Raw genomic sequence first — 57,671 nt, 5'->3', positions numbered from 1 at the left:
GCATCAATCCAGGTTATCCTTTTAGCAGTTTGCATATATAACCCCATTCCTCATCACAGTATTCATTTACTTTATAAACTTTAATACAATTGTTAATAGACCACGCTCAAAGAATTTAGGGTAAACTATACATTAAATGAGAACTACCTGAAATAGAGACAAAATCACATCAAAACAATCCTGTTCTTAATTTTCCCAAAAAAAAAAAAANNAAAAAAAAATCGTCAATACCTTAATAGGTTTGACGATTTTTCAGACGCGCTCGGAGGGAATCGAACCCCCATTTTAAGAACCGGAATCTTACGTGCTATCCGTTGCACCACGAGCGCAAATATTTATTAGCGACTTTTATATTATATGCTATATTCTCTTACATTGCAAGTAGAGAATAGGTTTTAAATTTGCCAGAAATGGTTATCCTGATGTTGGGAAAGTTGTCGAACAAATATAAAGGCAAACTGTTTGACCTTTATTGACCATCAGTGTATGATACTATTACATAAGCTTTTACCTTTTCTAATCAAAGGAGGAAGAAAAATGAATTTGATTCCTACAGTTATTGAACAAACTAATCGCGGCGAAAGAGCCTATGACATTTACTCCCGTCTATTAAAAGACCGGATTATTATGCTAGGAAGCGCAATCGATGACAATGTGGCTAACAGCATTGTAGCACAACTATTATTCCTTGAAGCCGAAAACCCAGAAAAAGATATTACACTTTATATCAACAGCCCAGGCGGAAGTATTACAGCCGGTATGGCGATTTATGATACGATGCAATATATTAAAGCAGATGTATCAACTGTATGTATCGGGATGGCTGCATCAATGGGAGCATTCTTGCTTTCTGCAGGTCAAGCAGGAAAACGTTATGCCCTGCCAAATGCTGAAGTAATGATCCACCAGCCACTTGGCGGTGCTCAAGGTCAAGCTACTGAAATTGAAATTGCAGCAAAACGCATTCTTTTCCTTCGTGAAAAATTAAATGGAATCTTAGCTGAGCGCACTGGCCAGCCGCTTGAAGTAATTCAACGCGATACAGATCGTGATAACTTCATGACTGCTGAAAGAGCTAAAGAATATGGCCTTATCGACAGCATCATCACTCGTAAGCCTACTGACACAGCAGAGAAAAAATAATAAAAAAAGCAACCGGCATTGAAGTGTCGGTTGCTTTTTTATTGTATTCTAAATTCATTAAAAAATAAAGGATTCAGCCTTTGCCGCCGAACCCTTTGGAATTAATGTTCCTTTTGAATAAAATCTGATAATGCAACGATGGCTTTTTCTTCATCTTCGCCTTCAGCGATAATATTAATAACAACGCCTGAGCCGACAGCAAGGCTCATTAACCCCATAATACTTTTTGCATTCACCTTCTTGCCATCCTTTTCAAGAAAAATATCAGCGTTAAACCGATTTGCCTCTTGAACAAAAAGGGCTGCAGGACGTGCTTGAAGACCCGTTTTTAATTTTACTTCTATCTCTTTTACCAACATAACAAATTCCTCCTCAAGTTGTTTTATATACTTTGTTAATCATTACACATTATTAATTGCGATTTCCTGACGCTACTTCTCCAACTCGGAGCTTGTCAGCAATCTCATCTATTTTTCTTAACCGGTGATTAATACCAGATTTACTAATGGTGCCACCGGAAACCATTTCTCCTAACTCTTTCAAAGTGACATCGGGATATTGAACCCGAAGCTCTGCAATCTCCCTCAACTTATCAGGTAATACCTGCAGGCCCACAATAGAGTCAATAAAGCGGATGTTTTCGACCTGTCTGATCGACGCACCTATCGTTTTATTTAGATTGGCCGTTTCACAGTTTACTAAGCGATTAACGGAATTTCGCATGTCTCTGACAATCCTTACATCTTCAAAACGAAGCAGGGCATTATGAGCCCCAACAATATTGAGAAACTCCGTAATTTTCTCCGCTTCCTTTAAGTAGGTGATAAAGCCTTTCTTTCGTTCAAGTGTTTTACTATTCAATCCAAATGTATTCATTAATTCGCATAAAGAATCATTATGTTCTTTATAAAGCGAAGCAATTTCCAAATGATAGGAAGAAGTTTCTGGATTATTGACCGACCCGCCTGCAAGAAATGCGCCTCGTAAATAAGAACGCTTACAACACTTCTTCATGATCAGTTCAGGCGAAATATCATGAATGAAGGTAAATCCTTCACCAAGTATTTTCGTATCCTCTAAAATTTCCTTAGCCTGCTCGGCTAAGCGAACAATGTAAACATTATTTTTCTTTAAACGCATCTTTTTTCGAACTAAAAGCTCTACCTGTACTTGATAGCTTTTTTTTAATAATGTATATATTCTTCTGGCAATCGCCGCATTTTCCGTTTGAATATCCACAACTAACTTACGATTCGAAAAGGAAAGGGAACCATTCATGCGAATCAATGCTGATAGTTCAGAAAGATTACAGCAAGTTTTCACTTCCAAGTTAGTTAATTCCTTTTTTGTCTCCGAAGCGAAAGACATCCCCTCACCACCTTATAAAACTTCCTATAACAAATCATTTACTACTAATTACGATTCATAACGCTTTTTAGTTTCATCAATTAGTAAATTATATAAAATTTTCGCAACCTTTTTCGGGTCGTGCCGTAATGCCCCATTTTCCTGATAAGCGATATCCGCATGAACGACCTCAAGACCAAGTTTAGATAACTCTGGTAAGTCATATTGGACAGGGTCGGCCAGTTCTTCATTATAGCGAAGCTGGATATCAGGCGGGATCTCTTCATTATTAACTAGAATGGTATTAATAAAAGTACAGCTCATATGATCATAAATCGCCTTCACATGATCACTTGCAGTAAAACCATGTGTTTCCCCAGCTTGCGTCATCAGGTTACAGATATAAACCTTTTTGGCATGAGAGCGGCACACCTCGTCGCCTAAGCGTGGAACAAGCAGATTTGGCAATATACTCGTATACAAGCTTCCTGGTCCAATAATAATTAAATCAGCCTGACGAATGGCTTGAATGGACTCTGGTAAAGGGCGAATACTGCCTTTTGAAGTTAGGAAAACCTTTTTAATTTTTTTACCTGAGTAAGGAATTTTGGATTCACCTGAAACGATGGCACCATCCTCCATCTCAGCATTTAAGACAACACTCTGGTTGGCAGCAGGCAGCACCTTTCCGCGAACGTTAAGAATTTTGCTCATTTCTTGAATGGCATGAACAAAATTTCCTGTAATTGAGGTCATGGCTGCCAGGATTAGATTACCGAGCGAATGACCGGACAACTCATTCGCTGTATTAAAGCGATGCTGAAACATCTCCTCAACGAGAGGCTCAACATCTGACAGTGAGGCTAACACATTGCGTATATCGCCAGGCGGCGGAATGTGCAGATTCTCGCGTAAACGGCCCGAGCTGCCGCCATCATCCGCTACTGTCACAATAGCGGTGATATCCACAGGATACTGTTTTAATCCACGTAATAGAACGGGTAATCCTGTGCCGCCGCCAATTACGACAATGCGAGGCTGTCCTAACTCTCTCATGATGTTTTTTCCTTTCTCCTCTCAATGTCACGATGTGAAACAACCGTTTTATAATCTTTTTGGAAAAATTGTCCAATACTTTCCGCTAAGGCTACCGAGCGGTGTTGTCCTCCAGTACAGCCAATGGCAATGACGAGTTGTGCTTTTCCCTCCCTTTTGTAATGTGGAAGCATAAAGCTTAGCAAGTCCGTCACTTTTTCCAAAAACTTCTGTGTCTCATTCCATTTCAAAACGTAACTGGAAACCTCTTCATCCAAACCTGTTTTCGGCCGCATATGATCAATATAATGAGGATTCGGCAAAAAGCGTACATCAAAAACGAGGTCGGCATCAATTGGGATTCCATATTTAAAGCCAAACGACATGACATTGACAGTAAACATTAATTGTTTATTGGTCGTGAATTCAGTTAATATTTTCTCACGTAATTCACGTGGTTTCATCTGGGAAGTATTGTAAACCAGCTGGGCCCTGCCTTTTAACTCCTCCAGTAATTCTCGCTCTAGTGTAATTCCTTCAAGCGGAAGACCTGTTGGGGCAAGTGGATGGGTTCGTCTAGTCTCCTTATATCTTCTCACCAAGGTAGCATCATCTGAATCCAAAAATAAAATTTGAGGCGTTACCCAGGAGGTTTCTGCCAGCTCATCCAATCCTTTAAATAAATGGTCAAAGAATTCTCTGCCGCGCAGGTCCATAACGAGGGCCACTTTATTCATTTTATTCCCAGATTCCTTCATAAGTTCAAGGAATTTTGGCAGAAGCGTAGGAGGTAAATTATCAACACAGAAGAATCCCAAATCTTCAAAGCTTTGGATGGCGACCGTTTTTCCAGCCCCTGACATTCCTGTAATAATGACCATTTGGGTTTCGCTTGTCGAACCAGTACTCATTTTCATTCCCCCTATTCTTTAACTCGGATCTAATCGATAACTAATCAGCTGAAAATCGCTTGTGTAGGTAAAAGTACCATAAATAATACCTTTTCCATGAATCATATAATCAATGATATGTAGGTCCCCGGCTGCCATAGGCAGACCTTTGATCTGCTCGATCGGCTGCCAAGCAAGTTTGCCCTCTTCTGATTCATCTAAATCAATTCCGTCTGAATCAGTTGCCACAAACGTAAACATCATCCACTCGGACACAAGCTCGTCAGCATCCTTCATAATCATCGTAAAAATTCCTTTTAATTGTGGGTTCTTTAAATAAATGCCTGTTTCTTCCCGAAACTCCCGTATACAGGAATCACGAACTGACTCACCCGGCTCCATTTTCCCGCCTGGAGCCACCCACCAGCCGCGGCGCGGTTTTTGCAGTAATAATACTTGATCATTTCTGATTAATACACAATTGGTAACCCGCTGCACTTTTTTCACCTCTTTAGAAGTGCACATGCCTCATCTGATGCATGTAAATTTTAGAAAGAACAAGCCCTTTTATAGAGCTTGGGTAGATAAAATTAATTTATTCTTTTCATTATACTATTTTTAGGAAACCGCCACAATGAATACAAATTTGATATTTTTGTTAAATGATAAGAAAAGCGGAAGCGCCTTGCTCAGCCCCGATATAGGGCGACTTGTCGACTGGCCGGCGAAAGCAGGGACAAAGACTAGTCGCCCTTAATGCGTACAGAAAGCATAAGACGAGCCGGCCGAAAGGTTGCTTTTTAACCTTTTGGACGGATTGGCTTATGACCTCGAGGGGCTAGGCGCTGGAGCTGGACAATTCTAAGAGAAGCAGAACGACATGCCAGCGATGGTGGATGGACTCTAGCTGAAGGTTTCAAATTCAAACACACAGCAAACAAAAAAAGAGCACAAGCTGCTGGGCCTGTGCAGAAAGGTATATATTTTAAAGGGGGTCAATATCCTCTATCATACACCATCTTTATTTCACTACTGTTACAGGAGAGTTATAAAAAGGTTACGCTTTTAATTTATATATTACTTTTTAATTTCAATTCCTCTTTAAGCTCTTCTACAAAATGCTGAGCACTTTGAGCAGCAATACTGCCATCACCTGTAGCAGTTACAATCTGACGAAGCATTTTTTCACGAATATCTCCCGCCGCAAAAATACCAGGCACCTTTGTTTCCATTCTGTCATTTGTTTCAATATAGCCATTTTCATTAGTTATGCCAAGGTTTTCGAATGGTTTTGAGAGTGGTACCATGCCAATATAAATGAAAACGCCATCTGCTGGTAATTCCTGCTCTTCGCCATTTTGTGTTGAAACAAGTGTGACACTGCCAACTTTTCCATCTTTACCATTAATGGATTTAATGGTGTGGTTCCAAATAAAATCAACCTTCTCGTTTCCAAAAGCGCGATCCTGAAGGATTTTTTGCGCACGAAGCTGATCACGACGGTGAACAATCGTTACTTTTGAGGCAAAACGGGTTAAATAAACGCCCTCTTCCACAGCCGAGTCGCCGCCGCCAATGACAAATAATTCTTTCCCTTTAAAGAATGCTCCATCACATACCGCACAATAAGAAACCCCGCGTCCGCCTAATTCTTTTTCACCTGGTACACCGATTTTCTTATATTCAGCACCTGTTGTGATAATGACAGAGTAAGCTTTGTACTGTTTTGAACCAGCGTTAACAATTTTGTAATCGCCATGGTCCTCAATGCCTTTAATATCGCCATAAGCATATTCGGCACCAAACTTTTTCGCATGCTCAAACATCTTGGTTGATAAATCAGGTCCTAAAATGCTTTCAAACCCAGGATAGTTTTCAACATCCTCGGTATTGGCCATTTGACCACCCGGCATCCCGCGTTCAATCATAAGTGTCGAGAGGTTTGCACGAGATGTATATACAGCAGCCGTCATCCCAGCTGGGCCAGCGCCGGCTATAATGACATCATAAATTTTCTCTTCAGTCATGTAATTCAACTCCCTATAAAAAAATACGATTAAGTATTAGTATTCCCACTTAATCGTATAAAACTATTGAATTATCGTCCACGAATATGCTTAGTTAAGATAGTTGTTAACCAATTTTACATATTTGCCGATAGTAGCTGTAGACAATCCATACCTGTCAGCGACTTCCTGCTGGGAAACTTTCTCACTCCGCAGTTTATGCCACAAGTATTCAACAGCTCCAGCCCAGGCACGTTTATTTTTCAAGTCAACTCCCGCTTTGGAAACTTCGACAAAAACAGAGAACCAGAGAAGATACAACCCGGATTCAATCGCGCCTATTGGTTGATGGTTTTCATAAAAAAGTTCAGCCACTTCCTGAGCATCATTGGTATTGGACCATTTCCCCAATCGAATCATGGAGAGATAATCTTTTTCCAACTTGGTAAACTTTTGATTTTGAAACACCCGTTTGGAGCCAATAATTTCTTCTTTTTTACTTGAAACAGTTGTCAAAAAGAGGGCAAATAAGCGCTCCTCAACATAGTCACTTTCAAGCTTTTGAAAAATTGATTCTGAAAGTTCTTCAAATCCATTGGCTGCTGTTTTTTCATGGTTCCATGGTTCTGAACCCTCTTTACCAGGACTAAGCTCCAGCACCTTTTTCCAAATGCTTTTTGCGAAATTTTCAAAGCCTGTGTAAAAAGCGGAATACGAAAGCCAATAATAAAATGGACCATCTCCGTCAAAGCCATGTTTATATAGTTTTTTCAACCATTGGTAGGCAAGTTCGTATTCGCCCACTAACGCAAAAGTTGCACCAAGTTTATATTGTTGCTCACTTAAAAGGGGCTGGATTTTTTTCAAAACCAGAAGCATTTCCGTTACGTTCTCTGTTTGGCTTTGATAATGAGCAAACACAAGCTTGTTACAAAGGGCATGAAGATTGCCAGTATTTCGCTCTAACACATCTTCTAGAATCGCTTCCGCTTTTTCCACTTTTCCTAAATAAAAATAGGCTAGTGCTAAATTATTATAAGCGGACCAGTATTCCGGGTACTCCTTAACGACATCTTTCAACAGTTCAATCGCCTTCGGAAAATAACCGGATTCGAGCAGTTCACGGGCCTGCTCTTGTTTGATGATTAAATCATCCTGCTCATATAACTCATCCTCGAATTCTTCCGCCTCCAAGGTAAGTACTTCTAATAACTCTTCGGTATCATCGGAAAAATCACCTTCCGGATCAAGCTGCAAATATAGTTTGCTGTGATGATACGCATCTTTAAAAAATCCCATATGGGCATAATTATTTGCTAAAAAGTAGTGGCATTCCGCCATTTCTGGATCAAGCTCTTCAAGGATTTGATGCAAGAGTCGGTTGGAATGTTCGAATTCGCCAAGTTCTGTCGAGACAATCGCCAGCTGGCATGTAATCATTGGTTCACCCGGCTCAAGCTGAATCGCCCGTCCAAGATATTTTTTGGCTTTGATAAAATCTCGTCGATGGAATGCCTTAACACCCTTCTTGAAATAATATTCGCCCGTTGGAACAAATGATAGTATTTTTCCCTTTTGAATTCTTGCCTTCGCTTCTTTCACCATGAAGTCCTCCAAATTTTTCAACATAACTTATGTAGTATAGCACACTTGGAGGTAGTTCGAGAAGAGGGGAGTTAGTCATCGAATCGCTCTATCGGATATGCTGGTCCAACTTGCCGATAGCCAGCTTTAATTTGTGGATAATGTTGCTCAACTTGCGGATAACAAGCTCTCACTTGTGGATAGCGTTACATAACTTGCGGATACCACTCTCCAACATGCGGAAAGGTGAAATTAGCCTTTAAAACGAAGTATGATTGCTAAAAAGACAAAAAACCGAGCCCACTTAGGACCGGTCTTTGTGTCTTTCTTCTAAAGTTCTTAAAACTTCTTTAAACGGAAGCCCCTGTTCTACCAATAAAACCTGAAGGTGATAAAGCAAATCGGCTGCTTCCCAGCGAAGTTCCTCATGGTCACGATTTTTTGCAGCGATAATCACCTCTGCCGCTTCTTCGCCGACCTTTTTCAAAATTTTATCAACGCCTTTTTCAAAAAGGTAAGTGGTATACGCACCCTCTGGACGCTCTTTTTCACGTTCTAAGATAACTTTTTCTAATGATTGCAGGATCTGATAGTCCGCTAAATTCGCCTTACCCTCTAGAACTCGCTCTGAGAAACAGCTCACTGCTCCTGTGTGGCAGGCAGGTCCTTTCGGATAAACCTGTACTAATAACGCATCCTGATCGCAGTCATAATTGATACTGGCAACCGTTTGAGTATTGCCGCTTGTTGCTCCTTTATGCCACAATTCCTGGCGGGAACGGCTGTAAAACCATGTTTCTCCGCTTTCGATTGTTTTTTTCAAAGATTCCTCGTTCATATAGGCAAGAGTTAACACTTCTTTTGTATCAGCATCTTGTACAATTGCGGGGACGAGCCCCTTTTCATCAAATTTCACGTTCATCGTATGCTCACTCCTTTTTCCCTTAAAAAGCTTTTAACCTCATCTACGGATGTTTCCTTATAATGAAAAATGGAGGCAGCAAGCCCAGCATCGGCCTTTCCAGCTAAAAAGGCATCAGCAAAATGGTCCGCATTTCCGGCACCGCCTGAAGCGATAACAGGAATGGTTACAGCTTCACTTACCGCTTTGGTCAATTCTAGATCAAATCCATTTTTTTCTCCGTCACTATCCATACTTGTAAGGAGGATTTCCCCTGCTCCAAGCTCAGCAGCTTCAACAGCCCACTCGACTACTTTTCTCTCTGTCGGTGTTCGGCCGCCGTGGGTATAGACACGCCAGGTCCCGATTTCAGGATCAAATTTCGCATCGATAGCCACCACGATGCATTGGGATCCGAAGTAACTGGCGCCTTCCTTGATCAAGCCGGGATTTAAGACCGCCGCTGTGTTCAGTGACACTTTATCGGCACCGGCCCGGAGAATTCTTTTCATATCCTCTAAGGCATTAATCCCCCCGCCAACGGTAAACGGAATCGCAAGCTCGGATGCTACCGCCTTCACAACCTCCACCATGGTTTTCCGGCCCTCAACGGATGCGGAAATATCGAGGAACACCAATTCGTCTGCTCCTTGCTCATCATAAAATCGCGCTAGTTCAACCGGATCGCCGGCATCGCGGAGCTGGACAAATTGAATGCCTTTGACAACCCGGCCATCTTTTACATCAAGGCAGGGAATAATTCGCTTGGTTAATGTCACTTTACTCCCACCTCTTCCAATGCTTCCTTTAGGGTAAAGCGGTTTTCATAAAGGGCCTTTCCTACAATCGCTCCACGGATCCCTTTTTTGGCAATCGCCTGTAAGTCGGCAAGACTGCTGACGCCTCCTGAGGCAATGACATTTTTGCCCGTTACTTCAGCCAGTTCCCAAACCGCATCAATATTCGGGCCCGCTAAGGTACCATCTGTAGCAATATCGGTAAAAATAAACGTTTCGGCACCGGCATCGGCAAATCGCTTGCCCAGCTCAATGGCCTTGACGGATGAAGTATCGAGCCAGCCATGTGTCGCGACATAACCGTTTTTCGCATCAATGCCTACGGCAATTTTTGCCCCATACTTTTCTATCATTTCGATCGCAAACTCAGGATTGGAAACGGCAATACTGCCGATAATGACACGGTCGACGCCATTTTCAAGATAGTGGAGGATGTCCTCTTCCGAGCGGATCCCGCCGCCAATTTGAACCTTTGCATCTAGGTTTTGTGCTGCTTCAATCACAAAACGATCATTTACACGCTTGCCATCTTTGGCCCCATCAAGATCCACCATATGAATCCATTCGGCCCCAGCTGCTGCAAAGCTTTTTGCCATTTCAAACGGAGAATCCCCGTAAATGGTTTCTTTATCATAGTCCCCTTGAAGGAGGCGCACACATTTGCCGCCCCGCATATCGATTGCTGGGTAAATCGTTAAACTCATCGAACCGCATCCCTTTCCACAGCCATTTTTAAAAAGTTATCCAAAAGAGCCATCCCAAGCCTGCTGCTTTTTTCAGGATGAAATTGCATGCCAAAGATATTATTTCTTCCAACTACTGCTGACACTTGTTCGTGGTAATCTGCCTTTGCCAGAAGGGCATCGTTGTTGTCGGCATCAACAAAATAGGAATGGACGAAATAAACATAATCTTCATTTAAGTTTTTTAATAGCGGAGATTCCTGGACAAATTCAAGACGGTTCCATCCCATATGCGGTACTTTGTATGTTTCGCCTTCTGGTGTGGTACCCGGAAAACGGCGGACCTTTCCAGGAAGTAAACCTAATCCTTTCGCAGGCCCATTTTCTTCACTTTCTTCAAAAAGCAGCTGCATACCAAGGCAGATGCCTAATAAGGGCTTGCCTGTAGCGGAGAACTCCTTTATGGTCTCAACCTGCAAGCGTTCCATTGCATCACGGAAGGAACCCACTCCTGGGAGAATTAACGCATCGGCATTGAGCAACTCATTTTTATCCGCGGAGATGAAATAGTCCGCCCCTAGCCGCTCGAGGGCTTTGCTGACGCTGAACAGGTTTCCCATCCCATAATCTACGATTCCAATCATTTCTGTCACCTTCCTTTGTCGGTATTTGTCCCGCTCGCTGTTAGAGCATCCCTTTGGTGGATGGCACTCCTTTAATACGTGGATCAACGGTCGTTGCTTCGTCCAATGCTCTTGCTAATGCCTTAAAAACAGCTTCAATCATATGGTGGGTGTTCTGACCATAATGGACGATGACATGGAGATTCATTCGAGCCTCAAGAGCAAGCTTCCAGAGGAATTCATGAACAAGTTCAGTATCAAACGTTCCGACTTTTTGACTTGGAAATTCTGCGCGCATTTCAAGATGCGGGCGGTTGCTTAGGTCAACAACTACTTGTGCAAGCGCCTCATCCATAGGCACAAATGCATTTCCGTAACGCTTGATGCCGCGTTTGTCACCAAGGGCTTCGCGAAGCGCCTGGCCCAAACAAATCCCGATGTCCTCAGTTGTATGGTGGTCATCGACCTCGATGTCCCCTTTGGCATCGACGGTTAAATTAAACTGTCCGTGCTTGGTAAATAAGTCTAGCATATGGGTCATGAACGGGACGCCGGTCTCCAAATTGGACTTGCCTTCTCCATCTATATCAAACGCTAGTTTAATTTGTGTTTCACCTGTATATCGTTCAACACTTGCTGTTCTTTCCATATCTGGTGCTCCTTTAACCTATTTATTTTTTAGCCTTGTCTCAACCGCACGAGCGTGGGCCTCGAGCCCTTCCATTCTGGCGAAGGCAGCGATTTTTGCTCCGTTCTCCTTCAATGCCCTTTCACTATAGACAATCACACTTGATTTCTTTTGAAAATCATCAACATTCAGCGGGCTGGAGAACCGTGCTGTCCCATTTGTCGGCAAAACATGGTTTGGTCCGGCAAAATAATCGCCGACCGGCTCTGAACTGTACCGCCCGATAAAAATAGCGCCGGCATGACGAATTTTCCCCAGCAGCTCCATCGCGTTTTCGGTAATCACTTCAAGATGTTCTGGAGCTAATTGATTCACCGTATCAACCGCTTCGTCGAGATCAGCTGTTACATAAATCGCACCGTATTCAGCAATGGCACGAGAAGCGATATCCTTGCGCGGCAATTCAGCAAGCTGTTTTTCCACTTCCTCGGCAACCGCCTCTGCTAACGCAATCGAAGGGGTCACAAGAACACTGCAGGCGCGCGGGTCGTGCTCGGCTTGCGATAACAAATCCGCTGCAACCTCATCAGCCCGGGCGGTATCGTCCGCTAAAACCGCAATCTCACTTGGACCGGCAATCATATCGATATCCACATCGCCAAAGACTTCGCGTTTGGCTAGCGCGACAAAGATATTTCCAGGGCCGGTGATTTTATCAACAGCGGCAATCGATTCTGTTCCGTAAGCTAGAGCAGCAATCGCTTGAGCACCGCCTACTTTAAAAATTTCTTTGACACCAGCTTCTTTTGCGGCAACTAACACCGCTGCCGGAAGTTTTCCTGATTCATCTGGAGGAGATACCATCACAATCCGTTTCACCCCAGCCACCTTTGCCGGAATGACATTCATTAAAACTGAGGATGGATAGGTCGCCGTGCCCCCTGGTACATAGACACCAACCGAATCAAGCGGGGTTATTTTTTGACCCAGGATCGTGCCATTCTCTTCGGTTGTCATCCAGGAAGGACGGAGCTGCTTTTCATGAAAAGACTTAATATTCTCCGCCGCTTCGCGCACGATTTCAATATACTCCTGATCTACTTCGGCGTAGGCCGCCTCTATTTCACTTTCGGTCACCGAAAAAGATGGTAAGTGAACGCGGTCGAATTTTTCCGTATACTCTCTTAATGCCTCATCACCGCGATTGCGGATTTCGGTAATAATCCCTTTTACAACGGCGAGCTGCTCGGAGGTACCTGCTTCAATCGACCGTTTGATGGAAACCAGTTCATTTACTCTTAAGATTTTCATCTCTATTGTCCCCCATTACACTACTTCGCTAAGTCGTTTCACCATATCATCGATTTGTTGATCTTTAAGGCGGTAACTGACAGGATTGACCACAATCCGTGAAGTTACATCCTTAATTCTTTCATACTCTACAAGTCCATTTTCCTTTAAGGTCCGTCCGGTTGACACAATATCAACAATCCGGTCAGATAGCCCGATAATTGGAGCAAGCTCAATCGAACCGTTTAATTTAATAATTTCAACCTGTTCCCCTTGCTCACGGAAGTAAGCCTCAGCCACATTCGGATATTTGGTGGCGACTCGAGGAGCAACGTCATTCATTTTCGTATCTGGAAGGCCGGCAACTGCCAAATAGCAGTAGCTGATTTTTAGATCGAGAAGTTCGTAGACATCGCGCTCTTCTTCGAGCAATACATCCTTCCCGGCAATTCCGACATCGGCAACGCCATGTTCTACATAGGTAGCGACATCCATCGGCTTTGCTAAAATAAACCGTAACCCTTCCTCGGGTACGTCAATAATCAGTTTCCGCGAATCATCAAATTCCGGCGGCAGTTTATACCCCGCTTTTCGGAGCAGTTCTACGGCCTCTATAAAAATCCGCCCTTTTGGCATCGCAATTGTTAATAGGTTACTCATTCGCGCGCCCTCCAATTAAATAGGTTGTCTCGGCAAACCGTTTTGTAAACGCATCAAGATTTCTAACGCCCGTGATATCCTGCAGGACAGCCTTTTGCCCTTGCTCATGCATGCTTGCAGCCAGTTCGAATGCTTCCTTACGTCTTTCCTGACTGAAGAAGATGCAGTGTGTGGTGTTTTCTAACTGCCCGCCTTGAAGTGCTTCTAGAAGCATATCCATTCGGACAGCAAAACCAGTCGCGCTCGCCGTTTTGCCGAATTTCTCTATTAAACTATAGCGGCCGCCATTCCCGATTGGGAAGCCCACATTACCGGCATAGGCTTCAAAAAGGATTCCGGAATAATAGCTCATATGGCTGACAATCGTAAAATCAAATTTCACATATTCTGCCACGCCATAATCTTTGATCACATCCCACAATTCCTTTAATTCTAGGATGGCCTGTTTGCCTTTGTCATTCTCGATGATATCGAGAGCCAAGCCAATGATCTCTTCTCCCCCTCGCAATTCGAGAAGCTGTAAGAGTCTCTTTTTATCAATAGATGACAGCGGAAGCGAGTTTACGTGCTCGCGGTAGCCGACATAATTTTTTTCAAATAAATATTTTCGTAATGTGGTGGCCCTGCCATTTGTTCCAAGGATTTGAACAAACAGTTCGTTCGCAAAGCCTACATGCCCGATTGAGACTTGGAATTGCTCAAGTCCTGCTTTTTTTAAGGAAGAAATCAGCAGGGCAATTACCTCTCCATCACAAGAAACAGTTTCCTCATTGAGGCATTCAACGCCGATTTGTTCAAATTCTGCCGGACGTCCGCCTTCGCGCTGCTGGGCACGGAATACATTAGCGGAGTAGGCTAATCTTACGGGAAGGTCCTCATTTAAAAGCTTTGAAGCGGCTACCCGGGCAATCGGGGCAGTCATATCAGGTCTTAGTACGACGGTATGCCCTTCTTTGTCGAGCAATTTAAATAACTGCTGGTCTGCGATTGCAGAGGCGGCTCCAACGGTTTCGTAATATTCAAGTGTTGGGGTTTCGATAAATTGGTAACCCCACAGTTTCAGGGTATCTGCCATCGAAGTGCGGACTTGATGCTTTTTTTCATATAGTTCTGGCAATGTGTCCCGCATTCCCAGCGGCTTTTCAAACATAAACAAGCGGCTCATTCTGCTCATCCTTTATCTTCAGATTTGCGATTATTTTAAAAATCCTTTAGTCTGCTAATGTGCTAATAAACTAAAGTTTACCTTTTTACTTTCGACACGTCAATCAAAAACACTTAAGTTTCTTATATTTTAAACTAGTTTTACATCGAGTACGCATAAATTTTGCAAATTTTCGCGAGATTCAGCAGAATTTGTTTCATTATAGGAACAAAAGCGCAAGCGCCTTGATCAGGTAAAAAAGTAGTTCATTTTTCCCTAGCCCCGACAAGCATAAGACGAGCCGGCCGAAAGGTTGTTTTTTAACCTTTTGGACGGATTGGCTTATGACCTCGAGGGGCTAGGCGCTGGAGCTGGACGTGTCTAAACCTGTAAAAAGTTGTCCACAAGTAGTAAATCTATATTTTCCTTGAACACAAAAAAACACCCCTGAATAGGATTCAGGAGTGCATTTTCATATATTACTGGAATTTCGGATTGCTTTTTACTAGCTTTACTGACGTTACATTACTTGTGTTTCCAGCTGCATCTGTAGCTGTGAAAGTTAACACTGTATCGTGTGTCTGAGCTGATTTAAATGAGATCGTGAATACTCCATTTTGACCTGCTGCAGCACTGCCTAACAGCGTTTTCCCATTATAAACTTTTACGGTTGAACCTGCTTCCGCTTTCCCCGTTACGCTCATAGCTGGGGCAATGATTTGTCCAACGACTGGTGCATCTGGAGCTGTAATGTCTTTTATCAAAATCCTGCCTTCAATTTTTGCAGAAATTGGTTGCCCTTTAAAGGACTTAATATAGTTTACAAAGGCATCCAAGTCAGAAGACCATGTCGTACGGTCTGTACCCTGCTTAAGAACCACGAATCCATCTCCGCCGTCTGCCATGAAGTTATTGACGGTTACAGAATAAGTACTATTAGGGTCAATCTTTTTACCACTTGGCAAGTAAATATCGATGACCTTTTGCCCAAGTGGTAATAAATCGGACCAAGTGTACTTCAAACCTGAAATTTGCATAATCCGGTTTCGATCAGCTGCAAACTGCTGATTCAGTAGAGTTCTTACTTGCTCACCAGTGATTTTCTCTGTCACGATATCATTGCCGAATGGCTGGATGGCGAAAAGTTCTCCCCATGTAATATCTCCAGCATCCTTAATATCATCACGGATACCGCCGATATTCATGAACGCAAAATCAGTACCGGTTGCATCTCTCATGCCATCTGCGATCAGGTTTCCTAGCGGCGCTTCCCCTGCTTCATTAGTCGTACGTGAAATTGGTGCAGCTGCTTGCCCTACAACTTGATTCGTGATAGGTGCCACATCTGCCTGATATTGATCCATTTCTGCCTTAATTTTTGCATCAAGATGGGCAGCATCTTGGAACGTTGTTACAATCTCCGCCTTTTTCTCAACAATATCCTGCGTAACTGGATCAATCGTTAAATCAACATCAGAGAATGCTGTTCCATAAGAATAAGATTGAACAAGCAGTTTACCGTCTACAGTGGAGTTCAGGTATTTATGGTCATGCGCCCCAAAAATAACATCCACTTCATCATCGACTGCCTTGGCGATATCGACTACTTTTCCTATAGGGTTAGTACCGTCTGTCGCGGAAGTACCAGGATCATGGGCAAGAACGACAATCGATTTAATTCCTTGGGCTTTTAATTCAGCTGTATACTTGTTGATAGCTTCTGCTTCATCTGTAAATTTAACTCCGGCCACACCACTTGGCGTTACAATGCTTGGCGTTTCAGTTGTCACAACACCGATAAAGCCAACTTTCACTCCGTCTACTTCCTTAACTACATATGGAGGCAAGATGAGCTCGTTTGTATCCTCCTTCACGACATTTGCCGCTACATAAGGGAAATCTGCTCCTTCAAACACACCATACTTCTCAACGGTTTTTGGATGGGCACCGCCGTTAATCAAGCGAAGCATCTCGGTTACACCTTCATCAAATTCATGGTTACCAATGGTACCGACATCAAAGCCAAGTTCATTCAGGATTCGGATGGTTGGCTCATCTTGTAATAAGGCGGAAACAGGACGGCTCGCACCAACAGCGTCTCCTGCTTGTACCATTAAGGTGTTCGAAGGATTGTCTGCTTCTCTTTCCTTTAGGTAACCAGCTAAATATTCAATTCCGCCGGCAGGTTTTCCAGCTACAGTAGTTTTATAGTCTAATTGTCCGTGTAAGTCGTTTATACCAAGTAATTGAACGTGAACATCTTGATTTAGCGAGTATTGTTCAAAACCGGAGCCATCGGATAATGGACCTACATCTTTAATATTTGGAGTAGATGCTAAAACATCTTTTGCAGCTTGTGACGATTTAAAGGTTAATGTTTTCGCTGCTCCACCCACAGGAGCGATTTTCCAGTTATTATCTGCAACTGGATTTACAACCCCTTGTGCCTTAATATAATCCATCAAAATCTGACGGTTTTCTAAAGGAGAATCTACTACAACGGCTGCCTTTCCACCTTTCGTTCCTGGGAAGTTCCCGCCGCCGCTGGCACGATAGTTATTGGTCGCAACGATAAATTTTTGATTTGGATCAATCGCTGATCCATCCATATTGGTAAAATGAATGATACGGTGAGCATCTGGGTTAGAAACTTCACCTGTCGTATAGTTATATCTTGCTGGCTGTGTAACATCGATTTGGTATTTAACTCCATCAATCACATCAAAATTGAATGGCTGGAACCCATAATCGATTAATTCTTGTGCGTTGGCATTAGTAGGATCAATTCTGTTGAATTGTGAGGCCGACATTTCTAGCCATTCTTTTACTTCTGCACCTGTTAATTCTACAGCTTTTAATGTGTTGTTATATAAATAAAGGTCATTGGCACTCTTAATGGAAAGGTCGCCTTTTGCAATGTTTGTATAATCGGTTGCTCCTTGGCGGCCGGCTTTGAATGGTGCCCCTGCTGAAATGACGGGAACATCTTCAAGATCTGGACGGTTCTTATTAATCCAGCTCTTAACATAATCTGTTTGTGCATTGTTGACAATTTGGATGGTTGGGTCGTCCATTACCCGAGAGAAATAGCTGGACATTGGTGCACTTGTTTCTCCAATTTTCCCGCGTACATATTCAAGGGTTGCTTCGTGTACATCTTTAACCGCATTTACAATTGTCTGATCCTCAGCAGTAGCCGGTGTTACAGGTCTATCAACAGAGCGTGAAGCAGCTTTATCCGCTGTCCATTTCCCATCAGCATTTTGAACTAATGCCAAGTCAAGAACACCAAGGTTATTGCCCCAATAACCCGCTTCTACTGCAGGTGTATCATTAATAGTACCCTTTGAAGTATCAAGGCCTGGCAGATCAGGATTTGCTATATTGCTTCCTTGGTGAAATTCTTTACCAGCTGGGAACGCATAGTGGGCATGTCCGAATAATAGGGCATCGATGTCAGCAACTTTACTTAATGTGAATACGGCATTTTCTGCATCCACCTGGTTTTCGTTTGTGACATCACAGCCAGAGTGGGCAATGGCTATAATCACATCTGCACCATTATCTTTCATTTCTTTCACATATTTTTTGGCAGTTTCAACAATATCTTTAACAATAACCTTTCCTTGAAGGTTATCTTTATCCCACTGTAAAATCTGAGGTGGAGCGAATCCTATAATTCCTACATTAACTTCTTGTATATCGCCATTTTTGTCTTTTATCTTTTTCGGAATGATTTGATATGGAGTAAAATAGTTAACATCATTGGATGGATCACTGTCATGATCATCTTTATAGATATTTGCGTTAACAATTGGATATGGAGCATGTTCTAAGGTTTTATCCAGAAAGTCTAAACCATAATTAAACTCATGGTTTCCGACGATTCCACCATCATAGTTTAATAGACTCATAGCCTTAAACATTGGATGAACCTCGTCATCTTTCAGAGGGTTAACTTTTGCAACATAATCGGCCATCGGATTCCCCTGGAGTAAGTCACCAGCATCAAACAGCATCGAGTTACTTGGATCTACCTCTGCTCTTGCTTGCTGAATCAATGTTGCCGTCTTTGATAAACCGTAGTTAATGCCATTCGAGGTATCTTGGTAGTAGTCATAAGCCATTGCGGCATCATGCAGATCGGTTGTTTCCAAAATCCTTAGAGTGGCTGCATTAGCTGTCTCTGCTGCTTTTGCCTTGTACGGAATTGAGGGTGAAACAATTGTGCTGAGTATCAAAGCTGTTGCGGCTAATTTACTATATCTATTAATATTCTTCTTTTTCATTTGCCTCTTCACCTATCCCCTTTGATCAAATTTTCTAGCTAAGACCTCCGTTTTCTTTATCTTTCTGATAATCCTCTCCTTTTTTAAGATTCAGAAAAATTTTGTCCTTCGGCTCCCAATCAGCCAATGATCAGGGAAATTCTCTTTGTCTTTTTCTATAAGCCAAAAATCGACAATCTTTTAATAGATGGACTACATTCTATAAAAGGTCTGAATCTAATAGATTACCATGCTCTACCATTATAACGTTCCAAATCAAGAACAAAAACGCGACTCAATTCCTAATTTATGTAAGAATTTATTTAAACAACGTAAAAAAGTCTAATCATATTTGACTAGACTTTTTTACATTTTTATAGATCTGGTCGTCTGACCAGCGTTTTTCTAGTTCTTCTTTCGTATAAATGACCCTCATAGGATTTCCTCCGACGAAACATCCAGGCGGAACGTCCTTATGAACTAATGTTCCAGCTGAGACTATCGCTCCATCCCCTATCGTTATACCAGGAAGAACCGTAGAATTGGCCCCAATCATGACTTCATTCCCAATTTCGACATTCCCAAGCCTGTATTCCTTAATTAAATACTCATGGGCGAGAATGGTCGTATTATAGCCAATAACCGTATTGCGGCCGACACTAATTTTCTCAGGAAACATGACATCGAGCATGACCATTAGTGCGAAGGAGGTTTGCTCCCCTACCTTAACTCCTAGAAAGGTACGATATAACCAGTTTTTCATGCTCAAAAATGGTGTATACCTCGCCATCTGAATGACGACAAAATTTTTAACAACCTTCCAAAATGGCACCGTCTTGTAGACGTGCCACAAAGAGTTCGCCCCCTCTACAGGATAGCGGGTCGTATTTCTCATCTTTCTGTCTCTCCGAGAATGGTTAATAAGTCAGTCATGTTCTCTAACATGTAATCAGGTTCATAACTTGCTACGTAGTCCCGGCCTTTAATCGACCAAGCTACACCAGCTGTTAGCGTACCAGCATTTTTACCAGCTAAAATATCGTGGAAATTATCGCCGACCATCATCGTTTCTGATGGAATTGACTTCAACTGCTCCAAGGCATTAAGGATCGGTTCTGGATCCGGCTTTGTCTTTTTCACATGTTCGTAAGCAACGATGACTTCAAAAAACTGCTCCAAATTCATAAGACGTAAGCCTTTAAGTGTTACGTCCAAACGCTTGGTTGTCACAACCGCTAGCTTATAGCCGCGCTGCTTCAACGTCTGAATCGTTTCTGTCACCCCAATAAACTCTTTTACGAGTTCATCATGCTTGGAGATATTATACTCACGATAAGCGGCGACCATTTCCTCAACCTGTTCCGGTTCCGGAGTCATTCCTCCAAATACCTCATGGAGTGTGGGGCCAAGGAAAGGGAGCACATCCTCGCGTTTATACTTGCTTGGAAAATATTTTTCCAGGGTGTTCAAGTAAGTGGAAATAATTAATTCATTCGTATCGATTAAAGTCCCATCTAAATCAAATAGTATGGTTGTGATTTTGTTGGTCATAGCTGAATTCCTTTCTCATTAGCCTAGTGCCAGCTATTTTAATTCGTTTGATCTAAGTAATGCGCTCCGGCTGGATTTTTCGTGCGTCGATAAACAAAAATGCCCAAAGCCACTACAATCAACGCAATCGAAATGGTTTGCGCCATTCGAAGGTTTCCAAGCATCAAACTATCTGTTCTAAGTCCTTCGACAAAAAAGCGGCCGATGGAATACCAAATAACATAAGATAAAAACAGTTCCCCGCGGCGGAAATTCACGCGGCGCAGCAGGATTAATAATAAAAAGCCGATGAAATCCCAAACTGATTCATATAAAAAGGTTGGGTGATAATAGGTCCCATTAATATACATTTGGTTGATGATAAAATCAGGTAAATGCAAGCTTTCAAGGAATCCTCTTGTTACTTCTCCTCCATGGGCTTCCTGGTTCATGAAATTGCCCCAGCGGCCAATCGCTTGTCCAAGAATAATGCTAGGCGCGGCAATGTCCGCTATTTTCCAAAAGGAAATCCCTCTTTTTCTGGCAAAAACGATGGTGGTGATCACAGAACCTATTAGGGCACCATGAATGGCAATTCCCCCATTCCAAATTTTCGGGATGTCTGCCGGATGACTGCCATAATAATCCCATTCAAATATAACGTAGTAAATCCTTGCCGAAATAATCGCGATGGGGATGGCCCAAAGCATTAAATCAGCAAATGTATCCTTTGGTAATCCTCTACGATTGGCTTCTCTAATCGCCAAATACAAAGCAAGTGCTAATCCGGAGCCGATAATAATCCCATACCAATGCACTTGAATTGGACCAAGTGAGAAAGCGATCGGGTTTAATGGCTGTATATTTTCGTTCATCTTTTTCTCTCCTTATTCGTGGTCTCCCTCTTCAATTACATCTGACAAGCGGTCGGTAAATTGCTGGGCTGCATTGACACCCATCCGTTTTAAGCGGAAATTCATGGCTGCCACTTCTATAATAACAGCCAGGTTTCGGCCTGGGCGAACTGGAACCGTCAGCTTTGGAACATCGGTATCAATGATCCTCATTTTTTCCTCGTCCAAGCCAAGGCGGTCGTATTGCTTTTTCGCATCCCAAATTTCCAGATTCATAATGAGTGTAATCCGCTTATTGCTGCGGACCGCTCCTGCACCAAACAAAGTCATCACATTGATAATCCCTAAACCACGGATTTCTAATAAATGTTCGATTAAATCCGGTGAGGTCCCCACCAATGTATCTTGGTCTTCCTGACGAATCTCAACACAATCGTCTGCCACGAGCCGGTGCCCGCGCTTTACTAGTTCTAGAGCTGTTTCACTTTTACCAACGCCGCTTTTCCCTGTAATTAACACACCAATCCCATAAACATCAACCAATACGCCATGAACAGCGGTAGTTGGCGCAAGCTTGCTTTCTAAAAAGTTGGTCAAACGGCTGGAGAAACGGGTAGTTACCATGTTGGTCTTTAAGACAGGAACAGATTCTCGTTCGGATGCTTCGATTAACTCTTTCGGAACATCTATTCCCCGTGTGACTATGATGGCAGGTGTGATGTCCGTACAAAGCCGTTCCATTCGAGAAGCACGGTCGTTCGGAGATAGCTCTTGGAAAAATGATAATTCTGTTTTTCCTAACAGCTGGATCCGTTCAGCCGGATAAAACTCGAAGTAGCCGGCCATTTCAATCCCCGGACGAGATATATCACTCATGGTAATTGGGCGGTTAATGCCTTCTTCACCACTGATTAATTCTAAATTGAATTTTTCATAAATATCTTTGGTACGTACTTTTGGCAAGGATATTTCCTCCTCAAACGGATGTATTTTTTTAAAAATTAGTAATAAGAAGAATTCATACCTCCTATTTTAGCATTTTTTGAAAAAGAACCAAATGGTAGTTATCCAAAAAAGGAAAAAGGTGCACCTCTATTAGTAAGAAGTACACCTTTTTCTGTTATTTCTTAGCTCTTCTTGATGGCTCAAGGAGCGTTTTTTGAATAATGACATTAATGAGCGACATCAATATGACAAAGAATAATGCCATACCAAACCCATTAATTTCAAAGGCGGGACCCATTAAATAATCCGTCAACTCAAGCGTAATGGCATTGATCACAAACAGGAAAAGCCCCATGGTTAAGACTGTGACCGGTAAGGTAAACAAAATCAACAGCGGACGGACGAGTATATTTAAGATCGATAATAAAACGCTCGCTTCTAGTGCGGCTACGAAACCGGTCAATTGAAAGCTTTCATGAAAATAACCGGCGAGTGCCATAAATAATACCGCATTTATCAAACAACCTAGCAGCCATCTCATTCAATAAATCTCCTACTTTTCTTCTTGTGATTGGTGGATCGTGATGGAACCTGTTTTCGTATCGGCATAAATGTGTGCCAGTTTTTCTGGGTGATTAATGGATTGGAAGCGCAGTGATTTTTGGATCATTTCAGTTTTTTCCTCCAGCACTTGAATGCCGACTAAGTTGACGTGAAACCCGCCAAGATTGGTTTTTAAATTCCCATTTACCGGGAGCCCATCAGGGATATAGAGGTCGATTCCGCCCGCAGTCGTTTTGGCCTGAATCAATTCCGCTTGGTTTCCATGTAGATTTAAACTGATATTTCCTTTAAATGAATCTATTTCAAGCTTTTTAAACTCACCGTCAAGTTGGATGGCACCATTAATTGTTTCTGCTTCGACTTTATCAAATTGACTGCCTTTCAGCTTAATTTTCCCATTCGCTGTTTCCAGTTCTGTATTCTTACCAATGAAGCGGTCAAGGGCAATTTTTCCATTCGCCGTTTTTACACGCAGTTCATCTACATTCATTTGTTCCCCAGTAATCGTGCCATTAAACAATCTGACCCGCACTCGGTTATAAACGGCTTTTGGGACGTAGACAACGGCTTCGACCTTCATCCATTTCTGCTGGGTGATAAATCGTAATTTTTCGTGTTCCACAGTGAAAAGGACGTCTCGTAAAAAATTTTGCCGGGCTTGGTCTTGATTTTCCACTCGGTATACCTTTGCCTGACACTCAATTCTGACATCAGGCTGATCCCAGCCTACGAGCTTGACGGCTCCGTTCGCGACGTCAATGTCGATATCTTTTATTGCGGCTTCCCCTTGATGGAAAATATGCGAGATATCCACGGACTGGGCGAAGTTTAAATCTAATTCTATGTCTTTAATTTTTTTAAAGGCTAAATCCACAAATTCAAAGATTTTGTCCTTTGTAGATTGATATTTTGCTTGGAACGGCTCTTCTTTTTTGGCTTCCTCAAATTGGACGGTGGTGGACAGTTCATTGACAAGCTGCGCCTGCTTTTGTTCCATTGATTTCTCTGCTTTTTCCAGTTCTTCGAGGAGTTTTAAGGCTTCATCGGCCTTTATTTTCCCTTCCTCGACCATTTGTAAAATCTGTTTTCTTTCCTCTTTCATGTTTTCCACCTCTACCTAAATGAATTTGTTACTTTTAGCTTATTCAGCTGTTAATACCTTTACGCCTTTGACAATGTTCCAGATGATGACTATGAGCCAAAGTAAAATGAGAACGATGATACTCAGAATGGTAAAAATAGGGATGCTGTCTAGCTGAGAAGTAAAGTCATAGAATACCGCCAACACTAGGAGAGGGGTCAGGATTAATGGTATTAGGTGTGATACTAGTGATTTTTTGGCATGCCCTTTGGTTTCTTTGTCCCCTGTGGCTAAATAGACGACTAAGGGGAAAATAAATCCGGCGAAAAAGATACTAAAGTAGCACAGACTGGATAGGACTTTTCTTGTCTCCATACGTTTATCACCTCTCTCTTTTATTACGAGTTTAGTATGGGAAAGGTTTCTTTTCTATTTGTTATTTTTAAGCGCGGCTTGGATGGCGGGTTGGGGATTTTGGTTTGTTTCCGCGGACTTTTGGATTAATTCCGTCGGATTTAGTGTTTTTTCCGTCAGAATTGGGATTATTTCCGTCTAATTTGAGATTATTCCCGCCAACCGAGACGGCGCGGTTCTGGTTTCCGTTAGATTTANNATTTAGTGTTTTTTTCGCCAGTTTACGAATTTTTTCCGCCAGATTTCGGATTTTTTCCGTCTAATTTTAGATTTTTTCCGCCAGCCTAGTTGGTGCGGTTCTGGTTTCCGTCGGATTTTTATTTTATTCCGCCTATTTCAGGCGTATTTCCGCCTAATTTCAGATTAATTCCGCCCATTTTTGCATTTTTTCCGCCAACCTAGTTCCTGCTAGACTCGGAACCCCACAATTTCTAATTTATTCCACCAACATTCTATCTTATTCCGCCAGTTTTTAGATTTATGCCGCTATTTCAAACTCTTTACTTTCCTAGTGCATAAAAAAAGCTGAAACCAGCCAGGTTTATAACCTGTTGATTTCAGCTTTTTCTATGCTTTAATCGCACTCTTCTCTTCAATTTGCTGTTTCATCCGCTCGCGATCGCGTGCAAGGATTGGTCTTAAATATTTTCCGGTATAGGATTCAGCGGTCTCTGCTACTTTTTCCGGCGTTCCCGTTGCAACGATGGTTCCGCCCTTGTCTCCTCCCTCGGGACCGAGGTCGACAAGATAATCGGCCGTCTTAATCACATCGAGATTATGCTCAATGACCAGAACCGTATCGCCATTTTCAACCAGCCGCTGTAAGACAACAAGCAAACGGGAGATGTCGTCCACATGAAGCCCGGTCGTTGGCTCATCTAAGATATAGAACGTTTTACCATTTGAACGGCGGTGCAGTTCTGAGGCAAGCTTAACACGCTGAGCCTCTCCCCCTGACAGGGTCGTTGCCGGCTGACCAAGTTTAACATAACCCAAACCTACATCCAAAATGGTCTGCAGCTTACGGCTGATTTTTGGAATGTTTTCAAAAAACTCAACTGCGGCCTCAACTGTCATATCGAGGATGTCCGCAATATTTTTTCCTTTATATTTCACTTCTAGGGTTTCACGATTATAACGTTTGCCGTGGCATACTTCGCATGGAACATATACATCAGGTAAGAAGTGCATCTCAATTTTAATAATTCCGTCACCTCGGCAGGCCTCACAACGGCCGCCCTTGACATTAAAACTAAAGCGGCCTTTCTTATACCCGCGCACCTTCGCCTCATTCGTTGATGCAAACACATCACGAACATCATCAAAGACGCCGGTGTAAGTGGCCGGATTCGAGCGCGGTGTTCTGCCGATTGGGGATTGGTCAATGTCAATTACCTTTTCTAAATGCTCCATACCCTTAACCGTCTTGTGTGCTCCAGGTTTGGTTTTCGCCTTATTCAGTTTTTGCGCCAATGATTTATGAAGAATCTCGTTAATAAGGGTACTTTTTCCGGATCCCGATACGCCAGTCACGGCTATAAACAGACCAAGCGGAAACTTCACATTGACATTTTTTAGATTATTTTCAGATGCGCCCTTGATTTCGATAAAACGGCCGTCCTGCTTCCGGCGTTCAAGCGGAAGCGGAATGAATTTTTTCCCAGATAAATATTGACCTGTCAGGGAGTTCGGGTCGGCCATTACTTCTGCCGGAGTTCCTGCGGAAACAATCTCACCGCCATGTATTCCTGCGCCAGGGCCAATATCAATGAGATAATCGGCAGCAAGCATCGTATCTTCATCGTGCTCGACGACAATCAAGGTGTTGCCGATATCACGCATGTTTTGCATCGTACCGATTAACCGGTCATTATCCCGCTGATGGAGACCAATGGACGGCTCATCCAAAATGTATAATACGCCGGTTAGGCGCGAGCCAATTTGTGTCGCAAGCCTAATCCGCTGTGCTTCACCGCCGGAGAGTGTCCCAGCAGTACGGCTTAGGGTCAAATAATCTAGTCCAACATTAATTAAGAAGCCTAGCCGTTCACTGATCTCACGGAAGATTAACGCAGCAATTTGCATTTCTTTTTCCGAAAGCTTTAATTCTGAAAAAAATGATTGAGCATCCTTAATCGATAGGTCTGTTACTTGAGAGATATGAGACCCGTTAATTAATACAGCCATCGATTCCTTTTTCAAACGGTAGCCTTTACAGGTTGGACATGGCTGCTGACCCATGTATTTTTCCATTTGTTCACGGATAAAGTCTGAGCTTGTCTCTTTATAGCGACGCTCAACGTTACGCATTACACCCTCAAATTGGATATGTCCCTCACGGAGCTGCCCAAAATCATTTTCATAACGAAAATAAATTTTATCCTTGCCGGAACCGTAGAGGATTTTATCCATTTGGTGGTCGGGGATGTCTTTAACAGGCACATCCAGATCAATTCCATAATGATCACAAACCGCCGCCAGCAGCTGCGGATAATATTGTGAGCTGGTTGGCTCCCAAGGGGCAATGGCATGCTGTTTTAAAGTCAGATCCTTATTAGGGATGACTAAATCAAGATCCACTTCCAGTTTTGAACCAAGTCCGTCACAGTCAGGGCAGGCCCCGAATGGACTGTTAAAGGAAAACATCCTTGGTTCTAATTCACCAATCGAGAAACCGCAAATAGGACAAGCATGATTCTCACTGAACAACAGCTCTTCCTCGCCGATTACATCGACGATGACATTTCCTTCCCCCAGCTTTAAGGCTGACTCGAGCGAATCAGCAACACGGGCAGAAATGCCTTCCTTGACGACAATACGGTCCACTACTACTTCTATTGAATGTTTCTTATTTTTGTCTAATTCGATTTCATCACCAAGATCAAGCATTTCTCCGTCGACACGAACCCGGACAAACCCTTGTTTTTTGATGTCCTCCAATACTTTTACATGAGCTCCTTTTCGTCCCGATACAACGGGGGCAAGGATTTGCATTTTGGTCCGCTCTGGATATTCAAGAATCCGGTCGACCATTTGTTCAATCGTTTGTGAAGAGATTTCAATCCCATGATTTGGACAAGTAGGATGTCCGACTCGTGCAAAAAGTAATCGCAAATAATCATAGATTTCCGTTACCGTCCCAACGGTTGAGCGCGGGTTTCGGCTTGTCGTTTTTTGATCAATCGAAATCGCCGGGGATAATCCCTCGATCATATCGACATCCGGCTTATCCATTTGACCGAGAAATTGGCGGGCATAAGCAGACAGGGATTCCACATAACGGCGCTGCCCTTCTGCATAAATCGTATCAAATGCGAGCGAGGACTTTCCTGAACCGGAGAGTCCCGTCAGTACCACAAGCTTATCTCTCGGAATGGTGACATCTATATTTTTCAAATTGTGGGCGCGGGCGCCTTTCACAATCAGTTTTTCCATTGCCATTTAACGTCATCCTTCCGCTTTCAATTCCAATAATAAATCACGAAGCTCGGCAGCACGTTCGAAGTTGAGTGCTTTTGCTTCTTCCTTCATTTCTTTTTCCATTGTCATTATCAGTTTTTCTCGTTCCTTCTTACTCATCTTGCCGAAGGATGCCGCTGGTTTATACTCTTCCTGATCCTCCGCGGCTTGAGTCGCACGGATTACATCACGGATTTCCTTTTGAATTGTCTGCGGTGTAATGCCATGTTTTTCATTGTATTCTTCTTGGATGGCCCGGCGCCGCTTTGTTTCACTAATTGCCAGCTCCATCGAATTGGTGATTCTATCTGCATACATAATAACATGGCCATTGGCATTTCGGGCGGCCCGGCCGATTGTTTGAATTAACGACCGTTCCGAACGAAGGAAGCCTTCTTTGTCAGCATCGAGAATCGTGATAAGGGAAACCTCGGGAATATCGAGTCCTTCCCGGAGCAAGTTGATTCCGATCAAAACGTCATATTTTCCAAGACGCAGCTCCCGGATAATTTCAATCCGCTCGAGCGTCTTGACTTCTGAATGTAAATATTGAACCTTTATCCCAATTTCTTTCAAATAATCAGTCAAGTCCTCTGACATTTTCTTCGTTAACGTCGTTACGAGGACACGTTCATTTTTCTTAACTCGGTCCTGTATTTCACCAATCAAATCATCAATTTGTCCTTCAATTGGACGGACTTCAATCGTTGGATCCAATAAGCCTGTCGGGCGGATAATTTGTTCAATCATTTCCGGTGTATGCTCAAGCTCATATGGTCCAGGTGTGGCCGAGACAAAAATGGCATTGTGGACATGCTTATCAAATTCATCAAAGGTAAGCGGCCGGTTATCAAGTGCCGATGGCAGACGGAAGCCGTGGTCGACCAGCACTTGTTTACGGGCCTTGTCTCCATTAAACATACCCCTGATTTGCGGTAAGGTAACATGAGACTCATCAATGACGATCAGGAAATCTTCTGGAAAATAGTCAAGCAATGTATAAGGTGTGGAACCGGCCGGCCTTAGGGTCAGGTGACGGGAGTAGTTTTCAATCCCGGAACAAAAGCCCATTTCCCGCATCATTTCTAAATCATAACGGGTACGCTGCTCAATCCGCTGGGCCTCGAGCAGTTTATCGTCTGATCTTAATTCCTCAAGCCGTTCCTCGAGTTCTTTTTCAATATTCTCAATCGCTAGACGCATTTTTTCTTCACGTGTGACGAAGTGGGATGCCGGGAAAATCGCGATATGTGAACGTTCCCCAATGATTTCACCTGTTAACGCATCGACTTCACGAATGCGGTCAATTTCATCACCGAAAAATTCTACGCGAACACAGTGTTCATCGCGGGAGACTGGGAATATCTCAACGACATCCCCGCGGACACGGAAGGTTCCCCGTTTAAAATCGATATCATTACGTTCATATTGGATATCCACTAAACGATGCAGAAGCTGATTCCGTTCAATCTCCATTCCTGTGCGAAGCGATAACACCATCTCGCGGTATTCTTCCGGCGAACCGAGACCATAGATACAGGACACACTGGCGATGATAATGACATCTTTCCGTTCAAATAACGACGAGGTCGCCGAGTGGCGCAGCTTATCAATTTCATCATTGATACTGGCATCTTTTTCAATAAAGGTATCGGTTTGCGGCACATAAGCTTCAGGCTGATAGTAATCATAGTAACTGACGAAGTATTCTACCGCATTATTTGGGAAAAATTCTTTGAACTCACTGTAGAGCTGTCCGGCTAATGTTTTGTTATGGGCGATCACAAGGGTTGGTTTGTTCACTTCTTTAATGACATTCGAAACAGTAAAGGTCTTCCCTGTACCTGTCGCGCCAAGCAGGGTTTGATGTCGTTTATTATTTTTAATCCCTTCTACTAACTGGCGGATCGCTTCGGGCTGATCACCTTGGGGCGAGTACTTTGAAACTAATTCAAATTGGTCTTTCACAATTCATTTCCTCCCGTAAAAAAATATCACTCTCAGGTTTAGAAACTGTTTATTGTCCGGGATGCTGCTAAAAAATGGATTCTCGATAATTGCATATTAACATTCTACCACATTCCCCCAAAAACAAACCAACAATATGCGAACTAACATTCGTTTTTTGATTAAGTTTTTTCAATTAAAAAAAGCCTGCTTGTTTCCAGGCAGACTTTCAAAGAAGTTTAGGTTCTAGCTATTTTTAATTGCGCGCGGTTTCATCTTGGCTGCCAGCCAGAAGCCGGCCGTAAGCGAAAAGGCATCAATAACAATCAGGTAAAAGGTGTCGGTATAGCCTTTGTAAACTGACCCAGCAATGAGTGCCACGGTTAAAACAAGGCCGATAACGCGATTGTAAGTGACCCGTGAAAAAAGCAAAACCATTAATCCGGGCATCGTTAGTGCCGAAAATATCCTAACAATCTCAAACATGGGCACACCTCATTTATTAATCTCGTTAATTATTTATTCTAAAAACTAATCCATAAAATTGCAACTAAAATATCCCTTAAACCTTAGCCTTTTCTAGACCAGCCGCTGCCTTTTGCTGTGATATTAAACTAACAATGATAAAACCTAAAAAAGACAGGACTATCGGCATGACAACCGTATGCAGTCCAAAGGCATTTGGATAAAAACGATCTAATAGAATATAAGAACCCATTCCAATAATCATCGACGTGATTGCTCCGTACTTATTACCTTTACTCCAATACAAACCTAAAATCACTGGCCAAATAAACACTGACTCCAGCCCGCCAAAAGAAAATAGATTTAACCAAACGATCAAATCAGGTGGACTTAACGCAAGGATAATCACGATAATCCCAATAATGGCCGTTACACTGAAGCTTACTTTTTTGATTTGTTGGTCCTCAGCATCCGGCTTGATGTAATTCAAATAGATATCTTTTACCAAAGCCGAGCTCACCAAGATCAGCAAGGCATCGACCGTTGACATAATCGCAGCCATAGGTGCCGCAAGGACAATCCCGGCAACAAACGGCGGCAATACTTTCATTGATAACAATGGCATAACCGTATCACCGATTTTTATACCCGGAAGCACCGGGCGGGCAAATACACCAATTAAATGCATGCCGAGCATAATAAAGCCGACAACAATGGTCCCGATTATAATGGCGTTATGCATAGCTTTTGAATTTTTATAGGACATCGCCCGAACCGTGATTTGCGGCAGGCCTACAACCCCAACACCAACCAAAATCCAAAATGACGAAACATATGCCGGGGTTAAATTATGTTGGGCGCCAAACGGGCTGATAAGGTTCGGATTCTCCGCCGCTAAATCAGAGATGATGTTCGAAACCCCTCCGCCTGCTTTAATTGTCGCAATTAAAAGAATCAGCGTTCCTGCAAACATCACGACCCCTTGAACGGTATCGGTGAGCGCAACCGCACGAAAGCCACCGACAATAACAAACACCAGAACAGAAAAAGCAAAAATCAGTAAGGCGGTTGAATAAGGCATGCCCGTCAACGATTCCACCAGACGTGCCCCGCCAATCCATTGCGCCGTCATCGATGAAAAGAGGAAAATAATGATACTTGCCGCTGATAAGATGACAACGGTTTTACTTTTATAACGTTCCTTTAAAAAATCGATTAAGGTGATCGCCTTATACTGACGGGCCACAATCGCAAACTTTTTCCCAAGGACCATTAAGGTAAAATAGCCGGTCACCAGCTGTGAGGTGGCGAGCAGCACCCAGCCCAGACCTTGAGTATAGGCAATTCCCGGGCCGCCAATAAAACTACTGGCACTACCGTAAGTGGCCACCATGGTCATCGCCAGGATGAACCCGCCCATTTGCCGTTCTCCTAAGAAATACCCTTCTAAAAAGGATTCAGATTTGAGTACCAATTTGTTTGACCAAATCCCCACTGCAAAAATAATCAATAAGAATAGAATCAATGGTGTAATAACAGCCCAGTTCACTTGTGTTCCTCCTCATTTGCTTCAAAGGGTATATCTTGGAAAATATACTTTACTGTTACAATTACAAGAACAATCATGATGATGGAGCCAAGAATGCAGCTGTAAAAGAACCATGCCGGCAGGCCAAACACATATGTATAATCGTTGACATCTGTCGAACCAAGTCCATAACCAAAGCCGTACCACAAACCAAAATTAATAATAACTAAGATAACTCCAATCAGCGCTTCTTTATGTGCAATCTTAAAACGCTTGTCCATCGAATCCGCAGACTTCTTCACACTGTTTCACCCCTAGTATGTATACCTATTTAGATAAAATTTTTCCAAGTTAGAACATTTTACCACAAACATAAAAAAAACTACTACCCTGCATATCTAGGCCCCAAAAATAAAAAAAGAGGAGAATAGTCTCCTCTTTGCACGCATTTCACTCATTATCATTCTGATCTTTTAATTATACAGCATACGATTAATTCCTACATATTCATCATGTCATGGCCGCCTGAGGAACTAGAACCTAAGGAAGGATCAATCATTCCGAAAATCATGGCAATATGGGCTACAACCAAGAAGATACTAACAAAGATTGCATGAATTTTAAGTTTCTCTTCTTCTGTTCTATTTCGATAGATAAGATTTAGGTCAAGTAGTGCCATACCAAGAAATGGAATAATACCAAGCAGATAGAAAGTAACAGCGACTACATCAATCCACCCTTTCCACTCTCCGTTAACCGTTAGAGGGATATAGGCTGCTTTCATTAGGTAAATAAATATACCTGTAAAATAGAATCCCGCAAAAATCCCAGTTACTTTATTCAGTTTTTTCAAAGCACCATCTAATTTTCTTGTGTATAATATAGCAATTTCCGAAATCGCCAAGATTTCTGCACAAATGACAGGAACCGCCATAAAAATCAATAAATTCCAGGGCTGATTATCTGCGAGTAACCCCATATAATGCGTCATATTCATGTTAACCTCTCCTTTATGTCTCTTTACAGTTAATATAATAAAAAAGTATGCAGAAACTTAGCAGAAACTTTGAAGAAAATGTGTAAAGTGTCGAAAAAGACAAAAATATACCTTAATCCAAACACCAATCACTATTTGCAAAAATAACGGTTTGCCATAAGATTAAAATAAAGTTTCAAGAGCCTTAAATTAAGTAGGTGAATTTTTTTTAAAAAGGCTGTGTTAAAGGTTATTCTTGATTTTTAAACGATGTTGATTGGAGCGGAAGGCGCTCGACTCCTCGAAAATGCTAACGCATTTCCTTCGTGCGTGGGCGGATTCGAGGATGTAAAATCAATGTCCTGCGGGAGTACGGGGCAGGGTAGACCCCACAGGCGCTTAAGCGCCGAGGAGGCTCCACGGCACGCCCGCTGGTTTGCTGAGCGACTGGAGCGGAAATCAACAGCCATGTTTAACACAGCCAAAAAATTAAATCTGCAAAGTTTCTTCAAAATTTTACTCTATTATAAAGATATAAACTTTTGTTAAGGGGGCGGAGATATGAAGACGATTTTACTTGTGGACGATGAAACTCGAATGCTTGACCTTTTAGGACTTTATATAGCTCCTTATGGTTATAAATGCGTGAAGGCTACCTCAGGAAAAGTGGCTCTAACTTATTTAGAAAAAGAAATGATTGACTTGGTAGTTCTTGACGTTATGATGCCAGAGATGGATGGTTGGACGATCTGCAAAAAAATAAGGGAGTTTTCAGATGTCCCCATTATTATGTTAACAGCACGGAGTGAAACTCCCGACGTTATCAAAGGTTTAAAATTTGGAGCAGACGATTACGTAACAAAACCTTTTAATGAAGGGGAGCTACTGGCTAGAATCGAGGCATTGCTAAGAAGATCGAGAAAGTCAACAGAGGACAAGCGTATTTTAATTTTTAATGGCCTAGAATGGAAGGAAGAATCAATGGAATTAAAATATAAAGGCCAAGTCATTTCGGTTACCCCCAAAGAATTTGCTTTAATTGGTTTGTTTATAAAAAATCCTCAAAAAGTGTACTCTCGTGACCACTTGTTGTCATCAATATGGGGGCTTAGATCCCAGATAGATGATCGAACGATTGATTCCCATATTAGGAATTTACGAGAAAAGTTACGGAGTGCAGGGTTCCCTATTGATAATCATCTTTTTACAGTCTGGGGTATTGGGTATAAATGGGTAAAGGAAAATCCTGAAAAGAACTATAAATGAAAAGGTTTGGTATCTTACCAAACCTTTTTTGAATTTCTTCTTCATATCTACAATTTTACTTTTTGTAAACGTAACGCATTGAGAACAACGGATACTGAACTGAATGCCATTGCTGCACCTGCTAACCAAGGTGCTAGGAATCCAAGAGCAGCGACAGGTATACCTAGAGTATTATAAGCAAGGGCCCAGAACAAATTTTGCTTAATATTACGAATCGTCTTCTTACTCATGAAGATTGCATCTGCAATACTATTCAAATCCCCACGAATAAGCGTGATATCCGCTGCTTCCATGGCAACATCCGTACCTGTTCCAATAGCCATTCCGATATCCGCAATGGCAAGGGCTGGAGCATCATTGATACCATCACCAACCATGGCAACCTTTTTCCCTTCTGCCTGCAATTTCTTGATTTCCTCAGCCTTTCCTTCAGGAAGAACCTCAGCAATAACCTTTTCGATACCGACTTGTGATGCTATAGCTTGAGCTGTCTGTTGATTATCCCCAGTAATCATAATTACTTCTATTCCCATATCCTTGAGGCGGCTTATGGCTGATTGGGATGTTTCTTTAATGGTATCCGCTACAGCTACCATCCCAGCGTATTGGTAGTCGATAGCGACGAGCATAGCTGTTTTACCAGCCTTTTCTAACTCGTTCATTTGACCAGAAGCCTCTTCTGCCGCTACATTGTATTTACGCATTAATTTCCTAGTACCAATTAATAGTTCTTTAGCTTCGACAGTTGCTTTAATACCAAACCCAGGGATCGCTTCAAACTCTGTTACATCTTTTAACGGAATCTCTTTATCCTTAATTCCTTGAACAATTGCTTGAGCGAGTGGATGCTCTGATTGTTTTTCGGCAGAACCCACTAATGATAATAATTCATCTTCTATTTGATTTTGGGCTGTTACTACATCGGTTAAAACAGGTGTTCCATTTGTAACGGTACCCGTTTTGTCTACAACAACAGAAGAAATTTTATGGGTCATTTCCAAATGCTCGCCACCCTTAAATAGAATGCCATATTCTGCTGCACGACCTGAACCGGCCATAATAGATGTTGGCGTTGCCAAACCTAATGCACAAGGACAAGCGATAACTAAAACGGCAATCAATTTTTCAAGTGCATCTGCAAAATCGCCAGGGTCCACCCAAACATAACAAACGATAAAGGCTAATACTGCTAGAGCAACTACAATAGGCACAAATACACCGGAAATCTTATCAGCAAGACGCTGGATTGGTGCCTTTGATCCCTGCGCTTCCTCCACTACTTTAATAATCTGTGCTAAAGCCGTATCTTTGCCCACTTTTGTTGCCTCGATTAATAAAAATCCATTTTTATTGATTGTAGCTCCAATTACCTCATCACCAACGGTTTTATCAACTGGAACACTTTCACCCGTAAGCATTGATTCATCAATGGCGGAACGCCCTTCTAATACTTTCCCGTCTACCGGTATTTTATCACCCGGTTTAATATGAACAATATCACCAACAATCACTTCTTCAATTGGGATTTCTTGTTCTACACCATCTCTTTCAACTATCGCTGTTTTTGCTTGAAGACCCATCAGTTTCTTAATGGCTTCTGATGACCGTCCTTTCGCCTTTGCTTCAAAAAGCTTCCCAAGAATAATCAACGTAATAAGAATGGAACTAGTTTCATAGTAAAGTTCTACGGAATGATTCATACCACCGATAGACATTAATGATAAATATAAACTGTAAAAATAAGCGGCGGATGTTCCTAAAGCCACTAGAACATCCATATTGGCACTTTTATTTTTTAAAGCTTTATAAGCTCCAACATAAAATTGTTTACCAATAAAAAATTGTACTGGGGTAGCTAAAGCTAATTGCACCCATGGATTCATAAACATTTTGGGAACCCAAACAAATGAGGTGAATGAAAAGTGTCCCACCATGGCCCATAAAAGCGGGAAGGAAAGGATGGTCGAAAAGATAAATTTCCCTGTTTGTCTTTCAATCTCCTTTTGGCGATGGTCACTTGTTTCTTTTGTATCTTCCTTTATTTGAGCACCATACCCAAGGGTTTCTACCTTTTTAATAATTTCACTCGGGTTTAAGACCGCACTGTTGTACTCTATAGTCGCTTTTTCAAGTGCCAAGTTGACATTTGCTTTTACGACACCATTTAATTTAGTTAAACCCTTTTCTATTCGTGCAGCACAAGCTGCACAGGTCATTCCGGTTATAACCAATTCCGTTTTTTCATTAACAACCTCATAACCAAGATCTTTAATCTTTTTTTCAATTTCTTCAATATTTATTTTTTCTGGATTATATTTAACATTTGAACGCTCTAAAGCCAGATTCACATTTGCTTCTTCCACGCCTTCTAATCTTTTAAGACCCTTCTCAATTCTCACCGCACATGCGGCACAGGTCATTCCTGAGATTTGCAGATTTGTTTCTTTTACACTTTGACTCATATAAAGCCGACTCCTTATACCCCATATAGGTATGTTTTCCTTCGAAAGGAACGTGCTATCACCTAGCACGTCTTTTCAATCTCTTTATTTCACATCATAGCCTTGATCTTCGATTGCTTCTTTAATTTGATTTAATGAAACCTCTTGATTATTAAACTCAACATCTACTTTAGCACTTTTTAAATCAACTTTAACGGAGCTGATACCATTAAGAGCACCAACACTGCTTTCTACGGCTTTTACACAATGACCGCAAGACATTCCTTGAACATTTAATGTTATTTTTTCCATTTTGCTACTCCCTCTCTTATGACAATTATTTTTTTATTAATCTTTGAATAGTGGTTAACAATTCATCTACAACTTCATGGTCGCCCTCTTGAATTCTTTCCACTACACAACTTTTCATATGGCCTTCCAAAAGAACTTTCGCAACACTATTTAAAGCTGCCTGGGTAGCTGCAATTTGTGTAATCACATCATCGCAATAGGTATCTTTTTCAATAAGACCTTTTATCCCACGAATCTGTCCCTCAATACGATTTAATCTTGAAACAAGATTCTGTTTTGTTTTCTCCGAATGATGACTTTTTCGGTTTGATGTTATAGGAGCACAGTGATCATTAGAATGATTCAGGCTTTCAGGATTATCATTATTCATTTCCATCCCTCCTTCAAATTGAATTTACCATACCCCCCTACCCTATGTAAATAGGCATTCAATAAATTTTATTGTTTTAAACTCGACTTTCACAATTTGTCCATATATCCAGGTCACTGTGAAAGATGATTGTTCAAAATGAGACATTGCTTCTATATTAACTTTAGCAAATAAATATGGAGAATCTGTGCATTTATCCTTTATTTCAAACTATCATTATATAAAACTACAAAATATTACAAATTCCTTACAGTTAGGTTACGTTTTTCGACATATTATATAAATTTATCTAATCAGTATGTAAACTAAAAGTACAGATAGAAAATTAATTAGCAAGGGGATACACATGAAAAAGAAGTTTATAGCATTAGTTACAGCTACAGTATTCGGGACATCCTTATATAGTACGTCAGCCATGGCTGCGACAATCAAAGTTAAAAGCGGGGATACTTTATCTAAGTATTCTAAACAATATAATATATCAGTTTCAGAGATTAAGACGGCTAATAAATTATCAAGTGATAGAATCTTTATAGGTCAAAGTTTATACATACCTGAAAAAGGTACGGTCGTGACTAAACCCAGCACCAGTCCATCTTCAGTAGTATATACGGTAAAATCTGGTGATACCTTATCATCAATCGCCAAGAAATATGGGAAAACTGTAGCACAATTAAAATCGTGGAATGGATTAAAATCGGATTTAATTAGAATAGGTCAAAAATTAAAAGTTAGCAGTGGTACTGTCACATCGCCAGTTGCTCCAACTCCCACAGCCGCTAAACCTGCAGTGTCCTTCATTAATAAAACCAAGTTGGTTCAAGACGCAAAAACAGTGATTGGCAGCCCCTACAAATGGGGAGGAAATACTCCAAGCGGATTTGATTGCAGTGGATTTATTTACTATGTAGTCAACAAACAAAAAAAGGTCTCTCGTTCGACTGTTGCTGGATACTGGAACATGATGAAACCTGTGTCTACTTTATCTGTTGGTGATTTTGTCTATTATGAAACGTATAAAGCTGGACCTTCACATATGGGAATCTACGTAGGGAATGGTAGGTTTATTCATTCTGGGTCCCAAGGAGTTGAAATTTCCGACATGAATATCTCTTACTGGAAATCTCGTTATCTCGGAGCAAGACAATTCTAGTTTTAAAAGTCCTTATCTTATTGATAGGGGCTTTTTTAATTGTCTAACGAACTTAGTAACATCTAAAAAAAGACTAGATTTTAAATGGCTGCTTAAAAAGAGTTATTCCTTGGTTCTAGGGATAAATTAACCTAAATCATTCACAACTTCTGCAAACTTTCTTCACAATAGTCATTTAAAATAGTTGTATTAAAACAAGAGGTGTACCGCATGAAAATATCCATTAAATTAGGTTTGTGGTTTTTTATTTGTATCGTTTTTATCGAAGCTTTTTCTATGATTTTCTTACATAATAAATTAGTACACTCACAAGTTCATCAGGAGCTAAGTGCACTTCAGGCACGAGGCAATAGTCACCGCGCTGTATTAGAAATCAACTCTGATTCAGCAACCTTACATCATATTGGTTTAATGGAGTCGCAGACTGATACAGAAGTGGTGATTACAGATACAAATGGGGGAATTTTGGTTTCTTCGGCTAAGATCAATAAGAATATCGAGGATTTATTAAATAAACGGATGAATAATATTCCTAGAAACGGTAGGATTCTTCAACCGGATTGGCAAAACGAAAAATATATTGCAACGGTTTCTGCATTTAATAATAAGGATGGAAAAAAAGCTGGATACGTGTATATGTTCAGAAAAACGGATGAAGTTCAAAAGTTAATCTCGGAATTGAACAAACATTTACTTTTGGCCTCATTATTAGTCCTTATCTTTATCTTCATAACGGTTTTCTTTTTATCTAAGGCCGTCACCAAGCCGCTTATTTCAATGAAGGAAGCAACAAAAAAGCTGAGCAAAGGGGATTTTTCCGTCACACTTCCACCTCCTTCTAAAGATGAACTTGGTGAATTGTCACAATCCATACAGACGCTTGCAAATGACTTAAACTATTTAAAACAAGAGAGAGATGAGTTTTTGGCCACTATTTCTCATGAACTTCGAACTCCCTTAACTTATATTAAGGGCTATGCTGATATAGCTAAAAGGAAGGAGCTTGATGAAGCAGAGAGATTTAAGTACCTGGATATTATCCATGAGGAATCTCAACGTGTGAGCGAATTACTTAAAGAATTATTTGATCTGGCAAAATTGGACCAAAATACGTTTTCGATTTCTAAAGAAAAGGTTGATTTATGTGTTTTTTTACAATCCATTTATCAAAAGGTTTTACCGGCCTTTCATCATAAAGGAATCGAACTGAAGTTAGTTTGTAACCAAAATATTGATTTCAGTATAGACCCTTCCCGCTTTGAACAAGTTCTATTAAATTTGCTAGATAACAGTCTTAAATATTCACAAGAGAATACAACCACGTATTTACAAGTAAGTGAGGAGAATGAAACAATTAAAATGACCATAAAGGATCAGGGAATAGGCATTCCCCAAGAAGATCTTCCTTATATTTTTGACCGTTTATATAGAGTGGAGAAATCCCGATCAAGAGTGACCGGCGGGTTTGGATTGGGCCTTGCTATTGTCAAACAAATAGTGGAAGCTCACGGAGGAGAAATTTCTGTTGAAAGCGAAGTTGGACATGGAACAAGCTTTACCATTAGCTTAAAACAGTAAAAATTAGCCCTAATATTTAATTCTAGCAAATACACTGTTCTAAAGAGACAATGAAAAAATAAAAAACTTTATAAACCCATTAAAAAAGAAGGAGAATCTCCTTCTTTTTAATGGGTTTACCATTTTTCCTCTATAGGGACCAATAAGTTATGGTATCTAAAACTCCTAAAAGGAACATCAGGGCACCAGCAATTCGTTGAATAACCATCCCCAATTTTCTCCCTTTTTCAATATCACGCCACTGCCGCCAAGGTACCAAATGAAGAAGATGACAATTAAGAGTGGAATAGCTGTTCCAATGGCAAACGTGGGCGGCAAAATAAAACCGTATGGACTAGATACCACTACTGGCATTAAGGTGACAAAAAATAATACAAACATAGTTGGGCAAAACGCTAGTGAAAAACTAAGACCTAGCATAAAAGACGCAAATGGATTTTCATGTTTGTATTCTTTTGAAAGCTTTAATAGTTGGAATGTCCCTTTAAATTTGAGAACCCCCAACATAAACAAACCAACAAAGATTAATAATGGCCCCATTATTCTCCGCAGCCATGGAAAATATAATGGGAGACTTTGTTCAAATCCTCTTCCTAGAGTCCAAACCAAAACACCTAATAAAGAAAAAGCTACTATTTTTCCTATAGTGAAATAAGTTACATCTTTCCAGGCAATTTTCCTTTGAATAGAGCGGTTGCCATAAAGAGTTACTGCACTAATATTTCCTGTAAGCTGACATGGTGCAAGTGCTCCTACTAATCCCAAAATTAAGGCAAACACAATGGGCCAAGCTTTTAAGCTATTGGCCATACTAAAAAATGGTCTACTTAATACCGCACTTATTTGGCTAAATAAATTGTACACGATATCACCTATCAATAGAATTTAATAAAAATAGATTAACATAAAAAAATTCAGAAATTGTGGCAATGATATGAATATCAAATATTATGGGGTCGATATTGCAAAGGAAAAAGGGATTGCACGCAACCCCTTTTTCCTAAATCATATATAACATTTTTTCATACAATTCCTGAATTAATTATTTAGCAGAAAGTTCACTTTCTGTTACCCACTGATGATTGGTGACTTTATCTCCGCCAGTAGTTGGAGTGTAATCAACCATATATACCGTTGTTTTTTCTGCTGAATCGATGGTACCAGCCGCACCTTTCATACCATCCATGTGGTCTGCTTCTATGGTAACTTTTGTTCCAGGTTCTAATGTTTGGTCACCAGCATCTTTAATTTCTTCTTGAATAACCCATTTATGATTTTTTACCGGTTCTCCCCCTGTAGTCGGTGTATAGGTAACAGCATAAGCAATCGTATCATATGCTCCTACAATGGTTGCTTCTGCACCGTTCATGCCCTCCATATGATCTGCTTTTATAATGGCTTGGCTTCCTACTTTATAGGTTGGGTTCTCTGCTTTTTTTAATCCTTCCGGAACTTTACCTGAACCAGAATGGTCCATATCACCCATGTCCATACTTTCATGGGCTGTATTCGAACTTTTATCAGAGCTCTTTTCATTACTATTATTAGAGCAAGCCGCTAGCATGAACATGAATAACAAAGAAACAATTCCAAACAACCATTTATTAGTTTTCATTTTAAAACCTCCTAAATTTTGTTACAAATCTATCCTACTATAAAAATTTGCAGAAAGTATGGATTTTCATATAACCAAAGTAGGAATGTTTTATCTTTTGGCTGTGGTAAAGGTTATAGTTGATTTTGAAATGATGTTGATTGGAGCGGAAATCAACATCCACGTTTTTAATAAATGTAGAGTTTCATTAATGTACAATAAAAACCTGTCCTTGGAATTAAATAAGGACAGGTTTTTTAACATTTATAGGATCTTTGCATATTGTACTGCTTATATAGTATCAGCTGGTGCTTGGGAACAAGAAAAGGTTCCTTTTTCGATTTGAACGGTGGTGTGTTCAATTCCAAATTGGTCATGCAATTCTTTACTTACCCGCTGTAACAATTGGTCGTTGTCCGTTATATCCGATCGGACAAGGTGCACAGTTAAGGCTGGCTCTGTTGTACTCATTCCCCACACATGTAAATCATGTACTTCCATCACGGTAGGCAGATTCGTTAAATACGTTTTTAATTTTTGAATATCAATCCCATCCGGAACGGCATCCAGAGATAAATTTAAGGATTCACTTAATAATCCCCAGGTCCCTATAAAAATAACAATTGCAATCACGAGACTGACAAGCGGGTCGATCCATTGCCAGCCGGACCATAGCATAATAAAACCGGATACAACAACTCCTAAAGAAACCACTGCGTCAGCAACCATGTGTAAATAAGCACCGCGAATGTTTAAGTCATTTTTCCTGCCAGACATGAATAGGAAGGCAGTAATCGAGTTAATGACAATTCCAATCAGTGCTACAATGATAACGGTCTTCCCAGCAACTGGGGCTGGAGAGGAGAAACGCTGAACGGCCTCCCATGCAATAGCCCCTATGGCTACGAGTAGAAATACTGCATTAAAAAGAGCTGCAAGAATCGAACTTTTCTTAAAGCCGTATGTCCGCTTGATGGTAGGGGCTTTTTTCCCTAACCACACAGCGATCCAAGCAATCACCAATCCTAGAACATCGCTTAAATTATGTCCTGCATCGGCTAGTAGTGCTAGTGAGTCGCCAAGTAATCCATAAATGACTTCTATAATGATAAAGATTATGTTTAAAGTGATACCAACTCCAAAGGCAAATCCATAATTTGCTGGAGTGTGATGATGATGACCATGTTCGTGTGAATGGCCATGATGGTGATGATGACCCATGTTTATCCCCCCAGAGCTCTTAGTGTTAAGTTGCTCTATTCTCTTTCTAAAACGAAAATATTCCGATTAAGGCTAGTCTTTTCTAATCTTTATTTTCCCATTCATCATTTCTCTATTCTTTCACTTTGAAAAGGATTCGTTTCCCTTTGCTTTCACCGTTGTCTTACTCACGGCCAGCCACCTCTTGCTGGTGAGAAAACGCAATATGGATTAATTGTTTGACGTGTTCATCATCAAGGGAATAATAGACAAGTTTTCCCTCTTTACGGTATTTCGCAAGACCGAGGCTTTTCAAGTGACGCAAATGATGAGAAGCGGTTGCAGTTGTGGCGCCGACAATATGAGCGACATCACAAACACATAGTTCTTTTTCAAGCGTTAGGGCAAAAGCAATTTTCAGGCGGGTTTCGTCAGATAGTGCTTTAAAAAGCTTGGTTACATCGAAGATATTTCCTTGTGTGATCTGCTGCTTCACTCGAGTAGTTTTTTCGCTATCGACACAGGTAACTTCGCAAACATCCTGTTCTTTCAACCTTCGTCACCTTCTTTATTCAAATATCCGTTTTATTATATGATATTCAAATGAGCATTTGAATGTCAATAAAATTGTGTGAAAATATTGTGATATTGATAAACCAGTGTATACTACATTATTCAGTAGAGTAAAAAATGTTTTAGTTTAAATTGAGCTATTTATGCCCGCCTTTTCTTAACTTAAGCTACTTCGGACTCCCTTCATGATTATTTACCCAATAATCCTGTCTGAACCTCTACCTACTTCGGACGATTTTGCCTAAAGTTCGGAGGGGGCTTGTCAAAAATTTCGGAATGGGGTCCGTTTACCTGTACCCTTTTAACAAAAAAAAGAACCCAATGGGTCCTTTTCATTATTTAAAAACAGGTTCCTGCAGTTCTTCCTTAAACATCGCTGTGAAACGGTCCACTTCAATTGCGTACCTTGGACGCCGCTTTACTTCACGATAAATTTTACCGATATACTCACCAATGATCCCGATTCCCATTAACTGCAGCCCGCCCACAAACCAGATCGAAATCACTAACGATGTCCAGCCAGACTCAGTATGCCCTAAGAGTTCTTGAACGATCGCGTAGCCGCCCACCAATGCACTAACCAGAACAGCGAGAAAACCTAAAAAGGTAACAAAACGAATCGGCGCTACACTGAAGGAAGTCATTCCATCAAAGGCGAAGGCGATCATCTTTTTCAACGGGTATTTTGATTCTCCCGCCAGCCTTTCTTTTCGATCATAATAGACCTTTGCAGAGGTAAATCCAACTAAGGGTACTAAACCACGCAAAAACAAATTGGTCTCCTTATATTTCAATAGTTCATCCAATGCCCGCTTACTCATCAGCCGAAAATCGGCATGATTTGGGATCAGTTTAATGCCAATCCGCTCCATGAACCGATAGAAAAATAAAGCGGTGTTCCGTTTAAAGAAGGTATCTGTTTCGCGACTATCCCTCACACCATAAACAATATCGATCCCTTCCCAGTATTTCTCAACAAAGGTTTCAATCACATTGATATCATCCTGAAGATCGGCATCGATCGAAATCACGCAATCGGAGTATTGATTGGCAGTTTCGAGACCGGCAATGAGTGCGTTCTGATGACCAACATTGCCGGCTAACTTCAGCCCGGTAACAAAGCTATTTTTCTCGCACTCGCTCTCTATCATGTTCCAGGTTTGATCCTTACTGCCATCATCTACAAATAATAGTTTACTATTTTTTGAAACAAGCGAATCCTCGATTAACTGTACAATTACTTTAGTCAATTGCAACATGGTTTCATTCAATACCGCTTCTTCGTTATAGCATGGAACCACAATCGTTAAGATTGGTTTATTCTTCATCTGAAATTTCCCTCCCTACATGACTTGATAAAGGTAAATTTTCCAGGCTGAATCTTTTTGGTTAAAGGTCTTTTTCAGTTCGCAAACAGTCTTGTAATGGTCTGACTCAGTGCATAGGCGAGCATCGATGGAAAAAGATGATGAAGCCACTGGATCCCGCTGAACTCCGTCCCAAATGCATTCGCGGCAGGCCGTTGATGCTTTGCGGAATAACAGAGATGCCTATCTCTTTCTAAGCATATTAGTCTTTTTCAGGATCGTCCCTTCCACACTCTCATACATCCCAATGGTTCTTTCAATCAATTTGTTCAGTTTGTCTGATTGAACAACTAAATAATGTACTGCCAAGGCAACGCTAACCCCAATCAGCATTCCCGCAGTGACATCCAATGGATAGTGGACGCCTGTCCAAACTCGGGACAAGGCGATTCCTGCTGCTAAAACCAGCCAAATCCAGCCATCACGTTTGATCCAAATCCAAATAGCTGTTGCGATTACAAATGCTGCTGTCGCATGGTCACTTGGAAACGAAGCATTTCTTGCATGGGGAATCAGCCAATTAACATGATGGGCTACAAAAGGCCGGGCCCGGTAATAAAAGTGACCGATCACCCCGTTGAGACTGAGGGCGATACAGACGGACAGGATCACCTCTACGATCATTTTTCGGTTATTAGGTTTTGGATAAAACCAATAAAAAAGAATGGCTGCAAAAAAGAAATACTGGGCCTTTTCGGCTAAAAAAATCATCAATGGGTTTAAAAAACGGTCACTAACGGCCAGATGATTTATGAGTTGAAAAACGGAATAATCTATATGAGACATCTTAATTCTCCTTCCTTATTGTGCACCTGCACGTTGTAATACGGCCGACGAAAGGATGACTTCCGATGCTGCACTTTGCGGCTGCTGGTACAACACATCTAGAATTGCTTCGACGACTGCTTCCTGGCAATCGAGCTCGATCCCACTTTGATAGGAATCGATGGCTTGTTCCCATTCTTTCATTTTTTTAGGATCGTGCAGCACCGTTACTAATTGCTGTTCGATTGGTTGGTCCTGATCAATAACAAATACCAGCTTTTGTTCTTTTAAAAAGCGCATGTTGATTTTTTCCTGTCCTGGGAGCATGGAATGAACAAAGGTAGGAAGCTTCTTGTGCAATGTTTCACTCACCGTTACACCGCCCGGCTTTGACATGATTGCATCCACCTCGTCATAAAGGTCATTCATAGCTGACCTTGAAGAGAGATATGGAAGCGGCTGAATATGTTCAAGATCCCAGGAAAGAATTTCTTCATATAATTTTTTATTTTTCCCGCATAACACGAGATAATCTAATTCAGTTGACTGTTTTAACTCATCCAGCAGCTTACCGATCCCGCCTAAGCCGCTATTTCCACCGGCAATTAATATTTTGGGCCGCGCATGCTGAGTTTTATGAGCCTGGTCGTTCCTTGTAATTTCTCTATGCACAGGAATACCTGTTACCATCATTTGGTGCTTTGGTATCTGAAATTTCTTGAACAGCGTTTCCTTTACCTGTTGGCTGGGCACAAAATGGGCATCAATCCCTGTTTTGCCCCAAACACTATTCACAAAAAAGTCTGTATAGACATTGATGACTGGAATGTGGCATTTCCCTTTCTTCTTTAAAATGCTAAGAAGTTGTGAAGGAAAGCCGTGCGTGCAAACGAGTAAATCAGGTTCTTCCTCTAGCAGCAATTGTTCCAATTTTTTTAAAAATAACGGCTGATACCATTTAAAGGTCTGTTGTTTAGCATCAGGCAAATAAAAGAAATTTTTGTAAGCTCGATTATAGGATTCTGGTGCATAGCGAATCCAATTTAAATAACCGTTGGAAATCATTTTTTCGAGTGACTTATTGGTGTAGCTTAATATATCTATTTTCTTAACTGTAAGATTGGAGGTATGATTTGTTAATGTATCCATTAATGCCTCTGCAACTTGATGATGGCCAGATGGCATTTGTAAGAGTGGTAAAAACAAGATTTTTTTCATTTTGTCCAGCTCCTTACTTTATGTCCTAATTTACTGTACCACTCATTTTTGTGAAAGATGGGTTTTTAATAGATTTTTAATGAAGCGTTCAGAGTTTTTTTAAGTAAAATGGCCCAGTTCAACTTGAACTGGGCTATCATTTTCTTAGGAAAATTCTTTAGATGCCTAATACTCTGATGGCATTTTTTTATAAGATTTCAATCGTTCATATTCTTCCATGGTAATCGTTAAAATGGTTCCATGTTTGTAGCCGTAAGGGAACTTAAATGATTGGTCGGAACGAATAAAGTTTCCTGTTGACATTTTGTCAGCTATAAACGGAACATAACCTTGTTCTTCTGCGGAACAGCCATAAAAATCCAAGAATAAGCACCATCTGCCATCTTCTAGTTTAACTGCTGTTGGAGCTTCATATAGTCCTTCTTGAAGTGCTTCCATGCTTTGATCAAAGTCTTCTATCTTCTCAAATGGTCCCGTTATATTCTCTGATTCCATTAGAATAATTCTAGAAGGATTCTTTTCACTTTTTAAGAATAAATAATACTTTCCCTCTTCCTCATACATGGCAGAATCAATGACTCCACTGTCTTCTTTACGATACAATACTTGCGCTTTGGTAAAATTCACGAAATCTTTGGTTCGAGAATAATAAATTCCCTTTTCCCCGTAGTTATTGCTGCTATGGGAGGATGACCAGTGAATGACGTAATCATCATTCTTCTTATCATAGATCACATCCGGTGCCCACAAACAGCCGAAGTCTTCATCTCCCAGTTTGACCATTCTCTGATCTGACCAGTGAATCAAATCATCAGACTCCCAAAGTACCAGGCATTTGCTTCCGTTTCTGCCGATTTCATCCCATGAATGCTGGTATTGATTCAACATACCGTATGACAAACTTAAGTCTGTTGCTAAAATAACAAATCTGCCTTCTTTTGTCCTTGTAATCGTAAAATCTCTAACTCCTTTATCACCATAATAACTCCATAAAACAGGATTTCCGTCATTTACTTCTTCCCACATAAAGCCATCCTTACTAACTCCGAAGTAAACCTGTTCACCATCCGGTGTTCTCTTTTCCTTAAAGTGCACAAATAAATATGCCTGCATTATTTCCAATCCCTCCAAGGATATTTTTTATAAAAGCTCTTGCACTAGCCATTAGAAACAACTCTCATTTTTTATCCACCATTACTTTTACGACAAACTTTACCTATTTCCTCCAAATCTGATAAATAAAAAAACTGAGCCTATAATCTATCTAAGGCTCAGTTTTTTTATTTTTCTATTTTGATATCTATGATGTTAAACGGGCTCTTTTTCGTTTCCGTAACCATACGTAAGTCATAAATAAGAGAAACGAAGCGATTCCTACACATGGTATATACGCTGGATTAATATAAAAGACCTTTCCTGCAAAAAATCCAGTCGACATAACTGGGATTGTCCATAGAAGTGTGCCTGCTAGGGAGAGCAGCCCAAATTTTCGAAAAGGGATTTGGGTAATCCCGGCAAAATACGGGCTGATTTGCCTTAGTCCTGGCATGTAAAATCCAAATAGAATGGTTTTCTGAACATTTTTTTCGTAGAAACCCACGGCTTTTTTCCAACGTTCATCCGTTATTCCTACATACTTGCCAAACTTTTTAACAAATGGATAGCCTAGAAATTTTCCACAAGAGTACGCGGACAGCATACCGGTAAATACCCCAAGGATGGAGACCACTAAGCTTAATTCAAATGAAAGTTTATGTTCTCCACACAGGATCCCAATGAAGAAGAGCAGAGATTCTTCCGGGGCCGGAATCCCGACGATACCAAAAAATAAGCAGATAAAGATTACGACATACCCATATAAATTAATATAATGCAGGATCGATTCAATAGTCATATTATAATTCCTTTAATGTGATAAATTTCGTCCCCTTATCCATTGCTTCCTTTAAATATATTTCTAGATTTTTAATCATACAGCCTGGTGCATCTTGATCCGCCCCGAGCGTCTCCCCGCAGTCATGGAGCAATAGGATTGCCCCTGGTTCTACTGTTGTCCGCAGCTCCTCCAACAGACCGTTTCTGGCCTTTTCGACCTTCCAATCTCCAAAAATATGCGACCACATAATCTTTTGGTATGGTTTGCTAACGAGCATACTAAAAAGGTTAAAATGCCCCCATGGCGGCCGATAAAAAGTGACCTTTTCATTTGTACATCCCCTTATTGCCAGTTCTGTTAAGGCTAGCTCTCTTTTAATACGAAACGGTGAGCAGATCCAGCTTGAGACATGATGAAAATGATGAATCCCGATCGTATGTCCTTCCTCGCTCATCCGTTTTACGATCTCTGGATAGCGTTGTACCTTACTGCCCACCACAAAAAAGGTAGCTTTAACCTGATACTTTTTTAACAGGTCCAACAACTGCGGAGTATAAATGGGATTGGGGCCATCGTCAAAGGTAATGGCGATAACATCAGACTGAAGCCTTTTCTTGATACCCCAACTATTTATACGAATCAGCACTGTTGGTATGATCGCATAAACTAGTATGAACAAGATCATGAACCCGATGCTTAGCCATAATATCTTCATTATTGTTCCTTTCTCAGCTTTTCGGTAAAAATAATTCCGCCTCTGTTCCTACACCTTCCGTACTGCTGATTTTAATTTCACCGTGATGCTGTTTCATGATATTTTTCGCAATCGCCAGCCCTAGACCTGTTCCCCCGGTTTCGCGGCTTCTAGCCTTGTCCACTCGATAGAATCGGTCAAAGATATTTTTAATTTCATATTCCGGGATGCCGATTCCAAAGTCTTTCACCTTAATGATCGTATTATGTTCATTTTCGTTCAGATACACATCGATTTTGTCTGTACTATATTTAATCGCATTATCAATGATAATAATGATGGCCTGTTTCAACTTTAATTCATCCGCAGTCACCGTAATGGATGGATTAGCGAAGTAAAGGTTGATTTCCCGCTTATAAGCACTTTTAAGTTGTTTAATGATGTTCTGACATAATATAACTAAATCAATTGGCTTGGTATCCAAGTGATTTTCCGATTCAGTATCAGCTAAGTCCAGAAATCTTTCTGTCATTTTTTGAATCCTTGTTGCCTCCGAATGGATGGTTTCAATTGCTTCGAGCGCTTCGGACTCATTACGAATTCCCCGTCTTAATAAATGGTCTGCGTAACTTTTGATTACTGTCAGTGGGGTTTTTAATTCATGGGAAGCGTCGGAAATAAATTGTCGTTGTTTTTCAAGATTTTCTTCCAATCTGCCAATCATCCGATTGAAGGTGACTGCCATTTTTTGCAGTTCGTCTCGTGTATCATGCTGGATGACTATTTTTTTCGGGATGCCGCTCTGCTCGATATCTTCCATGGTATTAATCATATTGGAAATCGGCCTCATGATTAGATTCGATAACCACCGGCCGCCAAGCATTGCTAATAGGGCACCTAAAATGGTACTAGAGATTTGAATCGATAGTAAAACATCCTTTGCCAGTTCTAGTCCCGATAGTTTCTCGCCTATCTCCAATGTCTTAGTCGTTTGACCGTTAGTATGGATAGGGACCCGAACAATTAAAACCTGATCCTCACGATTCTTCTGATGGATGATTTTTCTGACCGCTTCTTTTTTACTAATAAATTTTGGCTTTATTTTTGCTGCCATTTGTTTATCATTCGTTACCTCATTTGTCGTTTTTGAACCTGATTGAACAATCCTAATATAAGAATGCATGGTTAAATAAGGAGTTAATTGGTCTTTTTTTAGGGCAGAGGATTTGTCCAGTTTCATTTCCTTTATCAGGGTATTCGCTTTTTGATAAAGCTCCTGATCTTCCATGTTGACGGTTATTTTCATAAATGAAAAAAAGACAACCGCATTCACAGCCACTAATACACAGAGAATCCAAGCAGTTGTCATGATGTTTATTTTGGTTGTTATCTTCATTTGCTTAATTCTCCTTTATGGTATAGCCAATTCCCCTCACTGTTTGAATAATGGTTGGCTCGGAGAAGCCTTCTTCTACTTTCTTTCGTAAATGTCTGATAAACACATCAATGACATTTGTTTCTCCTTCATATTCATATCCCCAGACATGAAACAGGATATTTTCTCTGGTAACAATTTTATTTTTATTGACCAACAAATAAACCAGTAAATCAAATTCCTTCGGGGTTAGAGTGATGGATGCGTCCCCTCTTGTTACCTCGCGTGTTTCTCGATTTACGGTTAAGTCGTGAAAGGATAAAATAGATTCCTCCGGCTGGGATGCCTTCAGCGCAATGGCATTTTGTCGCAGAGTAGAACGCACTCGCGCCAATAGTTCCTCCATCTCAAACGGTTTGGTTATATAATCATTTGCCCCCTGGTCAAGGCCTGTCACCTTGTCCATCGTTAGGTTTCGTGCTGTTAACAAAATAATGGGAATGAGGTTGTTTTCTTTTCGGACCCTTCTTAACACCTCAATCCCATTCATCTCAGGAAGCATGACATCTAATAGTATTAAATCAGGTTTTTCAGTGAGTGCCGCCTGCAAGCCCGCTTTTCCATCATAGGCGACTACTACCTCGTAACCCTCGTATTCGAGTTCAATTTTTATGATTTTGGCGATTTGACGTTCATCCTCAACAACCAAAATTCGTTGCTGTTCCTGCATTGTAAGCCCCCCTTTTCTAATAAGGTAGAGAAACTTTATTTATTACATCTTCTTCAATTTAGCACTATTTTTTATTAGTTTACTTGATTTAATCAAATTTTAATCTTTTTTTCATAAGGCTGAACTAACAATCATTGGAGACAAAAAAAAGAACAGCCCTTAGCCATTCTCAGTCAAATCACGTTCTACTACTTTATTCTTCAAGCGAGCTGTCAGAAGTAAGGCGAATTTATGCATACCCATCATCAGCACTCCGGCAATGATAAGGTCAACCCTTGTGTTGAATGCTGACGGAAATATGCCGAGCGAACTTAGTCCAGCAGGTGTTATACAAAGAGTTGCCATCATTCCACCTAAGAGCGGGTTGGTTACGCTGCCAAAAAGTCCGCTCAAAATGAGCTGGCTGCAGGCAGGCAGCAGTAAAATTCCACTAAGGAAAGCAAATTGTTTATTCTGTTCCCTTACGATTGGGCGCCATATCATGAAGGATAAAATCAATAGTAAGAACAGATAACTATTGTGAATGAACGGATTTAAGGTTAAAAACGTTAAAACGGCTTGAAGATGATAAAAGAACAACAGGATGGCAAAGGCAACCAAAGCTGCAAAAGGGGATATGCGCAGTTCTTTTATGACCGGCGTGTTCGTTTCTGGAATTCCTAATAAAAAAAGAGGCGGAATGACAAAAAATAATACACTCATCTGAATCATATGCAAGCTGAATAATAGATGATTAAGCGTCGCTAAGGGGCTGCCAATGGTGAGGTAAAATAGGAATAAAGAGAGGAAGAATAATACCGGTTGGGTAGGATGAATTTTGAGTTCTGTTTGCGATCGTAATAATGCAACATAGATAGCACCTATACCAAAAAGACCTGCCATTAATGGAATGTTCCACACTAATTGACCCTCAAATAAAAATACATCGAGCATATACTCTTCCTCCCCCTTGAATCATCCTGATGTACATACGGAGAAAGTCACCTAATAATACCACTTATATGAACTATAGATTATATGATTTCCAGCCCGAAATATTCCCAAAAATACGGGAAACCTTTCGTGAGAAATGTAAAACACCCCTTCCATTATTCACTATAGAAGGAGTGTTTAGATTGGTAATGGTGTCAGGCACCAACGACATCCTGGAGGGTGTGTTTTCGGATTGTGAGGACGAAGTCTGCGAGGAAGTAGAGTCCGACAGCTGACCAGATCCAGGCCCAAAAAGGCTCAATGCTTCCATATAGCGACATTATTCCGGGATGCATCCACCTTATACAAACTAGAGATAAAAAACCCCAGCAGATGGAAAAAGGTAAACAAATATGACCATGCAGCTGAAACGGTGTTTCTGAATAATCCCACCATTGTCTTTGAAATAATTTCTGAAGCAATACCCCGCTAACATACTCAACCAGAGTGGGGATAATAAAACATAGGAGGAGTACATACACCCAATGGGAACCCCGTGGAGTTAAATAAACAAGTAGCACCGGGGCGACCCCATACATGGGTTTAAAGGGACCAAATAAAAAATTCTCCTTAAAAAATTCCCGCTTGGTGAAGTAGTTAAAACTATTTTCAAGCAGCCAGCCAACGAAAGAATAAATCGTGAAATAAAAAAGGATGGCGGCAGCTCCTTCCATCGTAAGTACTTCTACAAGTTGAAGTTCTAAGCCTTTTAACCAACTATGAGTCATGGCTAAACCACCTTTCACGGATAATAATTTCCCGTTTTAGGATTAACCATGAAGATGGTATTTATTCCAGCAAAAAAGGTGCCTGACACCATTTAGGTATCAGACACCTTTATAATAGTTCTAATAGGTAGAAACTTAGTTTCTAATTGTTTTTAATGCTCCGCTCCATGAAACTACTTCATTAAGCATTGCAGTTACATTTGTAAGGTGTAGTTCAGCTGGTTTGAAGACACTGCCGTTTTCGAAGTCAGTGAATAATGACAAAGTTGGGTGTGTACGAACGTCTGCCACTTTTAATTCACCTAAGATGCCGCGTAAGTGTTCAGCCGCACGAGCTCCGCCAGTTGAACCATAGCTTACGATTCCTGCTGCTTTGTCATTCCATGCTTCACGTGCAAAATCAAGAGCATTTTTCAAAGCGCCTGTGATGCTGTGGTTGTATTCTTGAACAACAAATACGAAACCATCTAAGCTAGCTAGTTTTTGATTCCATTCAGCAATCCCTGGTTCTGTACCATCTGTAGTTCCTAAGAATGGCAGGTTGAAGTCTGCGATATCAACGATTTCGTAATTAGCATCGCCGCGTTTGTCAGCAATTCCTTTTACCCATTCGCCTACTTGTGGACTAACGCGTCCTTGACGTGTGCTTCCTAAAATAATCCCGATATTTAACTTTGTCATTTTATTTTCCTCCTCTGGTGTGTTGTTACCAAATAATCGATTTAAAAAACCCATAACTTGCACCGCCTTCTTGATGTTATATCTTAGATGTGAGTATCTCAAAGTTGTTTATTTTTAATTCGAGATAATCATATAATATTGTTTTTATTAAGTCAACAGTTTTTTTTGAGTCGATAATTAATTTCTCTTTCAACTCTTTTTTTCCTCATTCTGAAGATATAACAAAAAGCTCGACAGTTTTACTGCCGAGCTACCAAAATCCAAATTGATCCGTCGATTTCCGCATCAGGCGTTCACCTTCCGCAGGATTGTTTTACGATGCAAAAGAATTAAGCCTTTTGAAGCTGCTTCTCACTATAAAATGCCGGTTTTTCATTAAGGATAATCGCCTCTTTTTGACCTGTTTGCTGTGCCTTTACACATGCATCCGCTGTTACTGCCGCAATATAGCCATCCCATGAAGTTGGTCCTTGAGGCTCGCCCGTTTTGTTGATGGAGTCAATAAAATCCTGGATTTCAACATTATAAGCATCCATAAAACGGTATTTCCAATCATTTAAGATGCTTGTGCTTAGTTTTTCATTCTTACGCATCACGACACTTGAGTATTCAGGTAATTTTGCCACTCCCTCTTCCCCAATGATTTCACATTGAATATCATAGCCATATTTACAATTGACAAACACTTCCACATTCATCACGATTCCGCCCACTGTTTCGATGGTAAATAATTGTGGATCCTGCAGCTTTTCATGTGAGTATTTTGTTTTCCTTGGAAAAACCACTTGCACCGATTTATAGTCATCATTTACAAGCCAGTGAAGCACATCAATTTCGTGGATTAATGTATCTACTACTGCCATTTCCGTAACATAATTTTCATCTACCATTGGATTACGGTGTGCCGCACGAACCATTAATGGCTCACCTATTTCGTAGTTATCAATGGCTTGTTTTAATTGAACATATCCACTATCGTAACGGCGCATGAAACCTACTTGGACTAATTTTTTACCTTGTTTCATTTCTGCTTCCACGATTCTCATACAGCCTTTCGCAGTCGTCGCTAACGGCTTTTCACAAAACACATATTTACCAGCCTCAACTGCAGCTACAACCGTTGCTTCATGGGCAGGCCCCCAGCTTGTAACAATGACAACATCAACATTTTCATCGGCAATGAGTGCTTGATCGTCTGGATAAACGACAGCATCTAATTGATACGTTTCTACCGTTTGTTTAGCAGATTCCTGATTAACGTCCGTGACAGCGACAATTTTTCCACCAGATAATTTATTAGTAATTCGATTAATATGCTCTCTGCCAATTGCACCTGTTCCTACTACACCAAATTTTAAAGTCATGTTGATTCTCTCCTTTATGTTTACGTATTTAATGTGATACACCTAGACAACGCTTTCACTTTTTACCTAATTCGTTAATCATTCACTGTTTGATAAGATTATTGATTGGAAGCTTGTTTATGGCTTTCTTGTCCATGGTTGCGGAAATAACTTTCTAACTGTTCAAGCGACTTTCCTCTTGTCTCTGGCAACACTTTATTCACAAAGATAATGGCGGCAATCCCACACACAGCGAAAATGAAGAAGGTGACCGATAAGCCCACTGCACTTAGTAATATTGGGAAAAACAGCCCAACGAGAAAGTTTGTGATCCATAAGCAGAATACCGTTACACCCATTCCTATACCACGTAATTTTAACGGGAAGATTTCTGATAACATTAACCAGGTTACCGGGGAAATAGCTCCCTGTTGGAAGGCAAGGAAAATAACAGTCAAGCTAAGAACGACAAACGGAAGTGCTGCTGATCCTTTAAGTACTAAAGAGAATACCCCAATGAGGGCAAGTGCTGCCGTTGTTCCCGTCAAGCCAGCAATCAGCATCGGTCGTCGGCCGATTCTTCCTAAAAGCCAGATACCGACAAAGGTTGCTATGACTGAGATGGCACCATTTGCAATATTACCGATTAGTGCTGCATTGGTTGAAAACCCTGATTTTTCAAGAATCTGAGTGCCATAATACATGATGGAATTAACACCAGTAATTTGCTGCACAATGGCAATTCCAATTCCAATCCCGATAATCCGGCGGACCCAAGGTACATTTAAATCCCCAAAGGTTGCGTGCTGAGTCCCTGACTCTTGAGTCATATTCTCTTTAATCTCGTTAAGTTCCGATTCAGCTTGATTTGCTTCTCGTATTTCTTTAAGGACTCTTAGTGCATCCCCCAGTTTTCCTTTTGATGCTAGCCAACGCGGACTTTCTGGAACCGCTAACATTCCAAACCATAAGACCACAGCTGGAAGTGACGCAATCACTAACATATAACGCCAAACATGTGATACTCCATCACCAATTGTATTTCCTAGGATGGCATTGAATACAAATGCTAACAATTGACCGGAAACAATCATTAATTCGTTCTGGGTAACCATTCTTCCCCGCTTCTCAACCGGAGACATTTCCGCTAAAAAGGATGGCACCATGACGGAAGCAGCCCCAACGGCTAACCCCAGCAAGAATCGGAAGACGATCATCACACCAGCAGACGGTGAAAGCGTACAGCCAATTGCGGCAATAAAGAATAGTAAAGCGAGATTTAGAATCATTTTCCGGCGGCCATAACGGTCGGATAAACGCCCGCCAAATATGGATCCAAAGGCAGCTCCAAACAGTAATGAACTGGTAACGAGACCTTCAGTCGCCGGTGTCAGGTTGAGCTGATCAGATTTTGCCATAAAAGGTAGTGCACCGTTAATCACACCGGTGTCATATCCAAACAGAAGTCCCCCAAATGTAGATATAACCGTAATCTTTTTTAAAGCTTTTTGGTAATCACGTGGTTTTTCAATCGCCTGATTACTCATATTTTCCCTCCCCAGGGTTCGTTTTTTTTAAGCTTTAATCAATGAACCATTTTCTAATGGAATTAATTCTTGATTAATATAATTACGGGCTTTCAAGGCATACTCCAACGGATGTGCAACTGAGGGGTCTTGTTCTGCTTCAATGACAATCCAGCCTGAATAATTCGTTTCCAAAAGCTTGTTGTATACTTCTGTAAAATCAATGCAGCCATCACCAGGAACGGTAAACATTCCTGCCAAAAAGGATTGTAAGAAGGACTTTCCTTCTTTTTCACATTGTTCTTTTACCGCTGGACGCACATCTTTAAAATGAACGTGATGGATACGATTGATATGGCTAGTTAATAGAGTCATATAATCAGCATCGGATACAAAGATATGGCCGGTATCATACAGCAAATGAACGTGATTCGGATCCGTGTTTTCCATCAGACGATCAATCTCGGCTAATGTTTGTACGCCCGTCCCCATATGATGGTGAAAAACTAGCTTCAAATCATATTCTTCAGCAATTTTCCCCAATTCATTTAGTCCCTGGCATAACTGATCCCATTCTTTATCTGTGAAGTATGGTTTATCTTCGAAAACATTTTTCCCTGTACCTTGAATACTATAGGTTTGTTCTGATACGACAGCAACAGCTGCGTTAACCGCTTTCAAATACTCGCAATGTTTATGGAAAGCTTTAGAGGCTTCTTCCACACCGTCGCGAATAATAAAACTGCTAAACCATTGCCCTGCTATTCTTAATTTGCGAAGTTGAAGCTCTTTGTTCAATACTTTAGGTTCTGGAAAAAATCCGCCAACTTCTGTTCCATCAAAGCCTGCTACTACAATATCACTGAGTAAGTGGGACAAGGTATTTTCTGCCCCAATTTCGGGGATGTCATCATTGCGCCATCCAATTGGAGCAATCCCCCATGAGATTTTTTTATTTTCCATCGTATAACCTTCTTCCTTATAAAAAGTAGGACTGTTTAACCGGTTGACCCTATTTTATAAATTATGGAGAATCATTGTATTATAAAAAATTGCTATCAAATTATCATTTCTTGCTAAACTTTTATAAGTTTATCAAAAACTAACAAAAAGATATCCACAAAAATGGATATCTTTTAAAAATATG

The 57,671-nt window shown here is 41.0% G+C and carries 54 protein-coding genes, 1 tRNA gene and 2 pseudogenes (1 of these 57 running past the window's edge); 4 read left to right on the top strand and 53 right to left on the bottom strand.

Annotation, left to right across the window (positions count from 1 at the left end):
- Nucleotides 1–35, bottom strand: part of the annotated coding region (locus tag V7266_RS00490) for an acyltransferase family protein (RefSeq protein ID WP_335465192.1) (this coding region is incomplete at its 3' end). 390 nt of the annotated region lie to the left of the window's left edge; 35 of its 425 annotated nt are in view.
- A 222-nt stretch (nt 36–257) separates the two neighbouring features.
- Nucleotides 258–329, bottom strand: a tRNA-Arg gene (locus V7266_RS00485).
- A gap of 208 nt (nt 330–537) precedes the next feature.
- Between V7266_RS00485 and clpP the strand changes: the two genes are divergently transcribed.
- The gene (clpP, locus tag V7266_RS00480; protein WP_335465190.1) at nt 538–1,143 is read left to right on the top strand and encodes an ATP-dependent Clp endopeptidase proteolytic subunit ClpP; all 606 of its coding nucleotides are present in this window, start codon (nt 538–540) and stop codon (nt 1,141–1,143) included.
- Nucleotides 1,144–1,244: 101 nt separating this feature from the next.
- Here the strand turns inward: clpP and V7266_RS00475 are convergent, their stop codons facing one another.
- The 29 genes from V7266_RS00475 to V7266_RS00335 form a co-directional block, all read right to left on the bottom strand.
- Nucleotides 1,245–1,502, bottom strand: coding sequence for an HPr family phosphocarrier protein (locus V7266_RS00475; RefSeq protein WP_335465188.1), 258 nt, complete (start codon nt 1,500–1,502; stop codon nt 1,245–1,247).
- 52 nt (nt 1,503–1,554) lie between these two features.
- Nucleotides 1,555–2,511 carry a DNA-binding protein WhiA gene (gene whiA / locus V7266_RS00470; protein WP_335465186.1) on the bottom strand — a complete coding sequence of 319 codons (957 nt, stop codon included), beginning with the start codon at nt 2,509–2,511 and terminating at the stop codon, nt 1,555–1,557.
- 48 nt (nt 2,512–2,559) lie between these two features.
- Nucleotides 2,560–3,546, bottom strand: coding sequence for a gluconeogenesis factor YvcK family protein (locus V7266_RS00465; RefSeq protein ID WP_335465184.1), 987 nt, complete (start codon nt 3,544–3,546; stop codon nt 2,560–2,562).
- Entirely contained in the window at nt 3,543–4,436 is an 894-nt protein-coding gene (rapZ, locus tag V7266_RS00460) for an RNase adapter RapZ (protein WP_335465183.1), read from the bottom strand. The genes V7266_RS00465 and rapZ overlap by 4 nt, the downstream gene beginning before the upstream one ends.
- Nucleotides 4,437–4,454: 18 nt before the next feature.
- Nucleotides 4,455–4,913 (bottom strand): NUDIX hydrolase, encoded by a 459-nt coding sequence (locus V7266_RS00455; protein ID WP_335465181.1) that lies wholly within the window; start codon nt 4,911–4,913, stop codon nt 4,455–4,457.
- Nucleotides 4,914–5,485: 572 nt separating this feature from the next.
- The gene (trxB, locus tag V7266_RS00450) at nt 5,486–6,442 is read right to left on the bottom strand and encodes a thioredoxin-disulfide reductase (protein ID WP_335465179.1); all 957 of its coding nucleotides are present in this window, start codon (nt 6,440–6,442) and stop codon (nt 5,486–5,488) included.
- A gap of 90 nt (nt 6,443–6,532) precedes the next feature.
- The gene (locus tag V7266_RS00445) at nt 6,533–8,026 is read right to left on the bottom strand and encodes a tetratricopeptide repeat protein (protein ID WP_335465177.1); all 1,494 of its coding nucleotides are present in this window, start codon (nt 8,024–8,026) and stop codon (nt 6,533–6,535) included.
- Nucleotides 8,027–8,309: 283 nt separating this feature from the next.
- Nucleotides 8,310–8,927, bottom strand: a complete 618-nt coding sequence (hisIE, locus tag V7266_RS00440; RefSeq protein ID WP_335465175.1) for a bifunctional phosphoribosyl-AMP cyclohydrolase/phosphoribosyl-ATP diphosphatase HisIE — start codon at nt 8,925–8,927, stop codon at nt 8,310–8,312.
- Nucleotides 8,924–9,685 (bottom strand): imidazole glycerol phosphate synthase subunit HisF, encoded by a 762-nt coding sequence (hisF, locus tag V7266_RS00435; protein ID WP_335465173.1) that lies wholly within the window; start codon nt 9,683–9,685, stop codon nt 8,924–8,926. The genes hisIE and hisF overlap by 4 nt, the downstream gene beginning before the upstream one ends.
- Nucleotides 9,682–10,407 carry a 1-(5-phosphoribosyl)-5-[(5-phosphoribosylamino)methylideneamino]imidazole-4-carboxamide isomerase gene (hisA, locus tag V7266_RS00430; protein WP_335465172.1) on the bottom strand — a complete coding sequence of 242 codons (726 nt, stop codon included), beginning with the start codon at nt 10,405–10,407 and terminating at the stop codon, nt 9,682–9,684. Before hisA ends, hisF begins: the two co-directional genes overlap by 4 nt.
- Complete coding sequence (gene hisH / locus V7266_RS00425; RefSeq protein ID WP_335465170.1) at nt 10,404–11,030, bottom strand: imidazole glycerol phosphate synthase subunit HisH; 627 nt, start codon at nt 11,028–11,030, stop codon at nt 10,404–10,406. Before hisH ends, hisA begins: the two co-directional genes overlap by 4 nt.
- Nucleotides 11,031–11,070: 40 nt before the next feature.
- The gene (gene hisB / locus V7266_RS00420; protein WP_335465168.1) at nt 11,071–11,658 is read right to left on the bottom strand and encodes an imidazoleglycerol-phosphate dehydratase HisB; all 588 of its coding nucleotides are present in this window, start codon (nt 11,656–11,658) and stop codon (nt 11,071–11,073) included.
- An 18-nt stretch (nt 11,659–11,676) separates the two neighbouring features.
- Nucleotides 11,677–12,948 (bottom strand): histidinol dehydrogenase, encoded by a 1,272-nt coding sequence (gene hisD, locus V7266_RS00415; RefSeq protein WP_335465166.1) that lies wholly within the window; start codon nt 12,946–12,948, stop codon nt 11,677–11,679.
- Between the two features lie 15 nt (nt 12,949–12,963).
- Nucleotides 12,964–13,587, bottom strand: a complete 624-nt coding sequence (gene hisG / locus V7266_RS00410; protein WP_251567792.1) for an ATP phosphoribosyltransferase — start codon at nt 13,585–13,587, stop codon at nt 12,964–12,966.
- A complete protein-coding gene (locus V7266_RS00405; RefSeq protein ID WP_335465163.1) occupies nt 13,580–14,752 on the bottom strand; it encodes an ATP phosphoribosyltransferase regulatory subunit in 1,173 nt (390 codons plus the stop codon). The genes hisG and V7266_RS00405 overlap by 8 nt, the downstream gene beginning before the upstream one ends.
- 458 nt (nt 14,753–15,210) lie before the next feature.
- Nucleotides 15,211–19,020, bottom strand: a complete 3,810-nt coding sequence (locus V7266_RS00400) for a bifunctional 2',3'-cyclic-nucleotide 2'-phosphodiesterase/3'-nucleotidase (RefSeq protein ID WP_335465162.1) — start codon at nt 19,018–19,020, stop codon at nt 15,211–15,213.
- Between the two features lie 325 nt (nt 19,021–19,345).
- Nucleotides 19,346–19,894 carry an acyltransferase gene (locus V7266_RS00395; RefSeq protein ID WP_335465160.1) on the bottom strand — a complete coding sequence of 183 codons (549 nt, stop codon included), beginning with the start codon at nt 19,892–19,894 and terminating at the stop codon, nt 19,346–19,348.
- Entirely contained in the window at nt 19,891–20,550 is a 660-nt protein-coding gene (gene ppaX, locus V7266_RS00390) for a pyrophosphatase PpaX (RefSeq protein ID WP_335465158.1), read from the bottom strand. Before ppaX ends, V7266_RS00395 begins: the two co-directional genes overlap by 4 nt.
- Nucleotides 20,551–20,588: 38 nt before the next feature.
- Nucleotides 20,589–21,404 (bottom strand): prolipoprotein diacylglyceryl transferase, encoded by an 816-nt coding sequence (gene lgt, locus V7266_RS00385; protein WP_335465156.1) that lies wholly within the window; start codon nt 21,402–21,404, stop codon nt 20,589–20,591.
- Nucleotides 21,405–21,416: 12 nt separating this feature from the next.
- Nucleotides 21,417–22,346, bottom strand: a complete 930-nt coding sequence (gene hprK / locus V7266_RS00380) for an HPr(Ser) kinase/phosphatase (protein ID WP_335465155.1) — start codon at nt 22,344–22,346, stop codon at nt 21,417–21,419.
- A gap of 157 nt (nt 22,347–22,503) precedes the next feature.
- Complete coding sequence (locus V7266_RS00375) at nt 22,504–22,869, bottom strand: phage holin family protein (RefSeq protein WP_335465153.1); 366 nt, start codon at nt 22,867–22,869, stop codon at nt 22,504–22,506.
- Nucleotides 22,870–22,881: 12 nt separating this feature from the next.
- Nucleotides 22,882–23,994, bottom strand: a complete 1,113-nt coding sequence (locus V7266_RS00370; protein ID WP_335465152.1) for a DUF4097 family beta strand repeat-containing protein — start codon at nt 23,992–23,994, stop codon at nt 22,882–22,884.
- A 39-nt stretch (nt 23,995–24,033) separates the two neighbouring features.
- Nucleotides 24,034–24,348 (bottom strand): DUF4870 domain-containing protein, encoded by a 315-nt coding sequence (locus V7266_RS00365; protein ID WP_335465150.1) that lies wholly within the window; start codon nt 24,346–24,348, stop codon nt 24,034–24,036.
- A gap of 606 nt (nt 24,349–24,954) precedes the next feature.
- Nucleotides 24,955–27,828 (bottom strand): excinuclease ABC subunit UvrA, encoded by a 2,874-nt coding sequence (uvrA, locus tag V7266_RS00360; RefSeq protein ID WP_335465149.1) that lies wholly within the window; start codon nt 27,826–27,828, stop codon nt 24,955–24,957.
- A gap of 6 nt (nt 27,829–27,834) precedes the next feature.
- Entirely contained in the window at nt 27,835–29,814 is a 1,980-nt protein-coding gene (gene uvrB / locus V7266_RS00355) for an excinuclease ABC subunit UvrB (protein ID WP_335465148.1), read from the bottom strand.
- Between the two features lie 225 nt (nt 29,815–30,039).
- Nucleotides 30,040–30,279, bottom strand: coding sequence for a CsbA family protein (locus tag V7266_RS00350; protein WP_335465146.1), 240 nt, complete (start codon nt 30,277–30,279; stop codon nt 30,040–30,042).
- Between the two features lie 76 nt (nt 30,280–30,355).
- Nucleotides 30,356–31,807 carry a sodium/pantothenate symporter gene (gene panF / locus V7266_RS00345; protein WP_335465144.1) on the bottom strand — a complete coding sequence of 484 codons (1,452 nt, stop codon included), beginning with the start codon at nt 31,805–31,807 and terminating at the stop codon, nt 30,356–30,358.
- A complete protein-coding gene (locus V7266_RS00340) occupies nt 31,804–32,067 on the bottom strand; it encodes a YhdT family protein (protein WP_335465194.1) in 264 nt (87 codons plus the stop codon). The genes panF and V7266_RS00340 overlap by 4 nt, the downstream gene beginning before the upstream one ends.
- Nucleotides 32,068–32,285: 218 nt before the next feature.
- Complete coding sequence (locus V7266_RS00335) at nt 32,286–32,783, bottom strand: DUF6803 family protein (RefSeq protein ID WP_335465142.1); 498 nt, start codon at nt 32,781–32,783, stop codon at nt 32,286–32,288.
- 540 nt (nt 32,784–33,323) lie between these two features.
- On the opposite strand from V7266_RS00335, the gene V7266_RS00330 reads away from it, so the two are divergent.
- Nucleotides 33,324–34,028 (top strand): response regulator transcription factor, encoded by a 705-nt coding sequence (locus tag V7266_RS00330; protein ID WP_335465140.1) that lies wholly within the window; start codon nt 33,324–33,326, stop codon nt 34,026–34,028.
- A 47-nt stretch (nt 34,029–34,075) separates the two neighbouring features.
- On the opposite strand, the gene V7266_RS00325 is transcribed toward V7266_RS00330, so the two are convergent.
- From V7266_RS00325 to V7266_RS00315, 3 genes are all read right to left on the bottom strand, one after another.
- The gene (locus tag V7266_RS00325) at nt 34,076–36,490 is read right to left on the bottom strand and encodes a heavy metal translocating P-type ATPase (protein ID WP_335465138.1); all 2,415 of its coding nucleotides are present in this window, start codon (nt 36,488–36,490) and stop codon (nt 34,076–34,078) included.
- An 84-nt stretch (nt 36,491–36,574) separates the two neighbouring features.
- Nucleotides 36,575–36,781: a copper chaperone CopZ gene (copZ, locus tag V7266_RS00320; protein ID WP_335465137.1), complete on the bottom strand. Its 207-nt coding sequence runs from the start codon at nt 36,779–36,781 to the stop codon at nt 36,575–36,577.
- A 25-nt stretch (nt 36,782–36,806) separates the two neighbouring features.
- On the bottom strand, nt 36,807–37,151 hold the full coding sequence (locus tag V7266_RS00315; protein ID WP_335465136.1) for a metal-sensitive transcriptional regulator: 345 nt from the start codon (nt 37,149–37,151) through the stop codon (nt 36,807–36,809).
- Nucleotides 37,152–37,497: 346 nt separating this feature from the next.
- On the opposite strand from V7266_RS00315, the gene V7266_RS00310 reads away from it, so the two are divergent.
- On the top strand, nt 37,498–38,304 hold the full coding sequence (locus V7266_RS00310) for a C40 family peptidase (RefSeq protein WP_335465134.1): 807 nt from the start codon (nt 37,498–37,500) through the stop codon (nt 38,302–38,304).
- Nucleotides 38,305–38,514: 210 nt separating this feature from the next.
- Complete coding sequence (locus V7266_RS00305; RefSeq protein ID WP_335465132.1) at nt 38,515–39,882, top strand: sensor histidine kinase; 1,368 nt, start codon at nt 38,515–38,517, stop codon at nt 39,880–39,882.
- Nucleotides 39,883–40,012: 130 nt separating this feature from the next.
- Here the strand turns inward: V7266_RS00305 and V7266_RS00300 are convergent.
- The 19 genes and pseudogenes from V7266_RS00300 to iolE form a co-directional block, all read right to left on the bottom strand.
- Nucleotides 40,013–40,746: pseudogene (locus V7266_RS00300) on the bottom strand (urease accessory protein UreH domain-containing protein).
- Nucleotides 40,747–40,924: 178 nt separating this feature from the next.
- The gene (locus tag V7266_RS00295) at nt 40,925–41,497 is read right to left on the bottom strand and encodes a YdhK family protein (RefSeq protein WP_335465131.1); all 573 of its coding nucleotides are present in this window, start codon (nt 41,495–41,497) and stop codon (nt 40,925–40,927) included.
- A 270-nt stretch (nt 41,498–41,767) separates the two neighbouring features.
- Nucleotides 41,768–42,697 carry a cation diffusion facilitator family transporter gene (locus tag V7266_RS00290; protein ID WP_335465129.1) on the bottom strand — a complete coding sequence of 310 codons (930 nt, stop codon included), beginning with the start codon at nt 42,695–42,697 and terminating at the stop codon, nt 41,768–41,770.
- Between the two features lie 163 nt (nt 42,698–42,860).
- Nucleotides 42,861–43,229, bottom strand: coding sequence for an ArsR/SmtB family transcription factor (locus tag V7266_RS00285; RefSeq protein ID WP_335465127.1), 369 nt, complete (start codon nt 43,227–43,229; stop codon nt 42,861–42,863).
- 355 nt (nt 43,230–43,584) lie between these two features.
- Nucleotides 43,585–44,577, bottom strand: a complete 993-nt coding sequence (locus V7266_RS00280; RefSeq protein WP_335465125.1) for a glycosyltransferase family 2 protein — start codon at nt 44,575–44,577, stop codon at nt 43,585–43,587.
- 80 nt (nt 44,578–44,657) lie between these two features.
- Nucleotides 44,658–44,794: pseudogene (locus V7266_RS00275) on the bottom strand (DUF6044 family protein); the annotation flags it as partial.
- Between the two features lie 5 nt (nt 44,795–44,799).
- Nucleotides 44,800–45,402 carry an undecaprenyl-diphosphatase gene (locus tag V7266_RS00270; protein ID WP_335465124.1) on the bottom strand — a complete coding sequence of 201 codons (603 nt, stop codon included), beginning with the start codon at nt 45,400–45,402 and terminating at the stop codon, nt 44,800–44,802.
- 15 nt (nt 45,403–45,417) lie between these two features.
- Complete coding sequence (locus tag V7266_RS00265; RefSeq protein ID WP_335465122.1) at nt 45,418–46,599, bottom strand: MGDG synthase family glycosyltransferase; 1,182 nt, start codon at nt 46,597–46,599, stop codon at nt 45,418–45,420.
- A gap of 165 nt (nt 46,600–46,764) precedes the next feature.
- Entirely contained in the window at nt 46,765–47,712 is a 948-nt protein-coding gene (locus tag V7266_RS00260) for a glycoside hydrolase family 43 protein (RefSeq protein ID WP_335465120.1), read from the bottom strand.
- Nucleotides 47,713–47,899: 187 nt separating this feature from the next.
- Entirely contained in the window at nt 47,900–48,493 is a 594-nt protein-coding gene (locus V7266_RS00255) for a DedA family protein (protein ID WP_335465118.1), read from the bottom strand.
- 1 nt (nt 48,494) lies between these two features.
- Complete coding sequence (locus V7266_RS00250) at nt 48,495–49,190, bottom strand: polysaccharide deacetylase family protein (RefSeq protein ID WP_335465116.1); 696 nt, start codon at nt 49,188–49,190, stop codon at nt 48,495–48,497.
- A gap of 13 nt (nt 49,191–49,203) precedes the next feature.
- Nucleotides 49,204–50,565, bottom strand: a complete 1,362-nt coding sequence (locus V7266_RS00245) for a sensor histidine kinase (protein WP_335465114.1) — start codon at nt 50,563–50,565, stop codon at nt 49,204–49,206.
- Between the two features lie 4 nt (nt 50,566–50,569).
- Complete coding sequence (locus V7266_RS00240) at nt 50,570–51,274, bottom strand: response regulator transcription factor (RefSeq protein ID WP_335465112.1); 705 nt, start codon at nt 51,272–51,274, stop codon at nt 50,570–50,572.
- 159 nt (nt 51,275–51,433) lie between these two features.
- Nucleotides 51,434–52,207 carry a cytochrome c oxidase assembly protein gene (locus tag V7266_RS00235; RefSeq protein WP_335465110.1) on the bottom strand — a complete coding sequence of 258 codons (774 nt, stop codon included), beginning with the start codon at nt 52,205–52,207 and terminating at the stop codon, nt 51,434–51,436.
- A gap of 194 nt (nt 52,208–52,401) precedes the next feature.
- Nucleotides 52,402–52,974, bottom strand: a complete 573-nt coding sequence (locus tag V7266_RS00230) for a putative ABC transporter permease (protein ID WP_335465109.1) — start codon at nt 52,972–52,974, stop codon at nt 52,402–52,404.
- 135 nt (nt 52,975–53,109) lie between these two features.
- On the bottom strand, nt 53,110–53,709 hold the full coding sequence (locus tag V7266_RS00225) for an NADPH-dependent FMN reductase (RefSeq protein WP_335465108.1): 600 nt from the start codon (nt 53,707–53,709) through the stop codon (nt 53,110–53,112).
- 275 nt (nt 53,710–53,984) lie between these two features.
- Nucleotides 53,985–55,019 (bottom strand): Gfo/Idh/MocA family protein, encoded by a 1,035-nt coding sequence (locus tag V7266_RS00220; RefSeq protein WP_335465107.1) that lies wholly within the window; start codon nt 55,017–55,019, stop codon nt 53,985–53,987.
- Between the two features lie 98 nt (nt 55,020–55,117).
- Nucleotides 55,118–56,545, bottom strand: coding sequence for a sugar porter family MFS transporter (locus tag V7266_RS00215; RefSeq protein WP_335465106.1), 1,428 nt, complete (start codon nt 56,543–56,545; stop codon nt 55,118–55,120).
- Nucleotides 56,546–56,572: 27 nt separating this feature from the next.
- Complete coding sequence (iolE, locus tag V7266_RS00210) at nt 56,573–57,487, bottom strand: myo-inosose-2 dehydratase (RefSeq protein ID WP_335465105.1); 915 nt, start codon at nt 57,485–57,487, stop codon at nt 56,573–56,575.
- Nucleotides 57,488–57,671: the final 184 nt, after the last annotated feature.

The organism is Neobacillus drentensis, assembly GCF_036965645.1.
Classification (GTDB): domain Bacteria; phylum Bacillota; class Bacilli; order Bacillales; family Cytobacillaceae; genus Neobacillus; species Neobacillus drentensis_D.
This window is presented reverse-complemented; position numbering and strand designations above follow the sequence as displayed.

Excerpts from the sequence above, each read along its gene's own strand:
- V7266_RS00255 (WP_335465118.1), bottom strand. The coding sequence starts at position 48,493 with ATGACTATTGAATCGATCCTGCATTATATTAATTTATATGGGTATGTC.
- V7266_RS00335 (WP_335465142.1), bottom strand. The coding sequence starts at position 32,783 with ATGAATATGACGCATTATATGGGGTTACTCGCAGATAATCAGCCCTGG.
- V7266_RS00235 (WP_335465110.1), bottom strand. The coding sequence starts at position 52,207 with ATGCTCGATGTATTTTTATTTGAGGGTCAATTAGTGTGGAACATTCCA.
- V7266_RS00315 (WP_335465136.1), bottom strand. The coding sequence starts at position 37,151 with ATGAATAATGATAATCCTGAAAGCCTGAATCATTCTAATGATCACTGT.
- hisA (WP_335465172.1), bottom strand. The coding sequence starts at position 10,407 with ATGAGTTTAACGATTTACCCAGCAATCGATATGCGGGGCGGCAAATGT.
- V7266_RS00395 (WP_335465160.1), bottom strand. The coding sequence starts at position 19,894 with ATGAGAAATACGACCCGCTATCCTGTAGAGGGGGCGAACTCTTTGTGG.
- V7266_RS00265 (WP_335465122.1), bottom strand. The coding sequence starts at position 46,599 with ATGAAAAAAATCTTGTTTTTACCACTCTTACAAATGCCATCTGGCCAT.
- V7266_RS00270 (WP_335465124.1), bottom strand. The coding sequence starts at position 45,402 with ATGTCTCATATAGATTATTCCGTTTTTCAACTCATAAATCATCTGGCC.
- V7266_RS00280 (WP_335465125.1), bottom strand. The coding sequence starts at position 44,577 with ATGAAGAATAAACCAATCTTAACGATTGTGGTTCCATGCTATAACGAA.
- V7266_RS00295 (WP_335465131.1), bottom strand. The coding sequence starts at position 41,497 with ATGAAAACTAATAAATGGTTGTTTGGAATTGTTTCTTTGTTATTCATG.
- clpP (WP_335465190.1), top strand. The coding sequence starts at position 538 with ATGAATTTGATTCCTACAGTTATTGAACAAACTAATCGCGGCGAAAGA.
- V7266_RS00365 (WP_335465150.1), bottom strand. The coding sequence starts at position 24,348 with ATGGAGACAAGAAAAGTCCTATCCAGTCTGTGCTACTTTAGTATCTTT.
- ppaX (WP_335465158.1), bottom strand. The coding sequence starts at position 20,550 with ATGACCAACAAAATCACAACCATACTATTTGATTTAGATGGGACTTTA.
- copZ (WP_335465137.1), bottom strand. The coding sequence starts at position 36,781 with ATGGAAAAAATAACATTAAATGTTCAAGGAATGTCTTGCGGTCATTGT.
- hisIE (WP_335465175.1), bottom strand. The coding sequence starts at position 8,927 with ATGAACGTGAAATTTGATGAAAAGGGGCTCGTCCCCGCAATTGTACAA.
- V7266_RS00330 (WP_335465140.1), top strand. The coding sequence starts at position 33,324 with ATGAAGACGATTTTACTTGTGGACGATGAAACTCGAATGCTTGACCTT.
- V7266_RS00240 (WP_335465112.1), bottom strand. The coding sequence starts at position 51,274 with ATGCAGGAACAGCAACGAATTTTGGTTGTTGAGGATGAACGTCAAATC.
- V7266_RS00290 (WP_335465129.1), bottom strand. The coding sequence starts at position 42,697 with ATGGGTCATCATCACCATCATGGCCATTCACACGAACATGGTCATCAT.
- V7266_RS00340 (WP_335465194.1), bottom strand. The coding sequence starts at position 32,067 with ATGGACAAGCGTTTTAAGATTGCACATAAAGAAGCGCTGATTGGAGTT.
- V7266_RS00475 (WP_335465188.1), bottom strand. The coding sequence starts at position 1,502 with ATGTTGGTAAAAGAGATAGAAGTAAAATTAAAAACGGGTCTTCAAGCA.
- V7266_RS00215 (WP_335465106.1), bottom strand. The coding sequence starts at position 56,545 with ATGAGTAATCAGGCGATTGAAAAACCACGTGATTACCAAAAAGCTTTA.
- V7266_RS00445 (WP_335465177.1), bottom strand. The coding sequence starts at position 8,026 with ATGGTGAAAGAAGCGAAGGCAAGAATTCAAAAGGGAAAAATACTATCA.
- V7266_RS00230 (WP_335465109.1), bottom strand. The coding sequence starts at position 52,974 with ATGACTCATAGTTGGTTAAAAGGCTTAGAACTTCAACTTGTAGAAGTA.
- hisB (WP_335465168.1), bottom strand. The coding sequence starts at position 11,658 with ATGGAAAGAACAGCAAGTGTTGAACGATATACAGGTGAAACACAAATT.
- V7266_RS00405 (WP_335465163.1), bottom strand. The coding sequence starts at position 14,752 with ATGAGCCGCTTGTTTATGTTTGAAAAGCCGCTGGGAATGCGGGACACA.
- iolE (WP_335465105.1), bottom strand. The coding sequence starts at position 57,487 with ATGGAAAATAAAAAAATCTCATGGGGGATTGCTCCAATTGGATGGCGC.
- V7266_RS00250 (WP_335465116.1), bottom strand. The coding sequence starts at position 49,190 with ATGAAGATATTATGGCTAAGCATCGGGTTCATGATCTTGTTCATACTA.
- V7266_RS00220 (WP_335465107.1), bottom strand. The coding sequence starts at position 55,019 with ATGACTTTAAAATTTGGTGTAGTAGGAACAGGTGCAATTGGCAGAGAG.
- trxB (WP_335465179.1), bottom strand. The coding sequence starts at position 6,442 with ATGACTGAAGAGAAAATTTATGATGTCATTATAGCCGGCGCTGGCCCA.
- V7266_RS00260 (WP_335465120.1), bottom strand. The coding sequence starts at position 47,712 with ATGCAGGCATATTTATTTGTGCACTTTAAGGAAAAGAGAACACCGGAT.
- V7266_RS00400 (WP_335465162.1), bottom strand. The coding sequence starts at position 19,020 with ATGAAAAAGAAGAATATTAATAGATATAGTAAATTAGCCGCAACAGCT.
- V7266_RS00465 (WP_335465184.1), bottom strand. The coding sequence starts at position 3,546 with ATGAGAGAGTTAGGACAGCCTCGCATTGTCGTAATTGGCGGCGGCACA.
- hisH (WP_335465170.1), bottom strand. The coding sequence starts at position 11,030 with ATGATTGGAATCGTAGATTATGGGATGGGAAACCTGTTCAGCGTCAGC.
- V7266_RS00310 (WP_335465134.1), top strand. The coding sequence starts at position 37,498 with ATGAAAAAGAAGTTTATAGCATTAGTTACAGCTACAGTATTCGGGACA.
- uvrA (WP_335465149.1), bottom strand. The coding sequence starts at position 27,828 with ATGGCAATGGAAAAACTGATTGTGAAAGGCGCCCGCGCCCACAATTTG.
- hisG (WP_251567792.1), bottom strand. The coding sequence starts at position 13,587 with ATGAGTAACCTATTAACAATTGCGATGCCAAAAGGGCGGATTTTTATA.
- V7266_RS00225 (WP_335465108.1), bottom strand. The coding sequence starts at position 53,709 with ATGGGTTTTTTAAATCGATTATTTGGTAACAACACACCAGAGGAGGAA.
- rapZ (WP_335465183.1), bottom strand. The coding sequence starts at position 4,436 with ATGAGTACTGGTTCGACAAGCGAAACCCAAATGGTCATTATTACAGGA.
- V7266_RS00305 (WP_335465132.1), top strand. The coding sequence starts at position 38,515 with ATGAAAATATCCATTAAATTAGGTTTGTGGTTTTTTATTTGTATCGTT.
- hisD (WP_335465166.1), bottom strand. The coding sequence starts at position 12,948 with ATGAAAATCTTAAGAGTAAATGAACTGGTTTCCATCAAACGGTCGATT.
- lgt (WP_335465156.1), bottom strand. The coding sequence starts at position 21,404 with ATGAACGAAAATATACAGCCATTAAACCCGATCGCTTTCTCACTTGGT.
- V7266_RS00350 (WP_335465146.1), bottom strand. The coding sequence starts at position 30,279 with ATGTTTGAGATTGTTAGGATATTTTCGGCACTAACGATGCCCGGATTA.
- V7266_RS00245 (WP_335465114.1), bottom strand. The coding sequence starts at position 50,565 with ATGAAGATAACAACCAAAATAAACATCATGACAACTGCTTGGATTCTC.
- whiA (WP_335465186.1), bottom strand. The coding sequence starts at position 2,511 with ATGTCTTTCGCTTCGGAGACAAAAAAGGAATTAACTAACTTGGAAGTG.
- V7266_RS00370 (WP_335465152.1), bottom strand. The coding sequence starts at position 23,994 with ATGAAAGAGGAAAGAAAACAGATTTTACAAATGGTCGAGGAAGGGAAA.
- V7266_RS00375 (WP_335465153.1), bottom strand. The coding sequence starts at position 22,869 with ATGAGATGGCTGCTAGGTTGTTTGATAAATGCGGTATTATTTATGGCA.
- V7266_RS00325 (WP_335465138.1), bottom strand. The coding sequence starts at position 36,490 with ATGAGTCAAAGTGTAAAAGAAACAAATCTGCAAATCTCAGGAATGACC.